The organism is Lutibacter citreus, assembly GCF_003260195.1.
GTDB classification, from domain to species: Bacteria; Bacteroidota; Bacteroidia; order Flavobacteriales; family Flavobacteriaceae; genus Lutibacter; species Lutibacter citreus.
Window position 1 is genome coordinate 402,204 of sequence record NZ_QEIH01000004.1, and the last position, 57,671, is coordinate 459,874.

Sequence of the window (57,671 nt, forward strand, 5' to 3'; positions counted from 1 at the left end):
CATCTCCTTTTAAATTTATTGTACTTGCAAAAGCAATTGGCCTGGGCGCAACAGCTGTTAGTAAAATATTGTGTAATTCCTTTGTTGAAATTGAATTAGGATCTATAGAAGTAACTTGTTTCATAATTAATTATTTTGAAGGTAATATTTGAGCTTTAACTTCACCAAAACCAACTCTAATATCGTCTTTTTTACAATAACCACGTATAATTACAGTATCATAATCTTCTATAAATTTACGTTCTTCACCGTTATTCAATTTTATTGGATTCTTACCTGCCCAAGATAACTCTAACATTGAACCATATGAATCTTTACTCTTTCCACTTATGGTTCCTGAAGCCAACAAATCCCCCACATTAACATTGCAACCATTACTTGTATGATGCGCTAATTGTTGCGACATATTCCAATACATATATTTAAAATTCGAGTTACTCACAACTGTTTCTTCTGAATTATTTGGAGAAATCGACACTTCTAAATTTATGTCGAAATTCTTTAAACCATTATATTCTAAATACGGTAAAACTTTTGGTGTTTGCTCTGGACCAGCAATTCTAAAAGGCTCCAAAGCTTCTAGTGTTACCACCCAAGGAGAAATAGATGAAGCAAAATTCTTTGCCAAAAAAGGCCCTAATGGAACGTACTCCCATTTTTGAATATCTCTAGCAGACCAATCGTTAAATAATACTTTTCCAAAAATATAATCTTCTGCTTTTTCTGTTGAAATTGAATCTCCAACTTCAGTTTGCTTACCAATTATAAAACCCATTTCCAATTCAAAATCCACTCTCGCCGAAGGCTCAAAAACCGGCAAAGTTTCATTCAGTTTTAAAACTTGTCCTTTTGGTCTGTGAATATTTTTACCACTAACCATAATAGATGAAGCTCTACCGTGATAACCAACAGGAATGTGTTTCCAGTTTGGTAACAAAGCATTTTCTGGATCTCTAAACATCACACCAACATTTGTAGCGTGTTCTATGCTCGAATAAAAATCAGTGTAATCACCAACTTTAACTGGCAAATGCATTTCAACATCTTTTTGAAGCACAAATGCTTCTTTTGAAGATTTCAACACTGAATTCTCATTACATAATTCATCTTGAATAATGGTTCTAACTTTTTTTGTAATCGATTTTCCTAATGAAATAAAATCATTTAAAAAGTCTGATTCAAAAATAGTTTTTGAAAAGCTTAATTGCTTAAACAAGCCTAAATCATAAACAACTGACAAATCTAAAACAGCATCTCCAATTGCAATTCCAACTTTCTTTTTTGAAGTTGGAGTTGAAAAAATTCCAAAAGGAATATTATATATCGTAAAATCTGAATTTTCGGATACTTTAAACCACGTTTTCATTGTATTTTTTTTATTTTTAAGATAGTAGATTTAAACCATCTTCAATTAATTTCTTGTATTTATTATCTTGTTTTAATTTTTCTAATTGTTTTAAAACTGCTTCTAAAAAACGACCTTCCGTTTTATAAGTTAGCTCATAGATTTCTAAAAACAGCAACCATTCTTTATTATAATTATTTAAAACTTCATTAAAAATTGTTTCAATTATAACCAAGCTTATTTGTTCAGATTCTCTCATTTTTCTTATTTCATTGTAATAAGAATGAAGCTTCAACTTATTTTTAGAATAGTTAATTTTATGTGTTTTTTCTGAAGGAACTTCGTAAATATTCTCAAAAGATTCACTTGATGCTGGTCCAGAAAATGCAGAAACAACATCTTTTCCAACTGCCATATCATAAATTCCCCATTCGGGCTTGAATAGAGTTTCATCTTGATAAGTAACCGTACAATTCTTAAAAGAAATCAACATTATTTTTCCTTGTAAATCTCTTATTCCAGTAATTATTTGTCCATTAACTTTAACTCCTCCTTCAAAAAGCAATTCAGTTTTTAAACCTTCATAAATTCCATAAGCCTCTAAATCTTTTGGAGACATATCTTCAATTGCTAAGTTTATTCCTTCCAACTTTCCAATAGGACTTCCAAATCCCTCTTTATGATATTCAACTCCGTGACCAATCAACTCTTTATCTCTTGAAGCTAAAGCCGTTTCACCTGTTGTTTGAATATAAATTGGTTTATTTTCATCACTAACAACATTCATAAAAACTCCTGAAATTTGTAGTCCAGTACTTAACTCTATAGTTCCTATATTTTTTGAAACTATTAATTTTTGAATTCCTTTTAAACCTCCTTTTCGTAGCGCTATTGTATTTGCAAACTTTTCCAAAACATAACTTAAATGAGCAAAATCTGGAGTCACAAATAACTGAGGCTGTGGCTTTGTTATATCAAAATTAATTTGTGCCGCTTTTATAGAATATGGTATCTTTTCAATTTCTTTTTGTAAACAAGTTTTACTTTCTCCTATAGAAGATAATAAACCAGCTCCGTATATTTTTGGGTTTTCTAGCTCTCCAATTAAGCCATATTCCACAGTCCACCAATGCAAATTTCTAATTTGGGCCATTTCAGATAATTCACCCATATTGTTTTGAAGAACATTTACAATCTCTGTGGCTTTATCAATTTCCTTTTCACAAGTATTTGGATCTTCTTTTATAATGGACAAATGCCTAACGGCTTCATACATTTCATAATCCTTTTCAGAAGAAATTGCCTTACTTCCAATTTCACCAAAACGCCTTAAATATTCAGCATATTCTGGATTTGCAATTATTGGTGCGTGACCAGCAGCTTCGTGAATAATATCTGGTGCAGGTGTATATTCTATATGCTCTAATGTTCTAATATCTGATGCAATTACCAATACGTTATATGCTTGAAATTCCATAAAGGCATTAGGAGGTATAAATCCGTCAACAGCAACTGCCGCCCAACCAATTTCTTTTAAAATTCTATTCATTCCTTCCATTTTAGGAATGCTATCTACTAAAATTCCCGTTTTTTCTAGGCCTTCTAAATAATAACTATGCGCCGTGTTTTTTAAATAATCAATATTTACTCGCATAACATATCGCCACACAGCTTGGTTTTGAGCTGTATATTCCTCATATGGTTGCTTCATTATAAACTTTAGTAAATGTTTTGGCAACCTTTGAGTTACAGTATTTAATTCTATTTTATGTTTAGAATTCACAAATTACGTTTTAAAGTGTTCCTCTGTTTTCTTGCTCTCTTTCTATTGCTTCAAACAATGCTTTAAAGTTTCCTTTTCCAAAGGATTGTGCGCCTTTTCTTTGAATAATTTCAAAAAACATTGTTGGTCTATCTACAACAGGTTTTGTAAACAATTGTAGCAAATAACCCTCATCATCTCGGTCTATTAAGATACCGTGTTTTTTTAAAACCTCAATATCCTCATCAATTTTTCCTACACGCTCTAACAAATCGTTATAATAATTCTCCGGAACATATAAAAACTCAACTCCTCTATCTCTCATTGCTGAAACTGAAGCTACAATATCATTTGTTGCAACAGCAATATGTTGAACTCCTGGACCATTATAAAAATCTATATATTCTTCAATCTGAGATTTCTTTTCTCCTTTAGCTGGTTCATTAATTGGGAATTTAATTCTTCCATTTCCGTTAGACATTACTTTACTCATTAAAGCCGTAAAATCAGTTGAAATATCTTTATCATCAAATGAAATTATTTGGGCAAATCCCATCACTTTTGCATAAAACTCACACCACTTATTCATTTCACCCCAATCAACATTACCAACTATATGATCAATAAATTTTAATCCTACTGGTTCTGGGTTGTAATGAGATTCCCATTTTTTATAATTTGGTAAAAACACACCTTTATAGTTTTTCCTCTCCACAAAAACGTGCACTGTATCACCATAAGTATGTATTCCTGAACGAACTACATATCCATTCTCTCCATCATCTTCACGTGTAGGTTCCATATAAGATTTCGCACCTCTTTTAACCGTTTCTTCCCAAGCTTTTTCAGCGTCTTCAACCCAAAGAGCCACTACTTTTACTCCATCTCCGTGCTTGTTAATATGCTCATTAATTTCACCACCTTTTTCTAGTGAAGTTGTTAGAACCAATCGAATTTTATCTTGCTTTAAAACATACGAAACTCGATCTTTCATTCCAGTTTCTAAACCTGCATAAGCTTCAGATTGAAAACCAAAAGCCGTTTTATAATAATTAGCCGACTGCTTTGCGTTTCCTACATACAACTCCACATAATCCGTACCTAATAAAGGTAGAAAATCTTCTGCATCATCGAATAATTTTTTTAAGGAATATTCGGTGTTTTGTAAATCTTTTAAATTTTTAATTTCTGCTGACATTATTAATTATTTTAGTTAGTTTTCCAAGATTTATAGTAATCTTCAACCTGTAGTTTTAATGCTTCTTCAGTAATAGACAATGATCTAAAAGGATCAATCATAACTGCTAATTCTTGTGTTTTCTTTTTCCCAACACTTCTTTCTATTGCTCCAGGATGTGGTCCGTGAGGAATTCCTCCAGGATGCAATGTTAACTGACCAATTTCTATATTATTTCTACTCATAAAATCGCCATCTACGTAATACAACAATTCATCCGAATCTATGTTTGAATGATGATAAGGAGCAGGAATTGATTTTGGGTGATAATCATACATCCTCGGCACAAAACTGCACACTACAAAACCTTTAGATTCCCAAGTTTGATGAACTGGTGGCGGTTGATGAATTCTGCCATTTATTGGTTCAAAATCGTGAATTGAAAATACAAACGGATAATGAAACCCATCCCAACCAACAACATCAAAAGGATGATTTCCATAGCTATACTCCCACATATTTCCATGCTTTTTAACCTTCACCTTAAAATCTCCTTTTTCATCAATTGTTTCAAGGTTTTCAGGCAACCTAAAATCGCGCTCACAAAACGGTGAATGCTCTAATAATTGTCCAAAATTGTTACGGTATCTTTTAGGTGTGAAAATTGGTTCAAAAGATTCTACATATAAAATTCTATTATCTTCAGAATCAAATTCTATTTGGTATATAATTCCCTTTGGAATAATTACATAATCTCCATATTTAAAAGAAATTGAACCATAACAAGTTTTTAATTTCCCTGAACCTTTATGAATAAATAACATTTCATCGGCATCGGCGTTTTTGTAGAAATAGGCTTTTGAAAAACCCATGGGAGCAGCTAAGCCTATATGTAAATCATTATTTACAAACAATGTTTTTCTACTCTCTAGAAAGTCTTCTTCTGGTTTAATTGAAAAGCCTTTGAAACTTAAAGCTTTCATATTTTTTTTAACCCCAATTTTTGGTGCAACTGAACCTAAATCTGTTACTTCATTTACAACTGTTGGCGGATAAATATGGTATAAAAGCGATGATATTCCTGAAAAACCTGCAGTACCAAAAAGCTCTTCTTGGTACAAGCCTCCTTCAGTTTTTACAAAGGTAGTATGACGCTTCTTAGGAATATTTCCTAAAGTGTGATAACGTGCCATTATGTGATTTTTTTAGTTTAGTATTTTCTATAAGCAATTAATTAAGTGAAATTAATTTCAACTTATTTAATGCTTTTATTAAAGCTATATTAGCCTCTCTAGTTCCAATTGTAATTCTAACTTTTCCATTTGCACCAAAATTATCTACTGGTCGCACAGCAATTCCCTCTCCAGCCAAAAACTGCACAAATTCATTTGACGGAATTGGTGGATTTATTAAATAAAAGTTAGCTTGTGTAGGGTAAAACTTAATTCCTAATTTGTTATATTCTACTTTTAAAAAGCTTTTTTCGGAATGAATAGTTTCTATTGTTTCCTTAATAAAGTTAGCATCCTTTAATGATGCAATTGCACCTTCAAGAGATAATTTTGTAATTAAAAACGGCTTACAAATTTGTCGTAAATAGGCTGCTACTTCTTCATTCATATAAGCATAACCAACTCTTAATGATGCCAATCCATACGTTTTAGAAAAACTATTAATTGCTATTAAATTAGGGTAATTAGAGATGTAAGGCAATGCTGTTGTATAATCATCTGTATTTGCAAAATGCCAATAAACTTCATCAAATACAACAACAACGTCCTGTGGCAATTCATTTAACAAATACTCTAATTCTTCTTTTGAAATATATGAACCTGTTGGATTGTTAGGACTTGTTAAAAAAATTATTCTTGTTTTTTCTGATACCGACTTTAAAATTCCTTCAACATTTAAGCTATAATCGTTTTCAAACAAAGGAACATCAACAACTGTTGCTCCAGACCAGCAAGAAAACATTTTGTAGGGCACAAAACAAGGTGTAGAAATAATAACTTCATCTTCTTCTCTTACAAAAGCTCTTATTATTAAATCTATTATTTCGGAACCGCTTGCTGCGCAAATAAATTGTTCTTTTAATAATTGCTGTTTATAATATACCTCTAATGCTTCACGTAAACGAATATCTGTTGTATCTGGGTACAAATGTAAATCACTTAAAGAGTTTTTAATTGCTTTTAAAGCAAAAGGCGACGTACCAATTGGATTTTCATTTGAAGAAAGTTTATACACTTTTTGTCCTTCTTTTTTTTGTGAAATCCCGCGCCCTCCTTTGTAACCATTTTTAACTGTTAAGTATGGTTTAAATAGAGTCTTTATTGATTTAGATGTAGTTTTCATTAGTTTAGTTTAGAAAAAAATAAGGTAGTTCTCTAAAACCAAATATAACACACTTACTATCTTTTTTATTTTTTTAATCCATTAAATATTGAATATTTAGATTTTTTAACTAATAAAATAGGGTTTAATAGATTTTTAATCCGTATAATCATAAACTTTATATATTTAACCAAACAAAAATCTCTATAAGATCTGAAATGGATAAAACTGAAATAAACATTTTAGAAAGTCGTTTAAATGAATAAAAAATTAACAGAAAAAGGTTTGTATTAAAGCAACGCTTAAACACAAACCTTTTTTTTTATGAATGCTTTTAACATTCATATTTTAATAATTTATTGATTGATATATTCCAATCTTCTTAACACTTGAGATTCGTCAAGAACTACTTTATTAATTTTATCTTTTTTAATGTTAAAAGCATACTTTTTAGCTCCATCTTTCATTAAAACAACTGAGTTTAAAATTAACAAAGCCTCTGCACCATCTTTAGACTCATAAAGTGCATTTGTCATAACTTCCGTAGGGTTTTGTTTCCCTATTAAACCTAAAAACTCAGCGGCTCTTACTTTATTAATTAATTCAGAATCTGATTTTGCTATTTCTTTTGCTGTTCCAACAAACTCGCTTGCTTGTTCACCAAAACTACTACAAGCAATTAAAGCCCAGTAACGTTTCCAAGGATCTTGAGATTTTAAATTTTCTGTAATTTTAGTTTTAGCAGCCTCAAAATTCAATAAGTTTAAATTTGCAACTTCTATATATCTTTGAATATCTTTTTTATGCTTTTGACCGAATTCAACAGGATATGAAAATGCATTTTTCTTTAAATAAAACTCTGGATAAAAAGATAAATCTGGCATTGATTTTACTCTATTATTCAAATTAACTCTTAACTGTTTTAAAATTGTTGCATTTTCAGGATTACCTGCTATATTATTAGTTTCATACGGATCCGCTTCAACATCATATAATTCTTCTGCTTGTTTAGTCTCAAAAAATTTAGATTGAGTTTTATTCAATTTACCTTCTTCATATAATTGTGCCCATTCTTGGTAAGCCAATTGTTTATAACGGTAATTATTCATTAAGCCATCAAAATTAAATGGTTGGTAGTTTCTAGTATATTTATACTTACCTTTTCTTACCGCACGAACCATATCGTATTTTTCATCAAAACGATCTGCATAACTAAATGTTTCATCACGTTTTGCAACATCTGCAGCAGTAACACCTTTTCCTAAAAATGGTTTTCCATCAATTCCTTTAGGTAAATTAACACCTGCAAGATTTAAAACAGTAGCTCCAAAATCAATAAAACTAACAAAACCATCTACTTTAGTACCTGGTGTAGCATCTACTAAATCTTTATATTTTGAAGGAATATGAACAACTAAAGGTACGTGAACACCCATTTCATTTATATATCCTTTACTACCAGGTAAAACTCCTCCGTGATCTCCATAATAGAAAATAAATGTACTATCGTACAAACCATCTTCTTTCAATTTTGCTACCACTTCACCAACTTCACCATCCATTTGTTGAATCTTATCTCGGTAATAAGCATTTGTATATTTAAATAACTCTGTTTGAGGATGATTTGGTTGCACAAAAACAGAGTTCACATCCGTTTTTGTTCCTTTTTTCATATCCTCTTTTGTAAAATGCAAACGACCTTCATGTGTTGTTTCAATATTAAACACATGGTAAAAAGGTTGCCCTGGTTTACGATCTCTCCAAGTTGCTTTTTTTGAAGACATATCCCAAACATTATCATCTTTAATAATATTATAATCTTCTTTAGCATTATTGGTTGTATGGTAACCTGCTTCTTTTAAATAAGCAGGAAACATTTCAACTCCAGTTGGTAGTGGAACTAATTCCAACTTTCTGTGATAATGACTTGCCAAACGAGGTCCGTAAGAAGCAGAAATCAATGTTGATCTTGCAGCACTACAAACAGCAGCGTTTGAAAACGCATGAGTGTAAGTTAATCCTGTTTCTGCCAAACTTTCAATATTTGGAGTTTCAATACCATGCTCATCAAACATTTTTAAATAATGTTTTGAGTTATCTTCTGAAACAATCCAAACAATATTAGGGCGTTCAATTGGTTTTACTTTTTGGCTACAAGCTGTAAAAACTTGAAGCGTAACTAAACAAAATAGTAATAATTTAAATTTCATTTTATTAATTTTATATATAAATTTTTATTTTGTGAATCCGTTTATGTCATATAGTTAATACGTCACCCTAAATTTATTTTAAGTTTTCAACTTATTGTTATTATTTACAATAATATGCGATTCTGAAACAAGTTCAGAATGACGGGTTTTATATTTTATGACTCTTTACGGTTATATAAATTTTTATCTAATCTACATGAGTATCAACGGCTCCTCCAATATTATTTTCTGTATACCCTTCTAAAGTAATTTTATATGCATGTGCATATTCTGAAGGAACAGATTTAGGAGCTTTAATTACTACACCTCTACTATCTCTTACCCACGAAATTTCTTCATTACTACCTAATAATTCAATTTTTACAATTTTTGAATTTAAAACACCAATATCAGTACTTAAAGTTTTTAAGATAGTTTCACCTTCAGGTTTATCCATTACAATTGCATAAAACACTTTATCTGATTTTTTTGTATAACGAATATCAGCGTTTTTATATACAATTTTAAGTTTTTCAATTTTATGTCCACCTTCTGGTAAACGAGTTGGTCCTTCACCAAAAACTGTCCAAGGTCTAGTTTTAAAAATAGCCTCACCATTTATGTTTAACCAAGCACCCATTTCTTTTAATAAATGAGCCATTTCATCAGGAATAGAACCATCTGGATTTGGTGGTACATTTAACAACATTGAACCGTTTTTAGCTACAATATCAATTAAAATATCAACCAATTCATTAGGTGTTTTAAATTTAGCACCTGGGCGGTAAAACCATTGTCCTGGAGAAGTGTCTGTTAACCAAACTTGATTTTTCGGTTGATTTGGACGTCCTCTTTCGTAATCTTTAATTGCTGTGTTTTCAGGAAAAGTAGATTCTTTATAACAAACAACTACATCTTTTCCCCATTCAATCCCTTTATTATAGTAGTAAGCCAAAAACTTTTCACGAGATTGTTCAGTCATGTTTTCTAACCACCAATCAAACCAAATCAAATCTGGTTGATAAACATCAATAAATTCTTTTAATTTAGCCCACCATTGATCGTAAAAATCAGCATCTGGTGTATCAGAATCTAAACTATGTGGATTTGTATATAAATCATAATCTTTTGGCTTAACACCTCCGTATTTATGAGCTGGAGCATAATATTTCCAAGTGAATGCGTGGTGAAAAGAACCCATAAATTTCATTCCTTTCGCTTCAATTTCTTTTTTTAAAGCTGCAGAAGGGTCAATCCCTCCATAATTCATAGAATTCCAACGTGTAGATTTTGCATCCCACATTGCAAAGTTATCATGGTGCATCGCTACAGGACCAGCAAATTTTGCGCCAGATTCTGCAAATAAATCGGCCCACTCTTTAGCGTTAAAACCAGTTGGTTTAAACTCTTCAATTATTTCAGTATATCCATGTCTTTTTGGATCTCCATATTTCTTTTTATGATGAATAAAATTAGAAGTTGGAGTTCCGTTTTTTGTTGGAACTTTTTTTCCGTCTTCATACATTTTCATACCATGCCAACCAGCATAATGTTTTTCTGGATCTGCACCTACAAAGGCATTTGAGACTGGCCCCCAGTGTGTATAAATACCAAATTTGGCATCTCTAAACCATTCTGGCTGCTCATTAACTTTACTTAATGATTCCCAATTTTCTTTAAATTTTTCTTGAGCTTTAGTGTTTGAAATACCTACTACACTAATAACTAATACCATTAAAACAAGTTTCCTTAGAAAACTAAACTGCATACTTTTAATTTTTGAATTATTATTTTTCATTTTATTTTTTATTCTAATAATCAAGCTTTTATAAGCTTATAAACATTCTTTTTTTTAGATTACTAAATAATGAAATTAAAATGTTTTTGAAGACCACTTTTGTCGAAAAACAAGTAACATATGGTTTTTATTTTATTTATTTGCCTTACCTCCGCTTGTAGACTTTATAAAATACTCTTTACGTTCATATTCAGTTTTGTAAATATTTTCTACATGTGTATCTGGTCGTAAAACAAAAGTCTACATTTTTTTAAATCTTTTCAATATTTTAATACTGGCAATTAATTAATCCCATTTAATGATTCAGGTTTTGGTTACTTAATTCCTGCATCACCTAAAATTATTGAAAAAACATCACACCATATTTAGTTAACTTATCTAAATATTAGAATGAAAATATCTTTACTCTGTTAAAACCTGCATCTCCCTAACCTCGATAGTTAAAAACTATAATTAATACATTTGTTTAGATTATGACACAACACTTTTACCTATTAAAAAGAATACTAGTGTAATTTTTAAAATTGTTTTTATTTTTTAGTTATGTACACATAAAAAGATGCCAAATCTTCTTTTTTATCATTTGTAAAGTAAGCTTGTAATTGCTGACGACCTTTTGAAAGGTAAGCGTTAAACTTCACTGATTTTTTTGTCATATCTACTACTTTCTCTTGTTTAATCCCTTCAATTTTTAAGGTTGCCTTTTTAAAATTAAGTTGAATTCCTGCAGGCCTAATATCTGTCCATTTTGTTTTAACTCCCTGCTGTGGAACAACTGCATTTAAAGCTAAATCTGATTCTTTTGGCCATCTTCTTAATTCTATTTCATATTCACCTCTTTGCTGAACATCAATCATCCAAAACCCTTGTGGTACGGCTGGCTTCTTATTGTAAAAAGGATCACGAATATAAGACTGATTCCAAGCTAAAGGGTCATCAGAATGTAAATCGTGGTTTGTAAGTGTTGTTTCTTTTATATGAGTTGCTCCAATTTTATACGCTTCAAAATGTCCAAAATCTTGCGAAACATAGTCCCACCAATTTTCATAAGCAGCTCTCATTTCATTTAATTTCTTAGGAAATTTCTTAGCTAAATCATCTTCTTGACCAACATCATTTTTAATATTGTACAATTCTTCCCCATCAACCAAGCGCCAATTATCATCCATTACTGCAGATTTATACCATTTAATTGGTTGTTGTTTTCTATTGCTATCCGTAAATGTATATCTGTGTGGCCAATCATTAACTTCTTGTGTTAACAAAGGTTTTAAACTTATACCATCAAGTGTTGGTCCATCAATTTTAGATAAAGAACATAAATCCATAAGCGTTGGTAAAATATCATAATTCATTGTAATGTTATTCACGTCAACTCCTCCTTTTATCCCTCCATTATTCCAACGAATAAAAAATGGCACACGATGTCCTCCATCATAAGAAGATGATTTATGACCTCGCATTCCAGCATTATAACCATAGCTTACTCCTTTTACAACTTTATGTCCTGTAGCTGTACCATTGTCTGTCATAAAAATTAAAATAGTATCATCTTGTATACCTAATTGCTTTAATTTTTTTTCTAACACTCCAATATTATCATCAATATTGGTAATCATTCCATAAAATGCCTTTTGACCTTCGGTAATTGATTTTTCGTTTTTATATAAATCGTAATATTTTTCGGGAACATTTAACGGTCCGTGTGGTGCATTTGTAGATATATAAACAAAAAATGGTTCGTCTTTTTTCTTCTCAATATAATTTATTGCTTCTTTAAAAAATACATCAGTACAATAACCATTAATTTTTTCAGGACTTCCATTTCTAGAATAAGTATCATCAAAATAATCATTCATCCAATAATCAGGAGTTTGCCCAATTCCACCACCTCCGTGACATACTGTTTCCTCAAAACCTCTATCTTGTGGTAAATATGGATAAGCATCACCTAAATGCCATTTTCCAAACATACCTGTTGCATACCCGTTTTCCTTAAAAACTTGAGGCATTGCTATAAACTTTTCTCTTAAAATACTACAACCTCCAATGGTATGCCAAACTCCAGCTCTGTTTCCGTAAGCTCCACTCATTAAACCAGAACGACTTGGCGCACAAGTTGGACCTGTATGATAATTTGTTAAACGAACACCTTCGTTATGCAAATTATCCATATTAGGAGTTTTTATTACTTTATTTCCGTTAGCCGCAATATCTCCATAACCTTGATCGTCCGTTAAAATAAAAATAACGTTTGGTTGTTTTACTTTCTGTTGTGCTTTTAGCTTAATACAAGTGAATGCAGCTAAAACAAAAACCACATAAATAAATCTATTTTTCATTATATTACCTTATTTCTTTTTGTTTTTATTTTTTTTGTCTTGCATAATTTTTTGAAGTCTTAATACTTCTTGATAATCACCTGTTAAGTATTGTTTTTTATCGGCAGCCTTGGCACTTCTATCAAAAAGAATACTATATTTTTTATAATCGTTATAATCTATAACTTCTCTTTCCATTTTTTTCAATTGCTTGTCGTATAACTTGCGCATTTTTTTTAACTGATTATTATATATTGAATTATGAGCATAATTATTCATTTCTAAACGATCATTACCAATATTATATAGTTCTTCAACTGGCTTCATTTTTTCATTAGCATATTGCCAATAAATATATTTCCAATCCTTTGATACAACAGACATTTCTTGAATTTCATCATTTCCCCACATGTTTGTTAACGTAACAGTTTTACGTTTAATCCCTTTTGGTTTATTAATTAATGGAATTAAATTTTCACCATCCATATTTTTTGGAATTTCAATACCCGCATAACTTAAAATTGTTGGAGCCATATCAATATTTGCTGTAACAACTTCTCTTCTTTGACCTCTTTTATTTTTAGGTGCACGCGGATCGTAGATAATTAAAGGAGATTTTGAAGCTTCTTCATAAGGCAATGCTTTACCTGCTAGATTATGTGCTCCACAACTGTAACCGTTATCACTTGTAAAGATGATAATTGTATTTTTATCAACTCCTTGTGCTTTTAAAGATTTACGAATCATTCCAATAGCATAATCTACACCATGAATTAACTGATTGTAACCTTTAATTGCTTTTTGATAACTCTCTTCAGAATCTCTCCAAAAATTATAACTATTGTATTGACGTCCAGATTTTGCTTGTGGAGATAAATGTTTTGCATTTTCTGCTCCATAATTAGCTGGTTTTTTATAGGTTTTATTCTTGTACACATAATCAAAATACTTATCTGGAGTAAAAGGTAAATGTGGTGCTTTAAAACTAATAGACATACAAAATGGTTTTCCTGAATTTTTTGCTTCTGAAATAAAATCATTTGCCCAAGCTCCATAAGCTCTTGAACTGTGCGGATACTCTTTTGCGTATTTTGCTATTGTTCGATTTTTATCAGTTTTATACAGGGTTTGTCCAGGACCTCCACCCCACATATCAAATTCCTCAGATGGAATAACTTTCATATTTTTATCATCCCAACCTTCTTGATTAGAAACTGGAAATCCAAATTTACCAGCAAAACCTGTAAAATACCCTGCTTTTTTTAATAATACTGGATACGCTTTTTGAAACTTTTCTTTACGTAAAGATCCGTGCATAAAATTACAACCCGTTTTATACTCATACATACCAGTCATAATAATTGCCCTACTTGCCATACAAATTGAAGTTGTGTTGTAATGGTTTTCAAACAAAATCCCTTCTGCTGCTAAATTATCCATATTTGGTGTTACAACCTGATCATTTCCATAACATCCAACTGAAATACTTGTTTGATCATCTGACAATAAAAAGATGATATTTGGGCGTGTGTCTTTTTGTGCGCAAGAAATAAACACATTTAACAACAGAGCAGCTGCTAGTAAACAATTTAATTTTTTCATAATTTATTTCAAAATATTATTTACCCAAAGTTAAAGTTTAACCGAGGCTTTGAAATAAACATATGATTTTGTTTATAGCATAAATGTTCTTTATTTATACCGCTCCCTATAAATAAGCACTATACAACTTGTATACTAAAACTCATAAACAAGCATAACACCCATTAATTCTGCTGTTATTTTAAATAAAACTGAAATATTTATTCAAATTCTACTTTAAATACTGTAGCGATATCATTCATTAAATTAGCATTTGGAGTGGTTAGTTCCAGTAATCCATCTTTAAAATTTCTTTTAATTTTTGTATTATTCCCTACTATGGATACATTCTTAATTTTCTGATTTGCATTCTCACTAAAAACATGTTGAATTTTAATTACACTATTTTCTTTAGGCATCCCTAAACAAAATACATATAATGCTTTTTTATCTTTTGAAGTTGTAAAACGGATATCACTTTCATTATATTTTACAGTAGCAGATTGACCTCCAAAATGACCTTCTTTAATTTCAGCTTCTCCATATCCATAAACATCATGTGTTCTTGTACCATAAATTGCTTCTGCATTGGCTTTAGTCCATTTTCCAATTTCAGCCAAAATAGCTCTTTGTTCATCTGGAATTACACCATCTGCTCTTGGTGAAACATTTAGTAACACAATACCTTTTTTACTCCAAACATCAATCATATTTTTAATTAATAACGGAGCGCTTTTATATTTTAAGCCATTAGTAAAACACCAACTTCCGTCACTAATTGTTATATCTGTTAACCAGTAATCTGGAGACATTTCTTTCATCCCTCCTTGTTCAATATCTAAAACTCCAACATTTCTTGGAAGATCTTTTTGCTTATAAGCAACTAAGTTTTCTTTATTATTTTTCACCCCAGAATTAAATTGATGAGCAACCATTTTTTGAAGATAACTTTCAGGAATTTGATCTAACCATGAATCAAACCAAATAATATCAGGCTGATAATTATCTACAACTTCTTCAACCTCATCCAACCAATATTGATTAAATTCATCTTCTTCCAAATTGCCGTAAAGGTATTTTAATTTAGGATCTGTAGATGATGTAGCGTATTTAGGATTGTATGGGTAATGACTTGCTGTACCTCCCCAATTTGCCGTATCTTTAGTATAACGCTGTAAAGTTCGCGCATGATGAAAAGTTGCAATTGTTTTTAAATCTCGCTTTTTTAATTCTTTATATAAATCTCCTAGAATATCTTTCTTAGGCCCCATATCCTTCACATTCCAAGGGTTTACCTTACTAGCCCACATTGCAAACCCATCATGATGCTGGGCTACTGGCCCTGCAAATTTAGCTCCTGCACTTTTAAACAATTCTGCCCATTCTTTTGCATCAAATTTTTCAGCTTTAAACATTGGAATAAAATCATGATAATTAAATACTGAAGGATCTCCAAAATGCTCTTTATGGTATTGAAAAGTTCCTTTTCCCCATTTATCTCTATTTTCTACATACATCCAACGTGGATACCATTCACTACTAAAAGCTGGCACACTATAAATACCCCAATGAAAATAGATTCCTAATTTGGCATCAGCAAACCAATCTGGTTCTTTATTATTTTTGGCTAAAGACTCCCAATTAGATTCAAATTTATCTACAACTATTTCGTCTACAACTTGTTTTTTCTCTTCTTTACAAGAAAACAACATTAAAACTCCTAATACAATTACAATCCCTTTGATTCTCATACTATTTTTTATTAGTTTTTATTATTATTTTAATATTACTCTATTAAAATCTTATTTTGAATATGGATTTAAATTAACTCTTAAAATTAAATCATCACTTGTTATAAATAAAAATTGACCATCATCACTAAAGGCACAATTACCTGTTTTTTTATTTGTTTTTATAGTCCCTAAATGGATTCCTTCAGATGATAAAATTAAAACCCCGTCAGGTCCAGCTACAAATAAATTTCCATCTTTATCAACCTTCATACCATCAGGACATTGTTTGCTTACGCTTGCTCTATGAAGTGCCGTTGCATCAAAAAATATTCTTTTATTATTTACTATTCCATCATTTACAATATCAAAAGCCCATACCTTTGGAAAATCAGAGTCAGAATCTGCAACATATAAAACTTTTTCATCCTTTGAAATAGCAATTCCGTTTGGTAATTTCACTTCTTTTGTTAATAATTTCACATTTCCTGTTTTATCTACAAAATACACACCGTTAAAACCAATATCGCTTTTTTTCCCTTTCCCTAAACCAAAAGTAGGATCAGTAAAATAAAGATTTCCTTTTGAATCAAAAACTAAATCATTTGGTGAATTAAACTTTTTACCCTTATAATCTTTAACTATTGGCTGAAAAGTGGCATTGCTGGAGTCAACCCTAGTTACAAGTCTACTTATTACCCTATCTGCAACCTGACAAAGAATTAAATTCCCTTGATTGTCTAACACTAATCCGTTTGAACCTTTTACTTTCTTTTCTAACGTATTTGGAATCATTCCTGAAGGCGATAAATAAACGCTTAAACCTGTAATATCATTCCATTGATATGCTTTATTTTCAGGAACATCAGAAAAAATTAATTTTTGACCTTTAGGTTGCCAAACAGGACCTTCAGACCAAGTAAATCCTTCAGCAATCAATTCTATTCTTGCATCTTTAGAAATAATATTATCCAATGCTGGATTTAGTCTTTTAATTTCCCCAAATGAAGGATATTTCTTTAGTGAATCTATAATTTTTTCGAACTTTAATTTCAAAAATTCTTCTTCCTTGGCATAATTTTCTAATGGATTTAATTCCAATTCATCTTCTTTGGTATTATAAAACCTACCATCTCCGTATAATTTATATTCTTTATTTAGAGCAAATTCAGAACGATAAAAATCCTTTTTACCTGCACCTGGCTTGGGATTATAACTCATATAAACCCAATCTCTTCTTTTTGATTCTTCGTTTTTTAAAACAGAAACAAAACTTTCACCATCTGTATGAAAATCTTTTGGAACTGATTTTCCTGCCAACTCTAAAATTGTAGGTAAAAAATCTATCGCGTCAATATATTCATCTGTTTCAATTCCTTCTTTCACAAAGTTTGGAAGATTAGCAATAAATGGAACCTTAATTCCTGCTTTAATAGTTAAACCTTTACCACCTTGCACAATTTTATCACCCATTTTGGAATAAATTTGTTGATGAGTTCCATTATCCGAATAGAATAAAATTATTGTATTTTCTCTTAATCCATTCTTGTCTAAATTTTTAACAATATCTCCAACAATCTTATCGGTATATTCAACCATATCCTTAAAATAAACTGGTTTGTCTAAAAACCGTTTTTCAGGATCTTTCCATTCTTTTGAATTTGGAGTTGGAGAAAAAGGATTGTGTGTTAAAACCATTGGGTAATAAACAAAAAATGGCTTTTCTCTTTTTTTATTTACAAAATCATTTAAGTAATTCACAAAAATATCTGGTCCGTATTTTCCTTTTGTATCGGTTAAAAATTTACCATTTTGATATATTGTAGGATCTGCAAAGCGAGAACCTTTATCTTCTGTATGCCCCGTGTGCCATAAACTATACTCTTCAAAACCTGCATTTTCAACCTTCATTCCCGTATCTCTTCTATTCTCCGAACCTGGATAATCCACGGGATCATAACTTTGTAATTGCCACTTTCCAACCATACAAGTTGTATAGCCTGCATCTTGCATTAAATGTCCAAAAGTTTTCTGATCTGGATGTAAAATACCAAAAGAAGTCCAATTTCTATAATTATACTTCCCCGTCATCAATTTCACTCTGGTGTTAGTGCATAGCGGTTGTGCATAGGCTTGATTAAAAAGAACACCAGTACTTGCTAGTTTATCTATATTTGGAGTTTTATAAGAAGTCCCTCCATAGCAGCCAATTGATTCATACCCTAAATCATCAACCATTATTAGAATTATATTTGGAGGATTTTTATTTCCTTTACATGATATTCCTGTAAAAAAAACTAATAACATTATAAAAACTATAGCAATATTTAAATTGGGAAAACTCTTAGATTCAATCATTTTTAAGTTATTAAAAAATTAGTAGTTATTATTTAAAATCAGAATTTACCATTCCGTAAAACTTCAATCCTTATTCCTCTATATTAGATTAGACTAGCTATTTTCACTTCTTCAGCTACCTTCCCCCTTCAATTTTGACCCCTAATCCAGGTTATCAAACAATTTAATATATCCACCTTTAACATTAAAAACTTCTGGGTTGAACCATAATTAAAAAAATATATCCCAATTTTATAATGAATCCTTATACTATTTCTTGAATAAAGCTATTTAACACATTATTAAATTATTCTAACATTTTTAGTGCATTACCAATTATTTAAAGAACCATCATCTCTTGATAACCTTGGTATTTCAACAGGCTTGAATTCTTGATTTTTTATATATTCTTCATCTAAATCAACCCCTAAACCTGGCGTATCTAAAACAGGATATCTAGCACCTTCAAGTTTTGGCTGTATAGGATAATATTTTAAATCATTTGTAGAGGTATGTGCTCCTGAATTAACTTCTTCTAACCAACTAAAATTAGGACATGCAGCTGCCACATGAATAGTAGCAGCGGTACAAATTGGTCCTAATGGATTATGAGGCATTAAATCAATATAATGCGCCTCAGCTAAAGAAGCCACTTTCATTGATTCGGTTATTCCACCAACGTTACAAACATCTATTCTTGCATATTGGGTAATATTTCTTTCTAAAAATGGTAAAAACTGCCATTTACTTGAAAATTCTTCTCCAATGGCAAATGGAATATCTATCATTTTCCTTAATGCTTCATAAGCTTCTGGATTTTCATCTCTAATTGGCTCTTCAATAAAATCGATTGTTCCACGAGGCATTCTTTTCATAAAAGAATATGTTTCAGGTATTGTTAATCGTGTATGATAATCAATTCCTATTGTAACACTTGAACCAACTTTTTTACGCAATTTAGTTAACCAATCTGCTATTATACTTATTGACTCACGAGGTTCAAATCTATGATCTTTCTTAAGCTCTTTTTCAAATTCAGCTGGTGCTAAACGCAACATGTCCCATCCATTTTTTACAAAATAAAGAGAGCGCTCTATTAATTCCTCATACGTTGCAAATCTTACGGATGCAAAACAAGGAATATAATCACGTTGTTTCCCTCCTAATAATTCATAAACTGGCACATTAAGAGCTTTTCCTTTTATATCGTATAATGCAATATCAATAGCAGATATAGCAGCTGTAAGCACTCTTCCTCCTTCAAAATACTGACCTCTATATAAATCTTGCCAAATTGCCCCAATTTGCATTGGGTTTTTGCCTATTAACAACGGTCTATAATGTTCAATTGCACCAACTACAGCTAATTCTCTCCCAGATAATCCTGAAGCTCCCCAACCATAAATCCCAGCATCGGTTTCAATTTTCACAACTAACTGACTTCCAGAACCAACATTTATTGGATAGGTAATTATATTTGTTATTTTCATATTTATGAGTGTGATTTAATATTAATCTTTAGGAACTATTCTTTCAACTTTTCCAACAATAAAGGTATAACTAAAGAATCCTAAAAAAGCAATTGCACCTATAAAAAACAATGCCGGTCTAAAATCTCCATCTTGAACTAAATAACCAATTACGGTTGGTATTACTATTCCTGACAAACCTCCAATAAAATTAAAAGTTCCTCCTACCAAACCTAAATGTTTTTTAGGAGCTAATAACGAGACAAAAACCCAAGCTATACTAGCCAAACCTGTTCCGAAAAAAGCCAAAGCTAAAAATAGAATTACGTAAAAAGTATCATCTGTATAGTTTGCTCCAATTATACAAGTAGACAATAGCATTCCTATAATAATTGGTGTTTTTCTTGAAATTTCTGCTGAATACCCTTTCTTGATTAAAAAATCTGATGTAAACCCAGAAAGTAATACTCCAAAAAACGCAGCTAAAAACGGAATTGAGGCTAAAAATCCAGATTGTAAAAAATCCAATCCTCTATATTCAACTAAATAAGTTGGAAACCATGTTAAGAAAAATATTGTTGTTGCTCCTAAGCAAAACTGACCTATATAAATCCCCCACAGTTTTCTATATTGAAATGCATATTTTAAATCGCCCCAATTAAATTTAATTTTGGTTTTCTCCTTATTTTCAGAACCTATAAGTCCACCTCCTTTTTCAATATGCTCTAGCTCCGCTTCATTTATTTTTTTATGATCTCTTGGGTCTCTATAAAAAATATACCAAATTCCTGCCCAAACTAAACCAATAATCCCAGACACTATAAAAAGACCTCTCCACCCCATTGAATCTTGAATTGCAACAAGAACTGGAGTTAAAAATGCAAGTCCTAAAAACTGTCCTGAAGTATAAACGGCAATTGCAGATGCTCTTTCGTTTTCTGGAAACCAACGACTCACAACTAAATTATTAATTGGATATGAAGGTGCTTCAAAAATTCCAATACTAGCTCTTAAGCCAAGTAAAACAATAAATGAATTTACAATACCCTGCAATAGGGTTGCAATAGACCAAAAGGTTAAAATAAATGTATATAAAACACGTGATTTAATTTTATCAGCAATAATTCCTCCTGGAATCTGAAGAAGTGCATAGGTCCAACCAAACGCTGAAAAGACATATCCCATTTGAATGGTATCTAATCCTAAATCTTCTCTTAAGGCTGGAGCAGCTACCGAAATATTACTTCTATCTAGATAATTTATAACAACAGTAATAAAAATCATTGTAAGGATTTCGAACCTTTTTTTTGTCATTGGTTTTTTACTCATATTTTATTTCTGTTTTTCTATTATTACTGATGATTAGGTAAATATCACAAATATTTTATAATTACAAAGACTTAACTGTATATAAAAATCATTTTCATTAGTTTGATAAAGGCTTGTATTTGTTTAATATAATACGATTCCTTTACCTAATAATAACATTTCCTTCAAGAGTAGAAGGTTTTTGTTCTTTCTGATTAATTATTACTCTAATAGTTGCTAGTTCTCCAATCTCCGCAAACTTTTTAGAACTCATTTCTATAATTGTTTTTTCAAAAGGTTTTAAAGCTGGAGCATTTCCTGTAGCCAATTCAATCCATTTTCCATCTTTTTTGAAATAAATTTTCACTGGTGTTTCTATTGATGTAACCTGACCGAAATTTTCAATTTCTAAACTAACCTTTAAATGATTACCATTTAATTCCAGCACAGGATATTTACTTGACAATGCTTGCTGGTTATAATCCAACCAAGGTAAACGTGCGTAACCAAACAACATTTTTCCTTTTCTTGTTTTCCCTAATAATTTCCCTGCAAAATTTTCTTCAGTAATTCCATTTCCTAATCCTTCAAAAGTTAAAACTAAATCATTGTCAACTTTTTCCTTTTCAATTACTTTACTTCCTCCACCAAAATTCACAACTTCAGAAGCTCCAAATCTCAAAGATTTAATATTTAAATCTTTTTGAGGATTAAATCCTTCTTCTGCCTGAATTTTTAAACGAATAGTTTTAGTATTAGCATCAATTTTAGTTGTATTCAAAATTGTAATTAATTTACCAACCGTTAAAGGAATTCCAATATTTTTTGAGCTATGATTATCACTTCCTTTGTCTTGTCTTTTAATTGTGTCAGCAACGGCAAAATTAGCTTGAATTGCACGTCCGTGTATATCTTGAAATACTTTCATTCGTTCAAACTTATACCAATCTTCCAACGTTTTATCTTCATACTTTGCTATTCCTGGTAAATAAGCTTCACCGGCATCTAATTTCCAATGAATACCATCTTTAGAGCGCTGATAATAGGCTATTCTCCCCATCCAATCATTAACAATCATATGGTATTGAATATTAGTTCTCCAAATAACAGGATCTTCATAACGACCTTCATACGGCGGGTAATTACTTTTATCTGTTACCATATAAAAAGGAGGCAATCCGGTTTCACTAAATAAAACCTCACCTCCACGACTTACCATTAAATAAGAACCATCTTCACGTTGAGCAAACGTATTATTTGTAAAATGATCTAAGATTGGTTTTTCACGTTGATCGTATTCAAACTTTAAAAACCCCCATGGTCCATTTAAACTTTCTGACAAATAATAACCTCCATTTACAGAAATTACAAATCGCCCATCTTTAATCTTATAAATCTCTGGATTATGACCTTTACCAATGGTTTCAACATATTTAAAAGGACCAAATAAATTATCTGAAACTACATGTGTAACTTCTGATCGTGGCCACTCCATATGCCCTTTTTCTGAATCTTCTCTCCAACGACAAACAAATTGATGGTATTTACCATCTTCACCTTGTATTTTATTTCCTCCCCAATAAGACCAATCTTTATCTTCAATTCCGTTATCCATATAACGAGGAATTACTTCTTTTGCTCCCCAAGTATTAGAAGATTTTTTACCGATTTTTGGAATGGGTAAAAACCGATCAATAAACCTACTTCCTTCAACTAAACCATCCCATTCTTTAGGTCTTGATCTTTCTACATCTTGAGCTACTAAATTGTTAACAGTAATTATTAATAAAACTAAAATTGATAAAAATTTTGTATTCATTTTAAATTCTTTAATCATAACCTAATCGTTCCAATGTTCATTAATTATCTTTTGAATATGTGGATATTCTTTATCCGTTTCATTCAATTCTATACGTTGTCTTTTTAGTTCTACTTTTAACTCTTCAATAATTTCTTTAAAAGCAGGATCGTTATATCTATTATGTAATTCTTTTGGATCATTTTTTAAATCGTAAAATTCCCAAGCTACAGGAGTTTGAACATTGTGTCCTAATTTAGATTTTATCCAATATTGGTTTGTAAAATCTTTAGCAGTTAAATAATGTGATCCATAGTAAAATATTAGTTTATAATCTTTTGTTCTCAATCCAAAATGCGCAGGAACTGCATGGTGAATCATATGCATCCAATAACGGTAATACGTTCCTGTTCTCCAATCTTTCTCGCTTTTACCTTTTAATGTATTTATAAAACTTTTCCCTTGCATATACTTTGGAGTTTTACCTCCTGCAAGTTCAATCATTGCAGGCGCATAATCTGTATTGTTAATTAACAAATCTGTTGTTTGTCCTTTTTTAATCATATTAGGATAGTGCACAATAAATGGCATTCTCATTGCTTCGTCATAAATCCAACGTTTATCAATTAAATCGTGTGCACCTAGCATCATACCTTGATCTCCAGTATAAATAATAACTGTGTTATCCCACAATCCTTCTTTTTTCAAATAATCAAATAAACGACCTAAATTATCGTCAACACCTTTAACACATCGTAAATAATCTTTCAAATACTTTTGATAAGCTAAATGAGTACCCAATTTTGGTTCAATATCTTCACCAAAAAATCGCGCAGTATAATCTGATGCACTCACACTATTCTCATGTCTCGGCGAAACTGAAGTTCCTATAAAATGAACCAAACTATCGTTTTTACCTCTTGTTCCTTCTGAACCCCAAAAAGGTTGATTGTACATACTTGCTGGTTCAGGAATTTCAGTGTTTTTTAAATAATCTTCATAACGTGGTGCATATTGAAACATATCATGCGGCGCTTTGTAATGATGCATTAAAAAGAAAGGTTTAGACTTATCTACGTTTTCTAAATAATTAATAGCCAAATCCGTAATAACATCAGATGAATGTCCTTTAGATTTTACTATATTTTTTGGCCAGGTTCCTTTCCCTTTTTCTCTAAAAGTAGGGTTAAAATACTTTCCTTGACTTGGAAGCACCTTATAATAGTCAAATTTAACTGGCTCATTTTTTAAATGCCATTTTCCAATCATAGCAGTTGTATAGCCCAATTTCTTCATTTCAATTGGTAAATACTGCTTTTCAGTATCCAAATCCATATCTAAATCTAGCACACCATTAGTTTGTGAATATTGCCCACTAATAATACTCGCTCTACTTGGTGTACAAATTGAATTGTTACAAAAAGCATTTTTAAATAAAATTCCTTCCGAAGCTAACTTATCAATATTTGGAGTTGGGTTTAATTTTGCCAAATCACTACCATAAGCTCCAATTGACTGGGCTGCGTGGTCATCGGACATTATGTAAATAATATTTGGTTTTTTGTTTTGAGCAAATAAAACACTTGCCATAAGAAAAACACTTACTTGAATGTACTTTTTTATTGTTTTCATTTTTTATAAATTGAAATATATTATTCGTGATTTTTATTCTATTTTCTTACAGTAACAACACTAAAATCAGCAAATTTTCCATTTTTTGAAGTTACCCAAATTTTAGTTAGACCATTATTAACAGCTATTACTTCTCCTTTTTTATTAACTTTTGCAATTAAAGTATTTTCAGATTTCCAAACCAAATCTTCTTTTGAAAATTTTGAATTTATAATATTTGCTGATAGTTGTTGTTTTTCTCCTTTATACAACTCAACTGTATTGTCTGAAACTTCAATAATTTTAATATTATTTCCATCTTTAATTTTTCCTTTATAAAACCCACACCCTAAAGTTGCTGCCCACATTTCATTTGGCTTATGAATATTGAATTTTATATCTTCAATTTTATGTGGAATTGTAATATTTGTATTGTTCTTTGTCCAAGTTTCCCCTCTATCACGACTTATATAAACCCCTGGGTTTTTAGCCATATGCTCTACAGTTACAACTAATAAATTATTATCAAATGGAGAAATATCTATACACTGTGCTCCTGGGTACTTAAATATTTGTTGCCATTTTTTTCCAAAATCATCAGAATACCAAACTCCACTTCCACCTTGGCGAAAACCTGTAGTTATATACATTCTGTTTGTGTTATCCATACATATAAAGTTTACTCCTTTAATTGAAGATGGTGTATTTACTTTTCGCCAATTTAATCCTCTATCTGAAGTATAAAACAAACCTCCTTCAGCTTGTGGACCATGATAATTTATTGTATGTTTTTCCGCAGCTATAAAGAATGATTTATTCGATTTATCTCTTGGATCAAACTGAATATCCTTAATTCTTGCAGGACTTGGCAAACCATTATTTCTTGGAGAAAAAGTTTTTCCATAATCTTCAGAAATAAAAAAACCACCCATTTTAGCCTTTTTAGGATTCTCTATTATCGTAATACCCAAATACATATATTTAGAGTCAACTGGGTCAATAGTTAACGCATTTGAATAAAAATCATCCAACCAATTGTTTGTTGCAGGTGTGGCAACTCCGTAATTTTTCCAGTTTAAACCTCCATCAGTTGAACGGAAAATATTTTGTTTGTTTTCTTGTCTATTTGAAGTTGCATACACTGTTTTGGCATTGTATGGATCAAAAGCTATTGTACTAACTGTAGGTTGCGTGCTCCCAACGTATTTTAATGCTTGACGATTATCTGGACTGTCATCTGAAGGAATCCACAATTCGTGTTCTCCTGAACCCAATAAGGTAGTTTCAAATCGTTTGTCTTGTGCTATTGTTAACCCCGGTAAATTACTATTACCGTGACCTATAATTGCTCCTGAAGGTGTATAATCTTCATCCATTTGCTGCCATGTTACACCGTGATCTGTACTTAACATTGTACTATGGTCAGAAATCATCATTACGCTACCATCAACTCCAACATCCAAACCACGTGTTGAACGCAAGGCATAATCTTTACCAAAACGCATATGTGGTGATGAGTGACCTACCTTCATATTTTCGTGATAAGGATTTCCTCTTTCTTCCCAATAAGTTTTGTCTTTTGCCCAAGTTTCTTCATACAAACGTGCTGTATTTACCCATTTTTCACCATAGTTTGAAGTTGTCCAAATACGACCTGGCATAATAGAATTTGCAACTTGAGGATCTGCAAAACCAATATAAACAGCTCCTTCTCTACTTGGATCTGAACTAAGCATATTAAAATATTGCAGTGCTTGTGTTGGTAATTCTGGATATAATGATTTAGCTTTTTGAACTGAAATATTTAGCCATTTTGAAATGTATTTGTAATAATTTTTAGGAACTCCGCCCGTTAGTCTATTGATATCTAACCCTAAATCTCCGTTCATTTTAGTCCAAGATTCACCTTCATTAGAAGAATAAAAAATACCTCCTGAACATTTTGTTGTTTTTCCGTTTGGAATGTAATGAACCTGATCTATCAGGTATAAAATAAACTTACCTGATTCAGCATTGTAATAATAGTCCATATCCATTACAATGTTATTATCTAGTTTGTTTTCAGTTATTTGCTTCCACGTTGAACCACCATTATTTGAACGATACACTCCGTAATTTGAAGCAGCAAAAACCTGTTTTGAATTTTTAGGGTTTACAATTATCCTTCCAACTTGTGTTTTAGAGGTCAATCCAATATTAACTAGTTTCCAACTTTTTCCTGCATTTTTTGTTCTCCAAAGTTTTCCTTGAAGCTGCACTTCTTTTCCGTGAGTATTTTTAGTAGTTACATCTTTATAACTAGACAACCAATCTTGCCCTCTAACGTTTTCTCCACCACCTACAAACCATATTTCATCATCATTAGGATCTATTGCTAATGATGCTACTTTTTTTCTCCAACCATCTTTATCACTTCCATCAACGTCAGGTTTATACCAAGGACAATTCTTAACCAATTGCCAAGTTCTAGCAGTATCTTTTGACACCCACAATTCCGAAGAAGCAATTGCAATTGCAGTTTTAGGGTTACTTATAGAATATTCTAAATCTCGTAAATGGTAAAAAGAAGCATCTCCATCATAGTCTGTAATCCCATACCATTGTTTTCCATTGTTATCAGATTGATAGGCATTCCACATATCAGGACAAAGAGCAACTTTACCTGGTATAGTTGGATGGTATCTTAATAAATTTTCATAACCAGCATTTCCTGGTGCAACTTGCTCCCAGATAACTTCTTTACTTGATACAACTCGTTCTTTTTCTAATTTATTAAAAAAACTTTTTTGAGCACTTACAGAAATAGTTATTACTGAAAGAATTAAAACTAAATAGTATTTCATTTTATTATTTATTTAAAGAAGACCCAACTTCTAATTCCGTTATTATTGCTTTTGAACCGTTCGCTTTCAAAATTTCAATCTTCAAAAAACGAGCTTTGCTTTTTTCAAAAGAGATGTTTCTATATTTATTATTAGATTCCCAATTGTATTCTCCAACTTCAGTAAAAGATTCATTATCAACACTAGTATAAACTTTACATTTTGTAATATTCCCTTCTGCTAATGAAGTTTCTGGAGCTGGTTTACATCTATGATTAGGAACTATAGTTAAAACATCAATATCCTCCTTCACAGCTCCTAAATCCAATAAAATAGTTTGAGGAAAAGCGGCATCAGATTCCCAAGTGTAATAGTTTTTACCTGGAATTTTAGTTCCGTCAATCAAATAGCTGGCCTCACCACTTGTTGCTTTTATACTTTCTACTTGATACGTTTTAATAATTTGTTTTCCTTGGTTTGGTAATTCTGGACGAGAAGTATTTGGCTTCCACTTATTACCAATTTCAGAAAGTAAATCAATAAATAAAGGATCTAATAATCCATCACGGTTTGGCATACAATTCAACATAAAATTACAATACCTATCTTCACAATCTGTCAATTTATTCAAAATCACATCAACACCCTCATCTGCTTTTAAACCATTTGGTGTTTCTTCATTCCAAAACCAACCATTCCCTTTTACACTGCAATGTCCCAAAGCAGAAGCCATTGTATTATCTTCAGATGGATATGCTCCAAAAGGACCTTCAAAATATGGAATATCCATATGATAAGGCGCTTGCATATGCGTATGGTCCGTAATTAAACAATTTGGCTGTAATTTTCGTATTAATGATCTTATTTCATCATACGAAACTTCATTATGTCCCATTCGCCAAAACCATCCATCCATTACAAAATAATCAACCTTCCCATAATTACTTAACAACTCTATAATTTGACCTTTTATAAAAACCATTTTCTCATCCGTAATTTGGCCTTTATCAACTCCTTCAGTACTATCCCAAATAGAATAATACAAGCCAACACCTAATCCTTTTTCTCTAAAAGCATCCGTATATTGTTTAACAATATCTTTTTTATATGGGGTTGAAGCTACATCATAGTCTGTAAATTTACTATCCCACAAACAAAACCCTTCGTGATGTTTTGTAGTTAATAAACCAAATTTCATTCCTGCTGAAACTGCCGCATCAGCCCACTGATTACAATCTAATTTTTGTGGATTAAATGACTCTATCGGGTAATTAGCTTCTCCCCAACCGGCTCCATAAGACATAATATTGTAGCAAATAAACATTCCAAAACGTTTATTTATAAAGTCTTTTTTCGCTATTTCAATAGAACTGACTTGCTCTTCATCTTTAGTTGAACACTGAATAGTACTAATAATTAATATAGCAACTAAGCCAATTGTTAAAGTAGATTTTAAATTGTAAAAACTCATAGTTTAATTTCTTTCAGAGAAAAATATTGAACGCCCGTTTTTTAATACTTTTTTAGTTCCTTTTAAATCTAAATCGCTCTTTAAACGAATATCTGTTGACGAAGCGCCAACCAAAAATTCAAAATTTTCAGGTTCTATTACCCATTCATCATTTTTATACTGCACAAATTGTTGTGGAGAAACTTTAAACGTTACTGTTTTCTCTTCTCCTGCTTTTAAAGCAACTCTTTCAAAACCTTCCAATTGAATTTTATTTAATGTTGAAGTCTCACTTTTTGGAGAAACATACAACTGTACAATTTCAGTTCCATTAACTTTCCCTACATTTTTCACTTTAAACGATAATGGAATTCTCTCATCATTTACATTTGCTGAAGTTCCCATTACTAAATCACTATACTCGTAATTTGTATATGACAATCCAAACCCAAATGGATATTGAGGCTTGTTTTCTTTCGTATAACCATTCTTGTAATTAATCTCTTGTTTATCTTCTGTACTTGGATACGTAACACATAATTTTGCCGATGGGTTTACATTACCAACCAAAATATCTGCAATAGCATTTCCACCTTCTTCTCCAGGAAACCAAGCTTGTACAATTGCAGCACATTTATCTTCAAACTTGCTAACCAATTGTTGTCTTCCTCCCATAATAACTAAAACCACAGGTTTACCCGTTGCTATTAATTTCTCTACAAAAGCTTCTTGCTCACCCGGAAGTCTTATTCCTTTTCGTTTTCTACCTTCACCAACTAAATAAATATTTTCACCTACTGCTGCAATAATTACATCGCTCTCTTTTGATATTTTTAATGCATTTTCTAAATCAGGTTGGGCTACACCTTTTATACTCATCATTTTTAATTTACTCAATCTATCATCCCCCATTTCTGGTTGAATAACAGATTCTAATGCTGCACTCCAATCACAACCTCTTTCGTGTTGAATAGTAACATCATCACCTAATTTAGCTTCTAAACCTTCACTTAAAGGAACTAATTTTGGGTTGTTAGCATCAAACGGTGTACTCCACCAAAAAGAAATCATAGATTGGTAGGTATAATCTCCTAACATTCCGTAAACACTTGCTGCATTTGGCCCAACCAATGCCACTTTTTTAATATCTTTTTTCAACGGTAAAATTCCGTTATTCTTCAATAAAACTATTGACTGGCAAGCAGATTCATATGCTAATTCTCTATTAACAGGTGGATCGAAATCTAGATCTCCATCAACACCAATTTGAGGATTTTCATCTAACAACCCCAATCTTGCCTTCATAATTAAAGAACGTCTAACAGCATCATCAACCTTTGCCATTGTAGTTAAACCTTTTTCAATTGCTTCTGGCAATAGCGGAAAACATTGTCCATTTGAAAGTTCAATATCCGTTCCTGCATTTAAAGCCATTGCTCCAGCTTCTACCATAGATTTTGCTTGTTTATGCCCTTTATATGTTAATCTTATAGATCCGTAATCACTTACTACAACACCATTAAACCCAACTTTATCACGTAAAATACTAGTTAACATTTCTTTATTTGCAACTACAGCCATTCCTTTATATTTTCCGTAAGACGGCATTACACTTTTAACACCTCCTAATTTAATTACCACTTCGTGAGGCTTTAAATATTCTTCGTACAATTCTTTAGGACTATTGTTTTGTGCTCCATAACCTGCAAAATGCTTTGTTGTACAAGCTACACCATTACTTAAATCATTACTTTGTAAACCTTTAACAAAAGCCAAACCTAAAGCAGATGTTAAATAAGAATCTTCACCATAACTTTCCTCTATACGTTCCCAATGTGCAGTTCTACTTATATCTAACATTGGAGAAAGCGCATAAGTTGCTCCAGCTGCTCTCATATTTAAACGTGTAGTATTTGTGTTTTTTGAAATTAATTCTTCATTCCAAGAACATCCCATTCCTATTTGTTGGGGAAAGGTAGTAGCTCCTTGCGTTGCAAAACCTGTAATTGCTTCTTCATGAAAAATTGCAGGAATTTTAGAGTTGGTTTCTGTCATTAAATAATTTTGAACAGAACGTACAAAATCTCTTAACTCTTCAGGCTCCATAGTTAAACCTGATGAAAACTGGCTAAAATGCCCAATTCCGTTTGGTATTTTTTCTCTACATTTTTCTAAAGATATTTTTCCATCTTTCATTATTTCCATTGGTCTAATCCCTTGAATTTGAGCCAACTTTTCATCCATTGACATTTTACCCATTATGGATTCAACTTTTGCATCAATTTCTGATGTTGAAAAAGGAGTAACTAATTGAGTTTGTTGCTCTGTTTTTTTTGTTGAACAAGAAAAAACAACTAGCAGAAAAAAGGAGATTGAAAGAATTCTCATAAATACTATAATTTGATAAGTTTATTGGATGTTGATAAAAACCCTATCAAATATAAAAATTATTAAAGTTTCATTTAAACTATTTTTTCAATTAGTCTATAATACAAGGTTAAAAACCCAATTGAACAACAGTTCAACCCAAAAGTTCTATTTTCAACAACAAAAGCTATGATTATTTTATGATAAAAAATGGTTTACTCTAGTTTTTTTGATCAATTTATTTTTAAAACCTTCTTTAATATTTTTTGTTAAACAATTGTTAACAGTGTCACATTTAGCGAATATGATAGTCTTTTATATAACTGAAACTAATAAAAATAACTTAAAACTACTTATCATGAAAAAATTTAAATTAATGACTTTAGCCATATTAATTGGAACTTCAAGTTTATTCGCAATGACTTCAAATCCAGATTTAGTAAAAAAAGAAATTAGAACAGAAATTATTAATTTATTAAAAACTCCAGATTTTCAAGTTGATAAAGAAATTAATATTTTAATGACATTTACTTTTAGTTCAGAAGGAAAAATAATAGTTTTAGATGTAAATACTAAAAACAATGATGTGCTAAATTATATTAGAAAAAACATCAATCACAAAAAAATAAATAACGCAAGTATAACTGGTAAAAAATATATTATGCCTTTAAAATTAAAAGCTTCATAATATAATATTTGAAATAATAAAAAAGCTCAAACTAATAAGTTTGAGCTTTTTTTTGATAGCAAAAAACGCTATCTATTAATAGACAATATTTTTCAATTTTAGTATAATTCCTCGTAATATTGAGTAGCCATTCTAGCGCTTGTAAATTCAGGAATTGTATCATCTATACCTTTAAAAACAATTTCCTGCCATTTTTTAGGCTTATCGTAATAAGTTGGTAAAACCTTATTTTCTAGAATGTCGTATAAGTTTGCACAATCTTTTTCGTCTTGTTCCCAAACAGGTAATTTGTAATCTACTTCTGGAAGTACAAAACAATTTTCTCCATTTTTTTCAAATTCAGGAATCCAACCATCATTAATAGATACATTTACTGAACCATTAAATGCAGCTGTCATACCACTTGTTCCTGAAGCTTCACGAGTAATTCTTGGTGTGTTTAACCAAATATCTGATCCACATTTTAATTTTCTTGATAAATCCATTTCATACCCTACTAAAACTGCTAAATTTTTAGAGTTTTTAGAGAAATTTACTAAATGATTAAAAACCTCAATAGCTTGATAATCTTTAGGATATGGTTTTCCAGCCCATATAATTTGTACTGGATATTTTTCGTTTGACAATAATTTTTCAAAACGCTTTAAATCATATAAGAACATATCAGCTCTTTTATACCCTGCAAAACGTCTTGCCCAAACTAAAGTTATTACATTTGGATCAAATATTTTTTTAGTTTGATTTAAAACTTCACTAAACAATTCTTGTTTAAGTACAGTTTTTCTCTCTCTAAATTTCTTTGCACTTTTCTTTTTCCAAGCTTTTTTAATTTCTTCATCTTGCCAGAAAGATTGGTTTTGCGCATTTGTGATAGGAATAATTTCACTAATACCTTCATAACCTTTCCACATATCATTAGAAACTATGGCATGCAATTTAGATACAGCATTTGCTTTTTTAGCCATACGCAACGCAGAAACGGTATAGTTTATAAGACCATCGTTCACCATTTCTTTTCTTAATTCATCTTCTGAATAATTTCTTCCAAAAAACCCACATCTATTTAAAAGACGACCATCATGTTCTTCATTTCCAGCCTTTTCAGGTGTATGAGTTGTAAAAACCATTTGATCTTTTGTTACTCCTTTATCTCTTAAATAATAAAATGCAGGTAAAGCGTGACCTTCGTTTAAATGGTAAACATCAGCATCTCCTAAAGCTTCAACAACTTTAGCTCCACCAACACCTAAAATAATACTTTGAGAAATTCTAGTAAGTTCATTAGAATCATATAAATGATTTGTAATTGTTTTAGATAAGTGGTCATTTCCCTCTACATCAGTACTTAGCAAATACATTGGCACACAACCAAATATTTCAGGTTTTAAAATATATACTTTTACTTTAACACCTGGGTTATCGTGTATTGGAACTTCTACTTCAATTCCTGTATCTTCTAAAAAATTATATGTTTTCTCAATATAATCAGCACGTAAAGTTTGATCTTCATTTCTTGCTTGGTCATAGTATCCGTATTTCCAAAGCATTCCAATACCAATCATATTTTGCTTTAATTCAAATGCAGAACGCATATGAGAACCTGCTAAAAACCCTAATCCTCCCGAATAAATTTTCAAAGCTTGGTGAATTCCAAATTCCATACTAAAGTATGCAACTTTTTTATCAAACTTTTTGTTAATTTTATACGGATGATGCCATTTACTGTATATATTCTCCATTTAATTTTGGATGTTTTAAAATTTATGCCAAATTTAGTTTTTTACCCACTCTAAAATATATTCTATATTAACATATTACGATTTACAAATAACTAAAAAATGTGATTAAACTCCTTTTAATGTGAAAATAGAACAATTAATTAGTGCTATTTAATTCAAATATAATTTTTAGAAATATCTATTTCTGAAGCAGAATATACATAGCTTCTGCAAATTTTTCACCAAAATCAATATAGCCTTCGCTATTATAATGCCATTTATCTGTATAATTATAATTTTTTGTTGATCTAATTATTGCCGCATTTGTATCTGTTTTTGCATATTTTTCCTGTGCGTATTGAATTAGCTCTCCACAATTCCAAACTTTACCTTGTTCATTATTTCCTGAATCTGAAATTTTACCAATTACAACTGGTAAATCATCAATTCTTAATGAAGCTCTTATTAACCCCATAAGCCGAACTAAATTACCATAATATTCATTGGCTATTTCTTCATTTTTAGCATCGCTTTCGCCTTGCATCCAAACAATTCCTGATGGCAATAAATAATCTTCTTTTCCATCATTATTAATGTCTTTTACACTAAAAGCTGTATTAATTGTTTTTAAATAATAATCATATTGATTTCCTCCTACACCTATATAATCGGGATCCCACGTTTTACCTTTTGAACCTTTTAAATGAATAGATGAACCTCCTCTTGAATATTTAATAATTGCTATTTTTTGATTTGGATATAATTCTTGCATTTTTTTAGAAAATGATAATTCTACTCCAAAACGATCAGAAAGTTTGTTGTTCTTTCCATCTGAAGAAAAACGAACTCCATGACCTGGTTTTAAAACTTCCCACTTCCCTAGGCCTCCATTTGGCTGGGCATCATCTACAGGGTTTCCGTGAAAAATATAAACATCTTTCATTGCTTTTTGTTGCGATTTTGAAAGGTCTTTATTATACCCATGACCATCCATATTGGATTGACCTCCTAAGTAAAAAACTCTTATGGTATCTAATTTTGTGCTTTGACTAATTCCAACTAACGGAACTATTAAAAACATTACTATTACTAATTTAAATCTCATCTTAAAATTATTTTATTTTACTAACGGAAAAATTGTCATACGTAAATAAGTACTTCCAAGAGGAACCAATTCAATTGTTTCTTCAACAGAACCTAGTTCTATGTTATTTGGATAAACAGATAAATGCTTTGTACCTTCTAATTTCCAATTTTTTACTTTTACAGCCTTCACCTTTAATTTTGTTTGAGCATTATTTGTATACCAAGGATAATTGGAATTTTCACTTTTAGAAACTTCAATTGAATTTTCTAAATTATTCTCATCTAATTTTAATGCATAATTCCAATCGCTTTGCGGATACATAAATTTATTTGGAAATTCACTCGCTAAGGAATTTCCAATAAAACTGAAATTTATTTCTTTAGATTTAACAGGGAGCGAATACACTAAAGGGCCTCTTTCAATAGCCACTCCATCATTATTTTCACCCCATTGTGTAGCTTTTAAATGCATTGGAAGATTTAACTCAACAATATCATTGTTTTTAAAATTTCGTTCCAATTTCACAAATCCTTTTTCAATAGTAAACTTTTTTAGCTGTTTTCCGTTTACCAGAATTTTTGGATTTGCACACCAAGCCGGAATCCTTAAATAAAACGGAAACTTTACTTTATTTTCTAATTTTAAGGTGAATTTAATGTCTTCTGAAAAAGGATAATTTGTTTCTTCTACTATTTGAATTGCTTTATTATTAATTGTAGTGCTTATTGTTGAGGCTCCATACAAAGCGGCTACAACACCTCCTGTTTCAGTATCATTTAACCACATTCTACCTGCATAAACCGGCATCATTCTTTCAATATTCCCTGTACAGCATTCAGTATCGTGACCCGTTTTGTAACTCATTCTACCAAGTGCCATTCCTCCCCAATTCAGGTCAATGTTAAACTGACTAGTTTCATCAGCAGCTACTGGTTGATTTGGTGCTGAATAATATTGATGTGCTTTAAAATCTTTATCCAAAGCTCCTAACCCTGCATTAAAAATTGAGCGTTCAATAATATCTGCCCATTTCCCATCTCTTGTAGCCATTAATAAATATCCAGATGACCAACTTAAATCAATAATATCACAAGTTTCGTGAGCCATAGCAACTCCTTTTCCGCTTAAATGCTCAACAGAACTTGGGCAACCATCAACAAGCATATGATGCTTTTTTAACTTATCTAACCCATTAATAGACGCTTTTAAATATTCATCATTCCCCGTATGCATATATAAAATAGCAGGAATTTTAACCTGTTCACAAAATGAAACTCCGTGACCACTTGGGATTTTATCAGACAATAAACTACTTAATACTTTTGAAGGTTTTTTATCCATTTTTTCGTTACCATATTCACCTCCTTGATTAGTGCCAAGATTATTATTAAAGCTATTTTTAGCTAGCTGTAATAATCGTTTGTCATTTGTTTGTTGATACAACCACAAAATTTGTTCAATACTTAACAAGCCTCTACCTTCATTAAATAATCTTTTCTTCTGAAGAAAATGCGCAGTTAACTTATCTAATATCTTAGGGTTTTTAGTTACATTATATTCAGCCATTATAGCTCTAAAAAAAACCGTTCTACTCCAATCATCAGTATCATTAAACCCAATAATCCCTTCATTATTTACATTAGAAAGTGTGAAATTGATATTCTTCTCTGCCTTTTTAATTAGTAAAGAATCATTTACTAAATAACCAGCTCTTAAGATACCATCAACATAATAGCCAGTTTGTTCATAAGGCCACCACTCCATCCCTGGATGACCTTCTGGAATACGTATATCTTCCATCCACATTTTTGTATTAAATGGATATCCAGAAATTGACGGGTTTCCTCCTAAACCTTTTGCTTGTTTTTGTAAAAACTCTTGAATCCACCCTTGTGGTGAAATACTAGTTAATGGGAACTCAGAACATTTTGCATATTCCTGAGCTGTACTAAATTGAACTGTTAAAAGAAATAAACTGAATGCGATAAATAGCTTTTTCATTATTGAGTATTAGTTTAGTTGAAATTCAAATTTATAACTAAACATTTTAATTAAATTATCAAATGACTTAGAAACTATCATAAATGTTTTTTTATTAAAAATATTCAACATTTAAACATAAAAAAACTCTAAAAAGCATCTTTTAAAATACCTTTTAGAGCTCAAACTCTAACCAAACTTAATTTATTTAATGCTTTTTCTTCTTCTTTTTCTTAACCCAACTTTTTTCTTTCTTTTTAGGTAAAACTGCTCCAGGCTCTAATGGTCCATTAGGTGCCGTCGCGAACAAATCAAACCTTGGTAATATTTTGGTCAATTCATTTTTTTCCTTTTTAAGATCTTCGGAAACTGTTTTCCAATCTTTAATTTGATTAAAACTTATTAAATCTGAAGGTGTTTCACTTACATCAAACCATTTGTTAGTTCCATCTTTCAAAACCTTTTTACCTCTAATTAATTGCGTACCTGATTTGTAAGCATAAATCCATTTTCTATGCTCTTTTTTATCTGTTGTTAAATAAGGCCAAAAGCTTTCACCATTAATTTCATAATCTTCAGGAATTTCAACTCCAACAATTTCAGTAATAGTTGGTAACACATCTGAAATATTTAACAGAATATCTTGTTCTCCTTTTTTTGTGAAATTAAATCCAGGTGCATATACAATAAATGGTACGTGCACTCCTTTTTGAACCGCATTGCTATTTTTACCATAGCCGCTAGTACCATTATCCGCACAGAAAACAAGAATAGTATTATCTTCAATTTTAAGTTCTTTCATTTTTTCCAAATACAAAGAAACTTGGTAATCTAAATAATTTAAATGATTGTGTATTCCTGGTTTTGTAACTGTACCGTTTAAATTGTACTTACCATTACTACCCTTTATTTTTGGATCTGTTCTCTTATACTTTCCGTTTTTATAAGTTACAATAGGTGTACCTGGCCATTTGTTTTTTTCCGTAGGATTTAAAAAATCGAAAGCATCGTGACCTAAATGTGATGTATGATATAAAAAGAAAGGTTCGTCTTTTTTCACTTTTCTTTCCATAAAATCAAATGCAAAATCTAATTCTACATCTGGTCCAAATGTATTTACACCGTATTCTTTTTTAGATTTTGCTGTATTTGGCCACCATTCATATTTTTTTGATGAAGTAGGATGATTCATTAACATTACGTGAGGTTTCCAATACCAACTAGATTGCGGATACATTACAACTTCTTTTCCACTATCTTTATTTATAACAAACTTTTTACCATCTTTTTTAACTTGCTCTACTTCAAAATTTGTATAAGGATTTACTCCTGCCAAAGTTGTACTTCCCGCTGTAAAAACCCCTTCTTCAAATCCATATTGATCTAAATCATCATTTCTCATTTGCGTTTTTCCAACCCAAAAAGTTTTATAACCACCTTCTTGAGCAATATGCCCAATTAATTTTGGAGAACTTTTAAATAAAGGAAATGTTGCTGTTTTCTTTTTTCCTACTGAATATCTTCCAATATCACTATTTGCCCACCATTTATGAATATGTGCATATCTACCAGTCATCATCATTGCTCTACTTGGCGAACATACAACTGCCGCCCAAGCTGTTTTTATATACACACCTTCATTTGCTAAATTATCTAAAACTGGTGTTTTAGCTCTAAACTGCATATCTTGAGTGTTTCCTCCTTCTGGCGGACTCCAAGTATCTGATTTATAAATTGGTAATTCACGTGCGCTAATATCATCTGCATAAATTAAAATGATATTTGGTTTTTTATTTTTTTGCGCTAAAACCGAAAAAGAAATAGCAAATATTAAAATGAACTGAATGTACTTAAACATAGTTTTATAAATTTATTAATTGTTTAATTCTCTATTTAATTTATTGGTATTATATTTTTTGGAATATTAATTTTTTTATCATCGGCTCCTAATGCAAAGTCAGATTTATTATAATCATTTTGTTTCGCCCAATTACTTTCAATTCTTCTATCTCCTAAAGTTATATTTCCAGTTTTTTGACGAAACCAATCTGCTAATTTTTTATATCCTTTATCATTAGCAACATTGTTTCTTTCCTTTGGATCTAAACGTAAATCATACAATGCCATTTCAACATCATCTCTTGGAGCCTCTACCCCCCATTTTATTGCTACATTTGGTTTTTGCTTGTTACTTGCTTTCTGATTACTTTCTCTATTTCGCATTGAAAAAGAAAAATCTTTAGTTCTTAAATAAGCTCTAGGACCAACTACATGGTTAAATTCACCTAACACATAATCTCTTTTTAATTTTTTATTTGTTAATACTTCAGCTAAATCATAACCATCTAAAAAATCAAATTCTGGTTTAGACAAATCCGCTCCACCGGCAGCAATAATTGTTGGCATAATATCTACATATTCTGTAAATCCTTCATAAACTATTCCTGCTTTAAACTTCTTTTTATCTGATGAAACTATAATTGCTGTAGTATGATTTGTTAGTTCCCAAGGTGAAAACTTAGCTTCAATTCCTTGTTCTCCTAATTGCCAACCGTGATCTCCACACACATAAAATATTAAATACTCTTGGTTATTTTTTTTACTATACGATTTAAACTCCTTGATAGCCATTCCTATTTGAACATCTCCATAAGCACAAAACGCATAGTAATCTCTAATAGCTTGTTGTTTCTCTTCATAAGTCAAATCATCAATTTTCATTTTATCGTACAACTTCTTCAATTGAAGTGGTAACTTATCTACTTCCTTTTTATCAAACTCTGGAATTTTATACGTCTTTCCTTTAAAACGATCTCTAAATTCTTTAGGTGGCATAACTGGTGTATGCGGAAAATGATAACTTAAACTAGTGAAAATTGGCTTTTTAGTATCAGCTCCATTCATCTTTTTCCCAACAGGAGAATTATAAGTTGCTCCTTTATTTTTTAAATAATCTAAAAATTCTCTTGTTATATTACCGTCTAGTGTTTTATTTGGAGGCATTGAGTTTACCCCTCCAATTATCAATTCAGGATTACTACGTGTGTATGCATAAAGAATATCTAATTCTTTTTCAATACTAGCTTTTATTTTTTTATCATTTAAAGATAATTTCTCTCCTCTTGGAAATGATTTATGCTCTCCATTCGGATAATAAAAATTTACACTTGAGCCTAGTTTTGTATACTTTCCATTTACTGGTCCCCATTCGGTATTATTATCCCAATCTGTTGTATTTTTATTTTTTCTCAACTCAGTTGAATTCACATATTGCTGATAAAAATTTGTTTCACCTTTTATCGATTTTGGTGTCCAATTAAAAATGTAGTATCCTTTTTTACCAAACATTGCTGTTTGATAACCATTATCAGCCATTACTTCAGGCATTGTTTTATTAAAAAAATCAGTTTGATTGTGTGTTTTTTCAAAACCATAAATTCCAGAATGATGTGGATATTTACCCGTAATAATACTCCCTCTTGAAGGTGCACAAGCTGGTGAATTACAATAAAACTCTGTAAATACTGTACCTTCTTTTGCTAAAGCATCTAGGTTTGGAGACTCAACATATCCCAATGCACTCTCTTTGTTACCTGTTGTAATTTCATTAAAATAACCATTAGAATCCATCCTTTGATCATCAGTCATAATCCAAAGAATGTTAGGTTTATTTTCTTGTGCTGTTAATTTTAAACTAACAACTAAAAGGATAATTAATTTTAATATATTCTTCATAAATATTTCATTACTGTATATTCTAATCAAAGGATTACAATTACAATACCAAAAAAACAAAATTAAAATGAAGAACCTATATTCATATGTTTTAAATGATAAGACAAATGTCCTATTAAATTAGTGGAGATATTATGTTTTAAAAATGAGCTGTGTATATAAAAAGTATAATCAGATATTAATCGTTAACCATTAAATATGAAGCATTTAAAACTTTAACTAGATTTAATATGTTTAACAAACTTGGCAATTCTTGACTCAACTTCAGCCAAATCAATAGGACAATTATCAGGTTCTTGAAGCACACTAGCAATCCCAATTCCCATTGCTCCTGCATTAAACCAATCTTGAACACTATCCAATTCTATTCCTCCTACAGCAAATAATTTCACTTTATCCAACGGAGCTTTAATAGATTTAAAATAAGGTACACCCATAATATCAGCTGGAAAAAGTTTTACAAAATCAGCCCCAGCTTCGGATGCTGTGCAAACTTCTGTAGGTGTTAAAGCCCCCATTAAAATTGGAATATTATTGTTATGAGCAATTTTAATTAATGAAATATCTGTATTTGGAGTTACTATAAATTGTGCACCTGCGTTAATCGCTTTTTTAGCAATTTCTTTATTTATAACAGTACCTGCGCCTATCAACACATCTGGAAATAATTTTCTAGCCTTAGTTATTTCTTCTTCAAAATTTGGGGTATTTGAAGTGATTTCCATAACCTTCACCCCTACATCAATTAGGCTTTTTAAAACCATTGACGCTTGTTTACTATCTTTCAATCTTGTAACAAGAACTAGCTTTTCTGCTTCAATAATTTTTACAATATCTTTTCTTTCCATTAATTGTGAGTTCTAAACAATAAACATAACAAATAATTTTCAATGAAAATTAATTATAATTAAACTTAACTGCCTTATTCCCTATTAAAATTTCAAATTCGCCATTTTCAGTTACCCGTTTTAAATAGGCATTTACAAACGATAAATCGTCTTTATTCAATATAAACTCAACTGCTTTTGACTCACCAGCCTTTAAATGCACTCTATCAAACTTTCTTAATTTTTTCATAGGTGGAATTATGGAAGCAACTAAATCTTTCACAAATAAATCTATAACCAAATCACCATCCATTTTACCAGTATTAGAAACTTTAACCTTAACAGTTAATGATCCATTTTCATTCAAAGTTTTAGAACTTAATTCAATTTCCCCAAACTCGAACGAGGTATAACTTAAACCTTCACCAAACGCCCATTGAGGTTTATACGTTTTAATATTTCGAATTGGAGCATCATAGGTTAATAAATTCCCTGAATATTTAGGATACGAAAATGGTAATTTACCACTTGGGTTATAATCGCCAAACAACACATTTGCAATTGCATTTGCGCCTTCACTTCCGGGTCTATACGCCATTAAAACACCAACTATTCCTTCAATAAATTCATTTACAATTCTTGGTCTTCCTTCAGTTAAAACTAAAATTACAGGCTTATTAGTTGCAATTGCAGCTTTTGCCAATTCAATTTGATCTTTAGATAGTTCTAAATCATCAATATTACCTCTAGTTTCCGCATAGCTAATTTCTCCCAAACATAAAATAATACAATCTACATTCTTCGCTTTTTGAGTGACACTTTTAATTTCTGAAGTTGTTATTTCTTGAAACTTGTTTGGTGCAATAGAGGTAACATTTTCTTTTCCTATTTTATTTTGAATTGCTTCTTTAATAGTTAAGGTAGATTCAGCATATAAATGCTCTCTATCTCCTTGCCAAGTATATGACCAGCTACCGTGTAAAGTTGCTAAAGAATTTGCTCCAGGCCCCGCAATTAATACTTTTGAATTTTTATTTAGAGGTAAAACCGGTTTATTATTTATAGTTTCATTTTTTAACAAAGTCATACTTTGTTCCGCAGTTTTTAAAGCGGTTTCTTTATATGAAGCCAAGCCAAAATTAGCTACAGCTTCTTTTTCAGGGTACGGATTATCAAATAAACCTAAATCAAATTTTACTTTTAGAATTCTACTCACGGCATCGTCTATACGTTCCATTGAGACTTCGCCTTCATTTACAAGTTCAATTAAATCGTTATAAAAATCTAATTTCCCAGGAACCATACTCATCTCAATACCTGCATTAATAGCCATTTTCACGGCCTCTTTATTGTCTTTAGCTACGTTATGCTCTTTGTACAAATACATAATATCTTCCCAATCTGTAACAACTAATCCTTTAAAACCCCATTCATTTTTCAACAAATCAGTTAACAAGGTTTTATTAATATGAACTGGCACTCCGTTTATAGATCCCGAATTAATCATAATAGTTGGACAACCTGTTTCAACAGCCTTTTTAAATGGCGGCATAAAAATTTCTCTTAAAACTATTTCAGGAATATATGCAGGAGTTCTATCTTTTCCCGATTGTGGAACTGAGTAACCTAAAAAGTGTTTCATACAAGATGCTACATTCTTATTGTTCTTTAAATCTGTTCCTTCATAACCTTTAATAGCTTGTGTTCCAAATTCTGAAACTAACAACACATCTTCACCAAAAGTTTCTTCAAACCGAGGCCACAATGGTTGTCTTCCAACTCCTAAAACAGGATCAAAATTCCAACGAATTCCGCTTGCTCTTACTTCTTTGGCTGTAATTTCGGCAATTTCAAAAGCTAATTTAGGGTTTCGAGAAGCCGCCAATCCTATATTGTGAGGGAACAATGTCGCTTCTTTAGTATAAGTTGCTCCATGAATTGCATCAATACCATATAATACAGGAATTTGTAAACGGGTTTCTTTTGCGTAATCTTGAATTTTTGTAATTAGCTCATGCCATTCTTCCACAGATAAAGGCTCCGATTCATTTACATTTAAAATGGACCCAATACCATTTGAAATAATGTACTTTTTAAATTTTTCTTCCTGAAAAACACCTTTTTTATAAAACGTACTTAAAGTAATTTGAGTCATTTGACCAACCTTTTCCTCTAAAGTCATTTTACTTACCAAAGCAGTAACTTCAGTGTTTTTAGGTTGTGTCTCTTTTTGTTTACACGCTACTAACAAAACAAAAGCTACCAATAATAATTGATAGCTTTTTTTTAATATATATTTCATTCTTTTATTTTATTCATCTGCAATAAATTTACTAATAATAATCCCAAAAATCGAAATCCACTGCATCGATTTTATCTTTATCATCACCCAACTCAATGGCTTTGGCCTTCATTTCTTTACGCATTTCGGCAACTTTCTCTTTATATTCAGGAAAAAATGAAAGGTCTGTAGTTTCCCATGGGTCTTTTACAAAATTAAATAATTGAGTTACTCTTGATCCTGCAACAAACTCTCCTGTTTTAAAATGCTTGCCATCTGCTCTTACATATTCAATTAGTTTATAATCTCCTTTTCTATAGGCTCTTTGAAATTGTTTATAAGCGTGATATGTATAGTCTCTTACTTGTTTTACTTCATTATTAATTACAGGCACTAAACTTTTACCATCAATTGTTGATGGTTTTTCAACATGCGCTAAATCACAAATAGTTGGGAAAATATCATGAATATAACTTAATGCATTAATTCTTCGCCCTTTATCTTCAATTAAATTTCCTGAAATAATAAAAGGAACGTGAATACCATCTTCATCATACACACTTTGTTTCCCCATTAAACCGTGATTTCCAACAGCCAATCCACTATCTCCAGCCAATACAATAATTGTATTTTCATAAGCTCCAGTTTCTTTCAATGTTTTAACTACTTTACCAATTTGAGCATCCAAATGTGTGATAATTGCATAATAACTAGCCAATTGTTCTTTTGCAACATCCTCAGTTCTTGGCCAAGGAGCCAAAGCCTCATCTCTTAACACCATATCTCCATTATCAAAGGGGTGCTGCGGCATATACGATGGTGTTAAATTAATATCTTTTATAGGATACATATCCATATATTCTTTAGGTGCCTGACGTGGATCGTGAGGTGCATGAAAGGCCAAATACATAAAGAAAGGATTTTTACTTTTTCTATCTTTAATAAATTTTGAAGCTTTTTCAGCAAATACTTCTGATGTATGAGGTCCAAAAGCTTCTGTTGCAATTGGTCCACGTTTATCATCTTTTGTTAAACCTCTTCTTTTTCTATTTCCATCTTTATCATAAATTAATAAAAAAGCTTCATCTCTTGTATAGTTGCTATTTTTATTGAAATCCCAATAAGGCATTCTAAAATGATCAGTTAGATAAGCACTTCGTCCCATAATGTTATCACCTGTGTCAAATGATCTATTTAAAGTTTTGTTGTCTTGATGCCATTTTCCAACAATATGAGAATCGTATCCTGCTTTTTGGAAAGCCTCTCCTATTGTTAAATCAGTTGTTGGAACAAAACGCCCCTGTTCTTTTAAATTGAACAACTGTCTACCTGTATTTAACATATCTCTACTAGGCATGCACGTAGCTCCTGAAAAGGACCCCATTAAATAGGTGTTTGTAAAAACTATACCATCGTGTGCTAACGCATCAATATTTGGTGTTTTAACAGCCATATTACCTAAAGCATGTATTCCGGTATACCTATGATCGTCCGTATAAATTAACAATACATTTGGCTTCTTTCCTTTTTTACTTCTTTTACTTTGAGCATAATTTGGTAATACACTAAGAATTCCAATACTTAATACTAATACTTTTTTAATAAAATTACGATTCATAATTTTTTATTTAATATTTTGAATTATTGTTTTTTATTTTCTTTAACCTTCTTTTTTCTAATATAACCTGGTGCATCATGAGCACTATCGTGCAAATTATACTTAGGTAAAATAGCTTTTAATTTATCTCGTTCATTTAAATGAGTTTTAGACATTTTAGACCAATCTTTAATTTTAGGAAAACTAGCTAAATCATCTGCATCTTCAGCAACATTGTACCAAGTACCTTCACCGTCTTTCATTACATTAAAACCTCTAATTAATTGCATTCCTTTTTTATAAGAATAAATCCAATCTCTATGTTTTTTTGTTGAAGTTGTTAAATATGGCCATAAACTTACACCGTCCACAGCATAATCCTTTTCAATTTTCACACCAACAATATCAGCTATTGTAGGCATAACATCAGCTATATTAACTAAAATATCTTGCTCTCCTTTTTTGGTTAAATTCATTCCAGGTGCATAAACAATAAAAGGTACGTGTGTTCCTTTTTGGCTAACGGGACTTCCTTTACCGTAATAATGAGTTCCATTATCAGCACAGAAAATAAAAATGGTATTGTTTTCAATTCCCATCTCTTTAAACTTATTTATATACAACCAAGCCTGATAATCTAGGTAATTTACGTGATTTCTAATTCCCGGTTCAGATAAAGAGTTATTTGTATTATAAACTCCATTATCACCAGTCACATTTGGTTCAAATCTAGTATATCCGTTCCCCGTCCATTCTATTTTTGGAGTTTGAGGATATTTATTATCAGGATGCTGATTAAAAAAATCAACAGAACCGTGACCTAAATGTGTTGTATGATATACAAAGAAAGGCTTATGTTCTTTTTGTTTACGCTCCATAAAATCAAAAATTAATTCCATTTCAACGTCTGGTCCAAAAGTGTTTAAACCATATCTTTTTTTAGATTCTGCAGTATTTGGCCACCAATCTAATTCTTTATCTGAACTAGGATGATTCATTAAACGCACATGTGGTTTCCAATACCAACCATACTGTTGATAAGTATCTATTTGTTTTCCAGTATCTGCATTTATATATACCTTTTTCCCATTTATTTTTTTTGGAATAATTTTAAAATCTGTCATTGGATTATTTGGGGCTCCTTGCTCTCCGGGTGTAAATACACCTTCATCAAACCCAAATTTCAATAAATTTGATCCTTTCATTTGTGTTTTACCAGACCACATAGTTGCGTATCCCGCTTTTTGAGCAATATGACCAATTAAAGTAGAACTTTCATATAAAGGCCAAGGTCTTTTCTTACCATCTTCACTTAAAGACATTCCTAAATCTCCATTATGCCACCACTTGTGTTTATCAGCATAACGACCAGTCATCATCATTGCTCTACTAGGAGAACAAATTGTTGCTGCCCAAGCTGTTTTAATATAGACACCTTCTTTGGCCAACTGACTTAAAACAGGAGTTTTTGCTCTTAGTTTTGGATCTACAGACTCTCCATTTGAGTCTGCATTCCAAACAGTTGAATTGTATATAGGAAACTCTCTAGCACTAATATCATCAGCAAAAACCACTACAATATTTGGCTTTTGTTTTGTCTTATTTTGAGCAAATATATTCACTGTTAATAATACGACAATTGCTGTTATTGAATATTTTAAAACAATACTATTTTGTTTCATTTAAAGGATTTTAATTATTCTTAATCTTGAGAATTCAAATTTATAATTTTATAAATTCAAACATCAACTTATATAAATCTTATGTTACTACATTTAAATAAAATACTAACACATATGCTTTTTATCAATAAAAAAATCTAAATATTAGCAAAACCCAAATTAATTCTTAAAAGTAATATGTCTTATTTTTAAGACCATATGTATCAACTATTCTGTTTCTTTATTCTCATATTTGACTCAACAATAAAGAACTACTCTATTATGAAACAAATTAAATTATTACTATCGTTATTTTTTGTAGTTGCTATATCTTTTTCTTCTGTAGCGCAAGATAAATCTGCTATTCAATCAACTAAAAAGTTAGAACAACTAAAGAAAGAAATAGTTGCGGGTGATGCTACTGCAAAGTTAACAAATAAACAAGAAAAAAATTTTACTGCTGCATTTATTGAAAATCAAAAAGAAATTAAAAAAATTCAAAAAACAGTTAAAGACAAAACTGAAAAGCAAGCTCAAGTAAAAGAACTTTATAAAATATTTAGTTTAAAATTAAGAAATGATATTTTAACTAAAGCTCAAAACACGGCAAGACAAAAAGGACGAAAACTTCTTAAAAAGTAAGTTTTAAAAAACTCAATAAAAAAACTCCTTTGAAAATTTCAAAGGAGTTTTTTTATCTCTATTAATTAGAAATAGTACTATAATAAATACCTAGAACAATCTAATTCTGATTCTTAATTTTATCCAATTGCTTTTTACTTAATCCTTTAGAGAAATAATATTCTGGTTTATTGAAATTTCTTGAAGCCTTCATTCCTGAATCGTTTACATCCAAACTCAAATCACAATCAAAACGACCTAAAATAGAGTGTTGATCTCCTTTCCCATTACCTGCATTGGTAAAATGACTCAATCCCCAAGTAATACCTCTACCATCTTTAGTATTGGTAAATGCATCTGGAACATAAGGTCCTGGAGCAATAGGCATTAGCTCTGTAATAGAAGCTATTTCAAAATTCACCCAATCCTTTGCATATTGAATTGTAAAATGCTCATTACCATCACATATCACTAAAGCTGCTACGCCCTCTTTAAAAGGGAATAAACTAACTTCATGACCTGAATTTAATACAGGGTTTAGTTTATGTTTTTTAAATGGCCCCATTGGGTTATCTGCTATTGCCAAACCACCAGCTACCCAAACATTTCCAGGGCGATTAAAGGCAGATTTGTAATAAATATAAACTTTACCATTATGAACCAAAGGATATGGATCGTGAATAGCGTATTGATCCCATTCTCCCTCTGCTCCATTTTCAATAACAGCACCTTTAACTGCGGTCCAAGGACCATCTGGAGAATCGGAATATGACATTGCAACCGGACAATAATCTCCACTTTTACCACTAGCTTCCATAAAACCTTGATAATACAAATAGTATTTTCCTTTCCATTTTAATATATCCGTTGTAGAAACTGAACGCCAACCAACTTCAGGTTTTGGAGGACGATTAACAGCAACACCTTGTTCTTCCCAAGTTAGGCCATCTGCACTTGTAGCGTACCATATTTCACATAAATCCCAATCTGTTGACGGGATTTTATCCGTACTTTCATTAGCTCTTTTTGAGCCAATTGGAGGCACAATTGTATTTCGGTATGTGTACCAAACATAGTATTTCCCGTTTTCAAAAATAATTTTTGAAGGATCTCTACGTGAAATAGTTCCATCATGACCGTTATAATCAAGTCCTTTCAATTCCGTATACTTAAACTGAGAATACAATTCATTTTCTGCTGGATGTATGCCATCATAGTTTTCAAAACTACGTTTCATAGCTTGGCTCATTTCTCTATTTTTAGTTTCCTTAGTAATAGTGTATGGAAATGAAGAATCGTTTTTATCTTGAATTTCAATTTTCTTTCTCACACAAGATGTACAAACAATTAAACCTAATAAAGTTAATAAAAAGGTGTTTGCCTGTTTCTTTAAAAAAAGCATATTTCTTTTAAGTCTCATACTGTTTTTTTATTTCTTATGAATTTAATAAATATATTCTTAGTTAAAAGCACATAACTAAAAAGACCTCTACGAAAAGGATTTCGTATAGGGCTTTTATTCCGAGAACGTTCTCGGTATATTCTTATTTCAATTTAATAATTGAGTTAAAAGTTTTAATTACCCCTAATTTTTCGATTATTTTCAATGGTCTTATTATTATTTCTTTATAATTTTTACACTTACGGGATTTTTACTCATAACTCTAGCAATATATATTCCTGAAGGTTTATTTTTTAAACTTAAGTTTATTCTCCCTGATTCGATTAAATATAATTTAGATGATAACAAACGTGAGTTAAGATCATATAATTCCACAAAAATATTTCCCTCATTTTTAGGTAGTACTAATTGAAAATCTCCACTAGTAGAATTCGGATATGCTATTATATCCTCCTCAAAATCAACAACTTCAACAATTTCTCCTTCACAGTCTTTATTAGATGTTATTTTAACTTCATCACCTTGATTTACATCAATTACAAATGATTGATTATATGTTTCGTATTGCTTATTATTGTTTATAAATACCGTAAATGGAGCTGTACCTAAATCCATATTAACAGAAAGTTGTTTACTTTCTATTGATGTTTTACCTGAAATCTCAGATGATTCGTTGATTTCAAAATTAAAACACTGACTTTCTTCAAAATCTTTTACCGAAATACATAATTCATATATACCAGGTTCTAGTTCTTCTATATTAATCTCATTTGTGAAATTAGTATCAACATTATTAACACTTACGATATAATCTTGAGACACATCTGCAACTATATTAATTTTACCGTTATTTTCATCAGGACATGTTTCTGAAGTAGTAGTAATCGTAAACTGAGTATCTAATACCGATAATATTTTCCCTTCTCCAGAATCTTCAATTGCGTTTACACCTGCAGTCCATCTAGTACCAAATCTTTCATAAGCCCCAATATCAGGTGCAATTCCTTTAAAAGGTTTTTCGAATCCAGAAATAACCATTCCAGCATCAGTAATAGCACTTCCCGAAGAAGGCATGAAATTTTGATTATTTGCATCTTCAAACGGAGAAGTACTCGTTATTAAATTATTCTGAATATCAAAATCTGTTGATGTTTCGGTAAACCAAGCTCCTGAACTAGCAAAATTGTTGTATACCTTATTATTTTCTTGTGTGTAACCATTTACCCAAGCATCCATTGCTCTTTCTGCATTCCAAATTGTATTATGAAAAAAATCTAAATTGGTATTGTTCCAATTAACCTGATAACCACTCCATGAAATATTCCAAACTACATTGTGATGCACAATATATCCCTTACTATTGTTATCTAAATAAATTCCTGCCGCTTTGCCTGGATCTCCAACTGCATGCGAATAAGAAGGTGCCGTAGCATCATGAAACCAATTATGATGTAATTCTATATTTTTAAGATCATTATTTCCAACCGTATAAAATATACCTGAATCACTATTTATTAATTGAGAGTGAGATACATCATTATAAGCTATTTCACTATCTAATCCTCCAACAGTCATACCGTCTCTACCTGCATTCCAAATCGTATTTTTTAATACTTTTGTATTATTAGCACCAGAGTTTATTGGTTTTGTATGAATACCATTGTAATCTATATTACTTATAAAATTTTCTTCAATAATACAATTATGAGCTCCTGCCCAATTTGCTATTGTTATACCGTTCATAGAACTATGGTTTATAGTACAGCCTCTCACTATGGTATTAGCACCTAAAATTTCTATAGATGAATCGCCTTCCTGAGCAGAAGTATTTGTCAATGAATCATGACCTTCAGCACCATGCTCTATCTTACAACTAATGATTTGGTTATTATCAGCATTGTTATGTATTTTTATACTTCCTCCAAAGAAATTAATACCTTCCAATTTTATATAATCACCTTTTAATTGTGCAGCATACTGTCGGGTGGCATACTGAACACTGTCGTCTGCAGGAATACTCCCATCCGCAGTTTGAAGATATAATGTGTTAGAAGCACCATCATAATACCATTCATTTGCATAATCTAAAGCTTCCAATTTATTAAACAAGTATAATTGTCCTCTTTCGTTACCTGGATTATTTCTCCAAACCGTTGGATTATGAGGGGTAAATGGCCATTTTGTAATATCTACTCCTGTATGTGTTATAGAAGTAACTGTGTTTTCTGTAATAGCACGTGTCCAGCTAGCTCCCGAATGGGCACCTAAATAATAAACATAGCCACCTGTCCAATCTACATTTGGAATACTAGCAACTGTAAAATTTGAACCATCTCCACCAGTAACAGGTACGGTATTTAAAGTCCATCTATTATTATCCGTATTATTTGGCCATCTCGCTAAATCCATAAATTCGTTATTATGGTAAATAGCGCGAAACCTATTTGCAATAGACATATTTACATTGGCCTTGTAAATACTACCATTATGAACTTGCCAACCGTTTATTACACTTGTAGCTTTAATATCTACAGTTTCGCCATCTGCAGCTTTGAAAGTTAAATAATTACCAGCTGTACCATTTTTACTTATTGATAATTCTTCTTCATACACTCCTTCTCTAATAATACAAATATCTCCTGCAGACATAACAGATATTGCTTTACTAAAGGTTTTAAATGGATTATTTATTGTTCCATCATTGGCGTCATTTCCTGTAATAGCAACATAAATGTTTTTAGCAGAAATATTTAAGCTACATAAAATAAGGAATAAGTAAATAAAAAAACGTAATGTTTTAAGCATAGTGATACATATTTTCTTTAATCACACGAAAGTAATGCTAAAGCCACAAAAGAAACACAACAATTCGTTATTAATTAACAACAATTGATTATTTATAATAACTTAGGCCTGCGATATAAAAAAATCTGCTTCTATTTTATTTATTCAAAAGTTCTTTTTCCCAAACTTTCAATATTTCCTCATCTGAAGCATCTGGTTTCAATCCTTTTTTAGCAAATCCTTTTACCAAAAATGCGTGAGATCCTTCCTTTGCTTTTTCAATTGTTTCAGGAGTCTCAACAAGCATATTCTTTTCAATTAATTCTAATTTTGAGCTTAATTCAGTAAATAATCTTTTTTGAATTTTATAATGCTCCTTAGATTCAGATAAATTATTAAATTCATTTGGATCATTTTCTAAATCATAAAGCTCAAATTCAGGACGTTTTTCAGTCATAAATTGATTATAAGGAGCTTTTAGTTCCCCTTTTTTATCTAAAACTTTGTACAAAGTAAATGCAGGATACTGTAATTTTTTATAAGATGTTAATTGCATATAAGGTAACTCTGACATTCTATTCCAAATTAACTTATATCTTCCATCTGTTATTGATCGAATATCATCAACAGCATCTCCACAACGTTGACGAAAACCAAACATATAATCTCTTTTCTCACCATTTAGAACATCTTTTCCATGCATATACTTTGGAATTTCAATTCCCGCTAATTTTAATGAACTTGCCGTAACATCTACTAAACTTATTAAACCTTTATAAATGGTTCCTGCATTCATCTTTTTAGGATAACGAACAATTAAAGGAATTGCTAATCCACCTTCATACAACCATTGCTTATCTCTTAAATGTGGGCGACCGTGATCTCCAAATAAAATAACAATGGTGTTATCTGCCAAACCTTCTTTTTCTAATCTTTCAAGAATTAATCCAACTCGTTTATCTGCTGTTTGAACGCTTTCTAAATAATTTGCCCAATCTGCTCTAATTATTGGGTAATCTGGATAACAACCAGGTAAAGTAACCTTATCTGGATTCACCGGATTCTCTTTGTCTTCAACAAAAACTCTATGCGGTTCATGTATTTGAACCTGCGCAAAAAATGGTTGCCCTTCAGCACGTTGATTCCAATCTGTTCCATCGAAAAAATTCTTTCCTAAAAAGTTATAATCTTCTTTTCCTTTAGAACTCATTTTATGCGCCCAACCATTGGTACAGAAATATCCGCTCTTCCTAAAAACATCCATTACAGTTAAAATCCCTTCAGGCAAATTCTTCTTATCAATAGTTCTATGGTTCAATAAATTATAAGCACTTGGGTATGTCCCAGTTATTTGAGATGAACGACTAGCAGAACATACAGCTGCATTAGAATATGCATTTGTATATTTCACCCCTTGTTTTGCTAATAAATCCATATTTGGTGTATACACATCTGGATTTCCATAACAAGCTAATTCTCTACCTAAATCATCACAATTTATCCAAAGAATATTTGGTTGTTTTTGCTCTTGAGCTGCACAACTAAAAACTATATTCAGAATAAATAGTATGCTTGATAATTTAAGAATACCGCTACTTACTTTTTTCATTTTGCTATTTTTTTGAATCTTCCTTTTTATATCTACCTTCAGGATGTTGGTTTAAACTTCCCATTCCTTGTTCAAAATATACCTCAGGACGATGCCATACTCCTGTATTTTTGAAAGCTGGTTCATCGTAATCCAAACTTAAATCACAATCAAAACGAGCAATTATAGAGTAACTTTTTTCAGGTGTTCCTGCATTTACAAAATGACACAACCCCCAAGTAAAACCTCTTCCATCACCTGTATTACTAAAAACATCAGGAATAAATGGAGCTGCTGCAGTAGGAGTAAAAGAAACACTTGAAGCTATTTTAAAATTAACACCATCTTCAGCAAACTGAATTGTTTCTCTTTCATTACCATCTTTAATTGCCAATGTTGCTACTCCTCCTTTATAAGGCCAATACGTAGTTTCATGCCCTGATTGCATTACTGGATTTAAAGGATGTTTTTCAAATGGTCCAAGAGGATCTTCAGCAATAGCCAAACCATGTCCAACAAGATATTTATCTCTTTTATGTGGCCATTTATTGTAAGCAGCTTTGTAATAAATATAGATTTTTCCTTTATAAACAATTGGATGCGGATCGTGTGTTGCATTTTGATCCCATTCACCTTCTTTTCCAAAAGGAATAATAGCATCTCCACCGTGAGTCCAAGGTCCAGTTGGTGAATCTGAATACGAAACTGAAACAGGACATAAATCTCCTCTTAACCCGCTTGGCTCATCAAATGCTTGATAATATAAATAGTATTTACCTTTCCAAACTAAAATATCTGGAGTTGCAAGAGAACGCCAACCTGAATTTGGTTTTTCTGGTCTAGTAACTGCTGCTCCTTGTTCTTCCCAAGTTATCCCATCCTTACTTGTTGCATACCAAATATCACATAAATCCCAGTCAGTAGAAGGAATGATATCAGTAGCTTCTTTAGCTCTGTCCCAACCAATTGGTGGAACTTTTGTATGTCTTTTTGTGTACCAAATATAATAAGACCCATCAACCAAAATAGGACGAGAAGGATCTCTTCGAGAAATGGTTCCATCTCCATTACTATAATCAAAACCCTTTAATCGGGTGTATTTAAATTGCGTAAACAGCTCATTATCTTGTGCACGAGGTTCTTCAAAATTAAACATACGTTCAGATGACGCACTTAAAGGAATGTTTGGTTTTTCTTCTGGTACTTTAAAAGGAAATGCAGTTTGAGTTTCTTTCTTTGCCTCGACTTCTGTTTTTACATCTTTTTCTGCACAAGAAAATTGTAAACTAATAAAAATTATTGCTATTCCTATTTTTGAAATTAAACTTAAATTCTTCATCTTATACATTTTATTATTTTTGAATTTCTTCACGTTTCTTTCTTAATCCTCCTAAACCTTGTTTAAAGTACACATCAGGTTTATGCCAAACACCTGTTAATTTCATTGATGGCTCATCACAATCTAAACTTAAATCACAATCAACACGTGCTATAATGGAATGTTGATTAACTCCAAAAACACCTGCGTTTATAAAATGACACATTCCCCAAGTAACACCTCTACCATATTTTGTATTTGTAAAAGCATCAGGTGTATAAAACCCAGTTGCTGTAGGAGTTAGTGACACGCTTGAAGCTATTTTAAAATTAACTCCATCTTGAGCATACTGCATAGTTTCACGCTCATTACCATCTTTAATGGCTAAGGCAGCTATTCCTTCCTTGAAAGGAAAAAAAGTAGTTTCGTGTCCAGAGTTTAAAACTGGATTTAAAGGATGCTTTTCAAAAGGACCAAATGGAGAATTTGCAATAGCTAACCCGTGACAAACCACATATTTGTTTCGTACATCGGGCCATTTGTTAAAGGCTGCTTTATAATACAAATATATTTTCCCGTCTCTAACAATAAGATGTGGATCTTGAGTTTGGTCTTGATCCCATTCACCTTTTTTACCTAATTCAATAGCGGGCTTGTCTGTATGTGTCCAAGGCCCATCAGGAGAATCCGAATATGCCATTGAAATAGGACACCAATCTCCACGTAAACCACTTGGTTCATTAAACGCTTGAAAATAAAGATAATATTTACCTTCCCAAACTAAAATATCTGGTGTAGCAATAGATCTCCATCCTAACTCTGGCTTAGCCGGACGAGAAACAGCAATACCTTCCTCTTTCCACTTAAAACCATCCTCGCTAGTTGCATACCATAAATCGCATAAATCCCAATCGGTTGAGGGAATTACAGCTGTAGCTTCAGCGGCACGCTTCGCTCCAATAGGAGGTGTTTTTGTTACACGTTTGGTATACCATATATAGTATTTCCCATTCACGAGAATAGGACGTGAAGGATCTCTTCTAGAAATCGTACCGTCGTGATTATTATAGTCAAAACCTTCTAGCTCTGAATATTTAAAAAGAGAATACAACTCATTATCTTGTGCTCTAAGCGCAGGATAATCATACATACGTTCCATAGCTGAACTTAAAGGATAACTTGGTTTTTCCGTTGGTAATTTATGAGGAAAAACAGTTTGTACCGTTTCTTCTGAAGTCTTTTCAATTTTCGCTTCTTTTTCAGCACAAGAAATCATTGAACCTACTAATACGATAGTAATTGCTGTTTTTGATATTAAAGTTTTCATGGTCAACTAAGTTGTATTAATGTTTACTATTTTTTTTCAAAGGATAAAAGTGAAACCAGTCTACCTCAAGTGTAGAATTAGTTATTTGATCTTCTTGAATTTCTGTTTTTCCGTGCGGCATAAACAAATTTCCAATATACCAATACAACGGTTTTACTGCTTTTTTAGGGACGGTTCTCAATGAAGGAATTTCTCCATTATTAGTAAATGTAACTTTGTTACCAATTTTCACCCATTGCTCACCGTCTTTCTTCCACATTTGAAGGTAATCTGGATTATATTCCATACCCAATATCTGCCATTTATCGTGACCTTTTGTTCCAATAACTTCGCCTTTATATTTGTCCGTTTTACCATCAATCATAATGGCTTTATTCCACCCAAAAGAAGGGCCGGGTTTTACATTTACTTTTACTCTTTGACTTAGCGAATCGACCCAAATGTATGCAGGAGAATCTGAACTCCAATCTGTCGAAACCTTTGAATGCGTTGAAAATTCCATAATATCAATTTCCATCCAACTATCACCTTTTCCACTTGTTTCAGGAACCCAATTCTTTCTAGTATCATCCCAAGACCCCCAAAAAGAAGGATGCCAGGCGTTTCTTTTATTTTCATCAATACCAGTAGTTCTCCACTTGAAAACATACCATCCATATTGAAAATAGTTGTTTGAAACTATTGCACCAGCTTTACGCTTATCTTTAATACCATAACAAATCAATTTCCCATCTTTTTCCTGAACAAATTCCTTTCCTTGTCCTAATCCAGTTTTCGTAGATCTTCTAAAATGCCACTTATCCGTATCAAAAGATTTATTTGCTCTGTTTCCATTAAACTCGTCAGACAACTTTGAATTTGGTTTCGTTTTATACACTCCTCTTAAGTCTAATGGAAGTTCTTGCGCCGTAGATAAAAAACCAACCATTACAAATGCTGTAATGGAAGTTACCTTTAAAAATATTTTTATACTCATAATTATTTCTTTTACCTTATAAACTTCAACAAAATTATTTTAGACGAACTTCTTTAGTTATTTTTAATGGTATCTGAATGTTAAACGAGTGTCTAACTTTATTTACATCCAAAGTATCTGCAGCACACGTTAAAGCAATTGCCTCTCCGTTTTCAACAATAACTTGAGGACGTTCTAAATGTTTAAACTGTTGAACTCTTCCATTTTCCCACGTTACAATTCTTTCTGAAATATCATGATGTTTTGAAGCTACCCAGTCTAATCCATCTTCTGAATCATATTGAACTAATGAAAACACTCTACTTTTTCCAACAATCTTAATTCTTTTTACAATAGCTCTATATTTCCCATCTTGAAACCATATATATGGATCTTCTGCAGGAAAACGTTCACCAGCAACTTCAAAAGCTAATTTTTCTTGTTTTACAAATGGTCCTGTTGGACTATCAGAAATTGCAACCATATGAATTACTGGCCCACCATTTGGCAATGGGAATTTTTTACCCACACCTTTATAAACCATTAAAAATTTACCGTTTTGCATTTCGCAAATAGAAGGATTTGATGTCATTAAAGCATCAGGTGCAGAATCGTCTTCAGAAACATCTAACACAGGTTTATCGAAACGTGTCCAAGGTCCATTTGGATTATCAGACACAGCAACACCAATTCTTTGGTTATT

The 57,671-nt window shown here is 31.3% G+C and carries 37 protein-coding genes (2 of these 37 cut by a window edge); 2 read left to right on the forward strand and 35 right to left on the reverse strand.

All coding sequences use genetic code 11. The features are described from left to right. The 19 genes from DAD81_RS10640 to DAD81_RS10730 form a co-directional block, all read right to left on the reverse strand. On the reverse strand, positions 1–124 hold the 5' portion of the coding sequence (locus DAD81_RS10640; RefSeq protein WP_111708242.1) for a flavin reductase family protein. 770 nt of this gene lie to the left of the window's left edge; 124 of the gene's 894 nt are visible here — the first part of the coding sequence; its start codon is at positions 122–124; the stop codon falls past the left edge of the window. Between the two features lie 6 nt (positions 125–130). Next, positions 131–1,366 (reverse strand): fumarylacetoacetase, encoded by a 1,236-nt coding sequence (gene fahA / locus DAD81_RS10645; protein ID WP_111708243.1) that lies wholly within the window; start codon positions 1,364–1,366, stop codon positions 131–133. 16 nt (positions 1,367–1,382) lie between these two features. Beyond that, on the reverse strand, positions 1,383–3,056 hold the full coding sequence (locus DAD81_RS10650) for an aromatic amino acid hydroxylase (RefSeq protein ID WP_245949231.1): 1,674 nt from the start codon (positions 3,054–3,056) through the stop codon (positions 1,383–1,385). 82 nt (positions 3,057–3,138) lie between these two features. Beyond that, positions 3,139–4,305, reverse strand: coding sequence for a 4-hydroxyphenylpyruvate dioxygenase (gene hppD / locus DAD81_RS10655; protein ID WP_111708245.1), 1,167 nt, complete (start codon positions 4,303–4,305; stop codon positions 3,139–3,141). 11 nt (positions 4,306–4,316) lie between these two features. Continuing rightward, positions 4,317–5,477 (reverse strand): homogentisate 1,2-dioxygenase, encoded by a 1,161-nt coding sequence (locus DAD81_RS10660; RefSeq protein WP_111708246.1) that lies wholly within the window; start codon positions 5,475–5,477, stop codon positions 4,317–4,319. A gap of 37 nt (positions 5,478–5,514) precedes the next feature. Continuing rightward, on the reverse strand, positions 5,515–6,639 hold the full coding sequence (gene hisC, locus DAD81_RS10665; protein WP_111708247.1) for a histidinol-phosphate transaminase: 1,125 nt from the start codon (positions 6,637–6,639) through the stop codon (positions 5,515–5,517). A 335-nt stretch (positions 6,640–6,974) separates the two neighbouring features. Next, positions 6,975–8,828 (reverse strand): sulfatase family protein, encoded by a 1,854-nt coding sequence (locus DAD81_RS10670; RefSeq protein WP_111708248.1) that lies wholly within the window; start codon positions 8,826–8,828, stop codon positions 6,975–6,977. Between the two features lie 187 nt (positions 8,829–9,015). After that, complete coding sequence (locus tag DAD81_RS10675; protein WP_245949220.1) at positions 9,016–10,605, reverse strand: alpha-L-fucosidase; 1,590 nt, start codon at positions 10,603–10,605, stop codon at positions 9,016–9,018. Between the two features lie 530 nt (positions 10,606–11,135). After that, positions 11,136–12,947: an arylsulfatase gene (locus tag DAD81_RS10680; RefSeq protein ID WP_111708249.1), complete on the reverse strand. Its 1,812-nt coding sequence runs from the start codon at positions 12,945–12,947 to the stop codon at positions 11,136–11,138. A 9-nt stretch (positions 12,948–12,956) separates the two neighbouring features. Then, positions 12,957–14,528, reverse strand: a complete 1,572-nt coding sequence (locus DAD81_RS10685) for a sulfatase family protein (protein WP_111708250.1) — start codon at positions 14,526–14,528, stop codon at positions 12,957–12,959. A gap of 200 nt (positions 14,529–14,728) precedes the next feature. Then, entirely contained in the window at positions 14,729–16,258 is a 1,530-nt protein-coding gene (locus DAD81_RS10690) for an alpha-L-fucosidase (RefSeq protein WP_111708251.1), read from the reverse strand. A gap of 51 nt (positions 16,259–16,309) precedes the next feature. Next, positions 16,310–18,595: a sulfatase-like hydrolase/transferase gene (locus DAD81_RS10695; protein ID WP_111708252.1), complete on the reverse strand. Its 2,286-nt coding sequence runs from the start codon at positions 18,593–18,595 to the stop codon at positions 16,310–16,312. A 308-nt stretch (positions 18,596–18,903) separates the two neighbouring features. Then, positions 18,904–20,064, reverse strand: a complete 1,161-nt coding sequence (locus DAD81_RS10700) for a mandelate racemase/muconate lactonizing enzyme family protein (RefSeq protein ID WP_111708253.1) — start codon at positions 20,062–20,064, stop codon at positions 18,904–18,906. 21 nt (positions 20,065–20,085) lie between these two features. After that, entirely contained in the window at positions 20,086–21,372 is a 1,287-nt protein-coding gene (locus DAD81_RS10705) for an MFS transporter (protein ID WP_218939696.1), read from the reverse strand. Positions 21,373–21,514: 142 nt separating this feature from the next. After that, on the reverse strand, positions 21,515–23,170 hold the full coding sequence (locus DAD81_RS10710; RefSeq protein WP_179950047.1) for a glycoside hydrolase family protein: 1,656 nt from the start codon (positions 23,168–23,170) through the stop codon (positions 21,515–21,517). Between the two features lie 21 nt (positions 23,171–23,191). Further along, positions 23,192–24,781: a sulfatase family protein gene (locus tag DAD81_RS10715; RefSeq protein WP_111708254.1), complete on the reverse strand. Its 1,590-nt coding sequence runs from the start codon at positions 24,779–24,781 to the stop codon at positions 23,192–23,194. A gap of 38 nt (positions 24,782–24,819) precedes the next feature. Next, positions 24,820–27,603, reverse strand: a complete 2,784-nt coding sequence (locus tag DAD81_RS10720; RefSeq protein ID WP_111708255.1) for a VPS10 domain-containing protein — start codon at positions 27,601–27,603, stop codon at positions 24,820–24,822. Between the two features lie 4 nt (positions 27,604–27,607). Beyond that, positions 27,608–29,053, reverse strand: a complete 1,446-nt coding sequence (locus tag DAD81_RS10725) for an alpha-L-fucosidase (RefSeq protein ID WP_111708256.1) — start codon at positions 29,051–29,053, stop codon at positions 27,608–27,610. A gap of 3 nt (positions 29,054–29,056) precedes the next feature. Next, on the reverse strand, positions 29,057–31,420 hold the full coding sequence (locus tag DAD81_RS10730; protein WP_111708257.1) for a glycoside hydrolase family 3 N-terminal domain-containing protein: 2,364 nt from the start codon (positions 31,418–31,420) through the stop codon (positions 29,057–29,059). Between the two features lie 337 nt (positions 31,421–31,757). Here DAD81_RS10730 and DAD81_RS10735 point away from each other — a divergent pair, with 337 nt between their 5' ends. Beyond that, positions 31,758–32,087, forward strand: a complete 330-nt coding sequence (locus DAD81_RS10735) for a hypothetical protein (protein WP_157961116.1) — start codon at positions 31,758–31,760, stop codon at positions 32,085–32,087. Between the two features lie 98 nt (positions 32,088–32,185). On the opposite strand, the gene glgP is transcribed toward DAD81_RS10735, so the two are convergent. The 9 genes from glgP to DAD81_RS10780 all read right to left on the reverse strand — a co-directional run bounded on the left by glgP (position 32,186) and on the right by DAD81_RS10780 (position 46,994). Further along, complete coding sequence (gene glgP / locus DAD81_RS10740; protein ID WP_111708259.1) at positions 32,186–33,826, reverse strand: alpha-glucan family phosphorylase; 1,641 nt, start codon at positions 33,824–33,826, stop codon at positions 32,186–32,188. 178 nt (positions 33,827–34,004) lie between these two features. After that, positions 34,005–34,910, reverse strand: a complete 906-nt coding sequence (locus DAD81_RS10745) for a sialate O-acetylesterase (RefSeq protein WP_111708260.1) — start codon at positions 34,908–34,910, stop codon at positions 34,005–34,007. Positions 34,911–34,922: 12 nt separating this feature from the next. Further along, complete coding sequence (locus tag DAD81_RS10750; protein ID WP_111708261.1) at positions 34,923–36,893, reverse strand: beta-L-arabinofuranosidase domain-containing protein; 1,971 nt, start codon at positions 36,891–36,893, stop codon at positions 34,923–34,925. 187 nt (positions 36,894–37,080) lie between these two features. Beyond that, on the reverse strand, positions 37,081–38,730 hold the full coding sequence (locus DAD81_RS10755) for a sulfatase-like hydrolase/transferase (RefSeq protein WP_111708262.1): 1,650 nt from the start codon (positions 38,728–38,730) through the stop codon (positions 37,081–37,083). Positions 38,731–38,765: 35 nt separating this feature from the next. Continuing rightward, positions 38,766–40,607, reverse strand: a complete 1,842-nt coding sequence (locus tag DAD81_RS10760; RefSeq protein ID WP_179950048.1) for a sulfatase-like hydrolase/transferase — start codon at positions 40,605–40,607, stop codon at positions 38,766–38,768. 215 nt (positions 40,608–40,822) lie between these two features. After that, positions 40,823–41,455 (reverse strand): bifunctional 4-hydroxy-2-oxoglutarate aldolase/2-dehydro-3-deoxy-phosphogluconate aldolase, encoded by a 633-nt coding sequence (locus tag DAD81_RS10765; RefSeq protein ID WP_111708263.1) that lies wholly within the window; start codon positions 41,453–41,455, stop codon positions 40,823–40,825. 49 nt (positions 41,456–41,504) lie between these two features. After that, positions 41,505–43,736 (reverse strand): glycoside hydrolase family 3 N-terminal domain-containing protein, encoded by a 2,232-nt coding sequence (locus tag DAD81_RS10770; protein ID WP_111708264.1) that lies wholly within the window; start codon positions 43,734–43,736, stop codon positions 41,505–41,507. Between the two features lie 31 nt (positions 43,737–43,767). Continuing rightward, the gene (locus DAD81_RS10775) at positions 43,768–45,333 is read right to left on the reverse strand and encodes a sulfatase-like hydrolase/transferase (RefSeq protein ID WP_111708265.1); all 1,566 of its coding nucleotides are present in this window, start codon (positions 45,331–45,333) and stop codon (positions 43,768–43,770) included. Between the two features lie 23 nt (positions 45,334–45,356). After that, positions 45,357–46,994: a sulfatase-like hydrolase/transferase gene (locus DAD81_RS10780; RefSeq protein ID WP_111708266.1), complete on the reverse strand. Its 1,638-nt coding sequence runs from the start codon at positions 46,992–46,994 to the stop codon at positions 45,357–45,359. A gap of 261 nt (positions 46,995–47,255) precedes the next feature. Between DAD81_RS10780 and DAD81_RS10785 the strand changes: the two genes are divergently transcribed. Next, positions 47,256–47,615 (forward strand): hypothetical protein, encoded by a 360-nt coding sequence (locus DAD81_RS10785; protein ID WP_111708267.1) that lies wholly within the window; start codon positions 47,256–47,258, stop codon positions 47,613–47,615. A gap of 100 nt (positions 47,616–47,715) precedes the next feature. Here the strand turns inward: DAD81_RS10785 and DAD81_RS10790 are convergent, their stop codons facing one another. The 7 genes from DAD81_RS10790 to DAD81_RS10820 form a co-directional block, all read right to left on the reverse strand. Continuing rightward, positions 47,716–49,014 (reverse strand): glycoside hydrolase family 117 protein, encoded by a 1,299-nt coding sequence (locus tag DAD81_RS10790; protein WP_245949222.1) that lies wholly within the window; start codon positions 49,012–49,014, stop codon positions 47,716–47,718. 198 nt (positions 49,015–49,212) lie between these two features. Then, on the reverse strand, positions 49,213–51,801 hold the full coding sequence (locus DAD81_RS10795) for a T9SS type A sorting domain-containing protein (protein WP_111708268.1): 2,589 nt from the start codon (positions 51,799–51,801) through the stop codon (positions 49,213–49,215). Between the two features lie 136 nt (positions 51,802–51,937). Next, the gene (locus tag DAD81_RS10800; RefSeq protein WP_111708269.1) at positions 51,938–53,389 is read right to left on the reverse strand and encodes a sulfatase family protein; all 1,452 of its coding nucleotides are present in this window, start codon (positions 53,387–53,389) and stop codon (positions 51,938–51,940) included. A gap of 4 nt (positions 53,390–53,393) precedes the next feature. Continuing rightward, a complete protein-coding gene (locus DAD81_RS10805) occupies positions 53,394–54,707 on the reverse strand; it encodes a glycoside hydrolase family 117 protein (protein ID WP_111708331.1) in 1,314 nt (437 codons plus the stop codon). A 13-nt stretch (positions 54,708–54,720) separates the two neighbouring features. Continuing rightward, positions 54,721–56,013, reverse strand: a complete 1,293-nt coding sequence (locus DAD81_RS10810; protein ID WP_111708270.1) for a glycoside hydrolase family 117 protein — start codon at positions 56,011–56,013, stop codon at positions 54,721–54,723. Between the two features lie 16 nt (positions 56,014–56,029). Beyond that, positions 56,030–56,989, reverse strand: a complete 960-nt coding sequence (locus tag DAD81_RS10815) for a LamG domain-containing protein (RefSeq protein WP_111708271.1) — start codon at positions 56,987–56,989, stop codon at positions 56,030–56,032. Positions 56,990–57,023: 34 nt separating this feature from the next. After that, positions 57,024–57,671, reverse strand: the 3' portion of a protein-coding gene (locus tag DAD81_RS10820; RefSeq protein WP_111708272.1) for a glycoside hydrolase family protein. The gene runs 471 nt beyond the window's last position; only the last 648 of its 1,119 coding nucleotides appear in the window; its start codon lies beyond the right edge, outside the window; its stop codon occupies positions 57,024–57,026.

What these genes read in the sequence shown, in the direction of transcription:
- fahA (WP_111708243.1), bottom strand. Translation starts at nt 1,366, where the DNA reads ATGAAAACGTGGTTTAAAGTATCCGAAAATTCAGATTTTACGATATAT.
- DAD81_RS10650 (WP_245949231.1), bottom strand. Translation starts at nt 3,056, where the DNA reads ATGAAGCAACCATATGAGGAATATACAGCTCAAAACCAAGCTGTGTGG.
- hppD (WP_111708245.1), bottom strand. Translation starts at nt 4,305, where the DNA reads ATGTCAGCAGAAATTAAAAATTTAAAAGATTTACAAAACACCGAATAT.
- DAD81_RS10660 (WP_111708246.1), bottom strand. Translation starts at nt 5,477, where the DNA reads ATGGCACGTTATCACACTTTAGGAAATATTCCTAAGAAGCGTCATACT.
- hisC (WP_111708247.1), bottom strand. Translation starts at nt 6,639, where the DNA reads ATGAAAACTACATCTAAATCAATAAAGACTCTATTTAAACCATACTTA.
- DAD81_RS10670 (WP_111708248.1), bottom strand. Translation starts at nt 8,828, where the DNA reads ATGAAATTTAAATTATTACTATTTTGTTTAGTTACGCTTCAAGTTTTT.
- DAD81_RS10675 (WP_245949220.1), bottom strand. Translation starts at nt 10,605, where the DNA reads ATGAAAAATAATAATTCAAAAATTAAAAGTATGCAGTTTAGTTTTCTA.
- DAD81_RS10680 (WP_111708249.1), bottom strand. Translation starts at nt 12,947, where the DNA reads ATGAAAAATAGATTTATTTATGTGGTTTTTGTTTTAGCTGCATTCACT.
- DAD81_RS10685 (WP_111708250.1), bottom strand. Translation starts at nt 14,528, where the DNA reads ATGAAAAAATTAAATTGTTTACTAGCAGCTGCTCTGTTGTTAAATGTG.
- DAD81_RS10690 (WP_111708251.1), bottom strand. Translation starts at nt 16,258, where the DNA reads ATGAGAATCAAAGGGATTGTAATTGTATTAGGAGTTTTAATGTTGTTT.
- DAD81_RS10695 (WP_111708252.1), bottom strand. Translation starts at nt 18,595, where the DNA reads ATGATTGAATCTAAGAGTTTTCCCAATTTAAATATTGCTATAGTTTTT.
- DAD81_RS10700 (WP_111708253.1), bottom strand. Translation starts at nt 20,064, where the DNA reads ATGAAAATAACAAATATAATTACCTATCCAATAAATGTTGGTTCTGGA.
- DAD81_RS10705 (WP_218939696.1), bottom strand. Translation starts at nt 21,372, where the DNA reads ATGAGTAAAAAACCAATGACAAAAAAAAGGTTCGAAATCCTTACAATG.
- DAD81_RS10710 (WP_179950047.1), bottom strand. Translation starts at nt 23,170, where the DNA reads ATGAATACAAAATTTTTATCAATTTTAGTTTTATTAATAATTACTGTT.
- DAD81_RS10715 (WP_111708254.1), bottom strand. Translation starts at nt 24,781, where the DNA reads ATGAAAACAATAAAAAAGTACATTCAAGTAAGTGTTTTTCTTATGGCA.
- DAD81_RS10720 (WP_111708255.1), bottom strand. Translation starts at nt 27,603, where the DNA reads ATGAAATACTATTTAGTTTTAATTCTTTCAGTAATAACTATTTCTGTA.
- DAD81_RS10725 (WP_111708256.1), bottom strand. Translation starts at nt 29,053, where the DNA reads ATGAGTTTTTACAATTTAAAATCTACTTTAACAATTGGCTTAGTTGCT.
- DAD81_RS10730 (WP_111708257.1), bottom strand. Translation starts at nt 31,420, where the DNA reads ATGAGAATTCTTTCAATCTCCTTTTTTCTGCTAGTTGTTTTTTCTTGT.
- DAD81_RS10735 (WP_157961116.1), top strand. Translation starts at nt 31,758, where the DNA reads ATGAAAAAATTTAAATTAATGACTTTAGCCATATTAATTGGAACTTCA.
- glgP (WP_111708259.1), bottom strand. Translation starts at nt 33,826, where the DNA reads ATGGAGAATATATACAGTAAATGGCATCATCCGTATAAAATTAACAAA.
- DAD81_RS10745 (WP_111708260.1), bottom strand. Translation starts at nt 34,910, where the DNA reads ATGAGATTTAAATTAGTAATAGTAATGTTTTTAATAGTTCCGTTAGTT.
- DAD81_RS10750 (WP_111708261.1), bottom strand. Translation starts at nt 36,893, where the DNA reads ATGAAAAAGCTATTTATCGCATTCAGTTTATTTCTTTTAACAGTTCAA.
- DAD81_RS10755 (WP_111708262.1), bottom strand. Translation starts at nt 38,730, where the DNA reads ATGTTTAAGTACATTCAGTTCATTTTAATATTTGCTATTTCTTTTTCG.
- DAD81_RS10760 (WP_179950048.1), bottom strand. Translation starts at nt 40,607, where the DNA reads ATGAAGAATATATTAAAATTAATTATCCTTTTAGTTGTTAGTTTAAAA.
- DAD81_RS10765 (WP_111708263.1), bottom strand. Translation starts at nt 41,455, where the DNA reads ATGGAAAGAAAAGATATTGTAAAAATTATTGAAGCAGAAAAGCTAGTT.
- DAD81_RS10770 (WP_111708264.1), bottom strand. Translation starts at nt 43,736, where the DNA reads ATGAAATATATATTAAAAAAAAGCTATCAATTATTATTGGTAGCTTTT.
- DAD81_RS10775 (WP_111708265.1), bottom strand. Translation starts at nt 45,333, where the DNA reads ATGAATCGTAATTTTATTAAAAAAGTATTAGTATTAAGTATTGGAATT.
- DAD81_RS10780 (WP_111708266.1), bottom strand. Translation starts at nt 46,994, where the DNA reads ATGAAACAAAATAGTATTGTTTTAAAATATTCAATAACAGCAATTGTC.
- DAD81_RS10785 (WP_111708267.1), top strand. Translation starts at nt 47,256, where the DNA reads ATGAAACAAATTAAATTATTACTATCGTTATTTTTTGTAGTTGCTATA.
- DAD81_RS10790 (WP_245949222.1), bottom strand. Translation starts at nt 49,014, where the DNA reads ATGAGACTTAAAAGAAATATGCTTTTTTTAAAGAAACAGGCAAACACC.
- DAD81_RS10795 (WP_111708268.1), bottom strand. Translation starts at nt 51,801, where the DNA reads ATGCTTAAAACATTACGTTTTTTTATTTACTTATTCCTTATTTTATGT.
- DAD81_RS10800 (WP_111708269.1), bottom strand. Translation starts at nt 53,389, where the DNA reads ATGAAAAAAGTAAGTAGCGGTATTCTTAAATTATCAAGCATACTATTT.
- DAD81_RS10805 (WP_111708331.1), bottom strand. Translation starts at nt 54,707, where the DNA reads ATGAAGAATTTAAGTTTAATTTCAAAAATAGGAATAGCAATAATTTTT.
- DAD81_RS10810 (WP_111708270.1), bottom strand. Translation starts at nt 56,013, where the DNA reads ATGAAAACTTTAATATCAAAAACAGCAATTACTATCGTATTAGTAGGT.
- DAD81_RS10815 (WP_111708271.1), bottom strand. Translation starts at nt 56,989, where the DNA reads ATGAGTATAAAAATATTTTTAAAGGTAACTTCCATTACAGCATTTGTA.